Origin of the sequence: Pedobacter sp. Bi126, assembly GCF_918698245.1 — a bacterium.
In the GTDB taxonomy this organism is placed as follows: domain Bacteria; phylum Bacteroidota; class Bacteroidia; order Sphingobacteriales; family Sphingobacteriaceae; genus Pedobacter.
This window is the reverse complement of the sequence record NZ_CAKKMS010000008.1, coordinates 1-57,671: the sequence shown is the minus strand read 5'-3', so window position 1 is coordinate 57,671 and position 57,671 is coordinate 1. Positions and strand designations below refer to the sequence as shown.

The 57,671-nt window shown below is 37.8% G+C and carries 50 protein-coding genes (1 of these 50 running past the window's edge); 27 read left to right on the top strand and 23 right to left on the bottom strand.

The window, feature by feature from the left end:
* The 4 genes from murC to LQ201_RS23000 form a co-directional block, all read left to right on the top strand.
* Positions 1-174: the final stretch of a UDP-N-acetylmuramate--L-alanine ligase gene (gene murC / locus LQ201_RS23015; RefSeq protein WP_230146030.1), read on the top strand. Its footprint begins 1,179 nt before the window's first position; 174 of the gene's 1,353 nt are visible here — the last part of the coding sequence; its start codon lies beyond the left edge, outside the window; the stop codon is at positions 172-174.
* Between the two features lie 81 nt (positions 175-255).
* Positions 256-579 carry a helix-turn-helix domain-containing protein gene (locus tag LQ201_RS23010; RefSeq protein WP_230146029.1) on the top strand — a complete coding sequence of 108 codons (324 nt, stop codon included), beginning with the start codon at positions 256-258 and terminating at the stop codon, positions 577-579.
* A gap of 119 nt (positions 580-698) precedes the next feature.
* The gene (locus tag LQ201_RS23005; protein WP_230146028.1) at positions 699-1,178 is read left to right on the top strand and encodes an Lrp/AsnC family transcriptional regulator; all 480 of its coding nucleotides are present in this window, start codon (positions 699-701) and stop codon (positions 1,176-1,178) included.
* Positions 1,179-1,182: 4 nt separating this feature from the next.
* Positions 1,183-2,115: an EamA family transporter gene (locus LQ201_RS23000; RefSeq protein ID WP_230146027.1), complete on the top strand. Its 933-nt coding sequence runs from the start codon at positions 1,183-1,185 to the stop codon at positions 2,113-2,115.
* 118 nt (positions 2,116-2,233) lie between these two features.
* Here the strand turns inward: LQ201_RS23000 and LQ201_RS22995 are convergent, their stop codons facing one another.
* The 5 genes from LQ201_RS22995 to LQ201_RS22975 all read right to left on the bottom strand — a co-directional run bounded on the left by LQ201_RS22995 (position 2,234) and on the right by LQ201_RS22975 (position 8,306).
* Entirely contained in the window at positions 2,234-3,352 is a 1,119-nt protein-coding gene (locus LQ201_RS22995) for a GNAT family N-acetyltransferase (RefSeq protein ID WP_230146026.1), read from the bottom strand.
* 73 nt (positions 3,353-3,425) lie between these two features.
* On the bottom strand, positions 3,426-3,617 hold the full coding sequence (locus LQ201_RS22990) for a hypothetical protein (RefSeq protein ID WP_230146025.1): 192 nt from the start codon (positions 3,615-3,617) through the stop codon (positions 3,426-3,428).
* A gap of 87 nt (positions 3,618-3,704) precedes the next feature.
* Positions 3,705-4,271 carry an SMC-Scp complex subunit ScpB gene (scpB, locus tag LQ201_RS22985; RefSeq protein WP_230146024.1) on the bottom strand — a complete coding sequence of 189 codons (567 nt, stop codon included), beginning with the start codon at positions 4,269-4,271 and terminating at the stop codon, positions 3,705-3,707.
* 251 nt (positions 4,272-4,522) lie between these two features.
* Positions 4,523-7,531, bottom strand: a complete 3,009-nt coding sequence (locus LQ201_RS22980) for a two-component regulator propeller domain-containing protein (RefSeq protein ID WP_230146023.1) — start codon at positions 7,529-7,531, stop codon at positions 4,523-4,525.
* Positions 7,521-8,306 carry a LytTR family DNA-binding domain-containing protein gene (locus tag LQ201_RS22975; protein WP_230146022.1) on the bottom strand — a complete coding sequence of 262 codons (786 nt, stop codon included), beginning with the start codon at positions 8,304-8,306 and terminating at the stop codon, positions 7,521-7,523. Before LQ201_RS22975 ends, LQ201_RS22980 begins: the two co-directional genes overlap by 11 nt.
* A gap of 124 nt (positions 8,307-8,430) precedes the next feature.
* Here LQ201_RS22975 and LQ201_RS22970 point away from each other — a divergent pair, with 124 nt between their 5' ends.
* Positions 8,431-9,156 carry a ferritin-like domain-containing protein gene (locus tag LQ201_RS22970; RefSeq protein WP_230146021.1) on the top strand — a complete coding sequence of 242 codons (726 nt, stop codon included), beginning with the start codon at positions 8,431-8,433 and terminating at the stop codon, positions 9,154-9,156.
* A 19-nt stretch (positions 9,157-9,175) separates the two neighbouring features.
* Positions 9,176-10,069, top strand: a complete 894-nt coding sequence (locus tag LQ201_RS22965; RefSeq protein WP_230146020.1) for a ferritin-like domain-containing protein — start codon at positions 9,176-9,178, stop codon at positions 10,067-10,069.
* Between the two features lie 323 nt (positions 10,070-10,392).
* Here LQ201_RS22965 and LQ201_RS22960 read toward each other — a convergent pair whose 3' ends face one another.
* Positions 10,393-11,517 (bottom strand): CofH family radical SAM protein, encoded by a 1,125-nt coding sequence (locus LQ201_RS22960; RefSeq protein WP_116251886.1) that lies wholly within the window; start codon positions 11,515-11,517, stop codon positions 10,393-10,395.
* Between the two features lie 245 nt (positions 11,518-11,762).
* Here LQ201_RS22960 and LQ201_RS22955 point away from each other — a divergent pair, with 245 nt between their 5' ends.
* Both LQ201_RS22955 and LQ201_RS22950 read left to right on the top strand, forming a co-directional pair.
* Positions 11,763-13,007, top strand: a complete 1,245-nt coding sequence (locus LQ201_RS22955; protein WP_230146019.1) for a pitrilysin family protein — start codon at positions 11,763-11,765, stop codon at positions 13,005-13,007.
* Positions 13,000-14,271, top strand: a complete 1,272-nt coding sequence (locus LQ201_RS22950) for a pitrilysin family protein (protein ID WP_230146018.1) — start codon at positions 13,000-13,002, stop codon at positions 14,269-14,271. Before LQ201_RS22955 ends, LQ201_RS22950 begins: the two co-directional genes overlap by 8 nt.
* Before the next feature lie 155 nt (positions 14,272-14,426).
* Here LQ201_RS22950 and LQ201_RS22945 read toward each other — a convergent pair whose 3' ends face one another.
* Together LQ201_RS22945 and LQ201_RS22940 are read right to left on the bottom strand one after the other, a co-directional pair.
* Complete coding sequence (locus LQ201_RS22945) at positions 14,427-14,708, bottom strand: pyrimidine/purine nucleoside phosphorylase (RefSeq protein WP_230146017.1); 282 nt, start codon at positions 14,706-14,708, stop codon at positions 14,427-14,429.
* A gap of 34 nt (positions 14,709-14,742) precedes the next feature.
* Positions 14,743-15,750: a sterol desaturase family protein gene (locus LQ201_RS22940; protein WP_230146016.1), complete on the bottom strand. Its 1,008-nt coding sequence runs from the start codon at positions 15,748-15,750 to the stop codon at positions 14,743-14,745.
* 230 nt (positions 15,751-15,980) lie between these two features.
* Here LQ201_RS22940 and guaB point away from each other — a divergent pair, with 230 nt between their 5' ends.
* The 5 genes from guaB to LQ201_RS22915 all read left to right on the top strand — a co-directional run bounded on the left by guaB (position 15,981) and on the right by LQ201_RS22915 (position 22,886).
* Positions 15,981-17,450, top strand: a complete 1,470-nt coding sequence (guaB, locus tag LQ201_RS22935; RefSeq protein ID WP_230146015.1) for an IMP dehydrogenase — start codon at positions 15,981-15,983, stop codon at positions 17,448-17,450.
* Between the two features lie 357 nt (positions 17,451-17,807).
* Complete coding sequence (locus tag LQ201_RS22930) at positions 17,808-20,387, top strand: TonB-dependent receptor (RefSeq protein ID WP_230146014.1); 2,580 nt, start codon at positions 17,808-17,810, stop codon at positions 20,385-20,387.
* A 668-nt stretch (positions 20,388-21,055) separates the two neighbouring features.
* Positions 21,056-21,649: a TIGR00730 family Rossman fold protein gene (locus tag LQ201_RS22925; protein WP_230146013.1), complete on the top strand. Its 594-nt coding sequence runs from the start codon at positions 21,056-21,058 to the stop codon at positions 21,647-21,649.
* 175 nt (positions 21,650-21,824) lie between these two features.
* Positions 21,825-22,286 (top strand): MaoC family dehydratase, encoded by a 462-nt coding sequence (locus LQ201_RS22920; RefSeq protein ID WP_029275744.1) that lies wholly within the window; start codon positions 21,825-21,827, stop codon positions 22,284-22,286.
* A gap of 123 nt (positions 22,287-22,409) precedes the next feature.
* On the top strand, positions 22,410-22,886 hold the full coding sequence (locus tag LQ201_RS22915; RefSeq protein WP_230146012.1) for a hypothetical protein: 477 nt from the start codon (positions 22,410-22,412) through the stop codon (positions 22,884-22,886).
* Here the strand turns inward: LQ201_RS22915 and LQ201_RS22910 are convergent.
* Both LQ201_RS22910 and LQ201_RS22905 read right to left on the bottom strand, forming a co-directional pair.
* Positions 22,883-23,344, bottom strand: coding sequence for an iron chaperone (locus tag LQ201_RS22910; RefSeq protein ID WP_230146011.1), 462 nt, complete (start codon positions 23,342-23,344; stop codon positions 22,883-22,885). The genes LQ201_RS22915 and LQ201_RS22910 overlap by 4 nt on opposite strands.
* Position 23,345: 1 nt before the next feature.
* Positions 23,346-23,789 carry a DUF2721 domain-containing protein gene (locus tag LQ201_RS22905; protein ID WP_230146010.1) on the bottom strand — a complete coding sequence of 148 codons (444 nt, stop codon included), beginning with the start codon at positions 23,787-23,789 and terminating at the stop codon, positions 23,346-23,348.
* A gap of 407 nt (positions 23,790-24,196) precedes the next feature.
* Between LQ201_RS22905 and LQ201_RS22900 the strand changes: the two genes are divergently transcribed.
* The 6 genes from LQ201_RS22900 (at position 24,197) to LQ201_RS22875 (ending at position 32,642) form a co-directional block, all read left to right on the top strand.
* Positions 24,197-25,825, top strand: a complete 1,629-nt coding sequence (locus LQ201_RS22900) for an acyl-CoA carboxylase subunit beta (protein ID WP_230146009.1) — start codon at positions 24,197-24,199, stop codon at positions 25,823-25,825.
* A 233-nt stretch (positions 25,826-26,058) separates the two neighbouring features.
* Positions 26,059-27,222, top strand: a complete 1,164-nt coding sequence (locus LQ201_RS22895) for a dipeptidase (protein WP_230146008.1) — start codon at positions 26,059-26,061, stop codon at positions 27,220-27,222.
* A gap of 290 nt (positions 27,223-27,512) precedes the next feature.
* Positions 27,513-28,469 carry a thioredoxin-disulfide reductase gene (trxB, locus tag LQ201_RS22890; protein ID WP_113951968.1) on the top strand — a complete coding sequence of 319 codons (957 nt, stop codon included), beginning with the start codon at positions 27,513-27,515 and terminating at the stop codon, positions 28,467-28,469.
* 685 nt (positions 28,470-29,154) lie between these two features.
* Positions 29,155-31,065, top strand: coding sequence for a beta-N-acetylhexosaminidase (locus LQ201_RS22885; RefSeq protein ID WP_230146007.1), 1,911 nt, complete (start codon positions 29,155-29,157; stop codon positions 31,063-31,065).
* A 59-nt stretch (positions 31,066-31,124) separates the two neighbouring features.
* Positions 31,125-31,721, top strand: a complete 597-nt coding sequence (locus LQ201_RS22880) for a hypothetical protein (RefSeq protein ID WP_230146006.1) — start codon at positions 31,125-31,127, stop codon at positions 31,719-31,721.
* A gap of 549 nt (positions 31,722-32,270) precedes the next feature.
* Positions 32,271-32,642: a diacylglycerol kinase family protein gene (locus LQ201_RS22875; RefSeq protein WP_230146005.1), complete on the top strand. Its 372-nt coding sequence runs from the start codon at positions 32,271-32,273 to the stop codon at positions 32,640-32,642.
* On the opposite strand, the gene LQ201_RS22870 is transcribed toward LQ201_RS22875, so the two are convergent.
* The 3 genes from LQ201_RS22870 to LQ201_RS22860 all read right to left on the bottom strand — a co-directional run bounded on the left by LQ201_RS22870 (position 32,631) and on the right by LQ201_RS22860 (position 34,400).
* Positions 32,631-33,197, bottom strand: a complete 567-nt coding sequence (locus LQ201_RS22870) for a DUF922 domain-containing protein (protein WP_230146004.1) — start codon at positions 33,195-33,197, stop codon at positions 32,631-32,633. The two genes, LQ201_RS22875 and LQ201_RS22870, sit on opposite strands and share 12 nt — an antisense overlap.
* Positions 33,198-33,316: 119 nt before the next feature.
* Entirely contained in the window at positions 33,317-33,916 is a 600-nt protein-coding gene (locus LQ201_RS22865) for a hypothetical protein (protein WP_230146003.1), read from the bottom strand.
* Positions 33,903-34,400, bottom strand: coding sequence for an RNA polymerase sigma factor (locus LQ201_RS22860; RefSeq protein WP_029275756.1), 498 nt, complete (start codon positions 34,398-34,400; stop codon positions 33,903-33,905). The genes LQ201_RS22865 and LQ201_RS22860 overlap by 14 nt, the downstream gene beginning before the upstream one ends.
* Before the next feature lie 304 nt (positions 34,401-34,704).
* Here LQ201_RS22860 and LQ201_RS22855 point away from each other — a divergent pair, with 304 nt between their 5' ends.
* The 4 genes from LQ201_RS22855 to LQ201_RS22840 all read left to right on the top strand — a co-directional run bounded on the left by LQ201_RS22855 (position 34,705) and on the right by LQ201_RS22840 (position 38,777).
* Positions 34,705-36,081 carry a dicarboxylate/amino acid:cation symporter gene (locus LQ201_RS22855; protein WP_230146002.1) on the top strand — a complete coding sequence of 459 codons (1,377 nt, stop codon included), beginning with the start codon at positions 34,705-34,707 and terminating at the stop codon, positions 36,079-36,081.
* 129 nt (positions 36,082-36,210) lie between these two features.
* Positions 36,211-36,711, top strand: coding sequence for a hypothetical protein (locus tag LQ201_RS22850; RefSeq protein WP_230146001.1), 501 nt, complete (start codon positions 36,211-36,213; stop codon positions 36,709-36,711).
* Between the two features lie 201 nt (positions 36,712-36,912).
* A complete protein-coding gene (locus LQ201_RS22845; RefSeq protein WP_108201046.1) occupies positions 36,913-37,275 on the top strand; it encodes a BlaI/MecI/CopY family transcriptional regulator in 363 nt (120 codons plus the stop codon).
* A gap of 5 nt (positions 37,276-37,280) precedes the next feature.
* The gene (locus LQ201_RS22840) at positions 37,281-38,777 is read left to right on the top strand and encodes a M56 family metallopeptidase (RefSeq protein ID WP_230146000.1); all 1,497 of its coding nucleotides are present in this window, start codon (positions 37,281-37,283) and stop codon (positions 38,775-38,777) included.
* A gap of 205 nt (positions 38,778-38,982) precedes the next feature.
* Here LQ201_RS22840 and LQ201_RS22835 read toward each other — a convergent pair whose 3' ends face one another.
* On the bottom strand, positions 38,983-41,643 hold the full coding sequence (locus LQ201_RS22835; RefSeq protein WP_230145999.1) for a TonB-dependent receptor: 2,661 nt from the start codon (positions 41,641-41,643) through the stop codon (positions 38,983-38,985).
* Entirely contained in the window at positions 41,640-42,596 is a 957-nt protein-coding gene (locus LQ201_RS22830; protein ID WP_230145998.1) for a GLPGLI family protein, read from the bottom strand. Before LQ201_RS22830 ends, LQ201_RS22835 begins: the two co-directional genes overlap by 4 nt.
* Before the next feature lie 1,482 nt (positions 42,597-44,078).
* Between LQ201_RS22830 and rplU the strand changes: the two genes are divergently transcribed.
* The 3 genes from rplU (at position 44,079) to LQ201_RS22815 (ending at position 46,193) form a co-directional block, all read left to right on the top strand.
* Entirely contained in the window at positions 44,079-44,390 is a 312-nt protein-coding gene (gene rplU, locus LQ201_RS22825; RefSeq protein WP_025146774.1) for a 50S ribosomal protein L21, read from the top strand.
* Positions 44,391-44,442: 52 nt separating this feature from the next.
* A complete protein-coding gene (gene rpmA / locus LQ201_RS22820; RefSeq protein WP_230145997.1) occupies positions 44,443-44,871 on the top strand; it encodes a 50S ribosomal protein L27 in 429 nt (142 codons plus the stop codon).
* Positions 44,872-45,350: 479 nt separating this feature from the next.
* Complete coding sequence (locus tag LQ201_RS22815; RefSeq protein WP_230145996.1) at positions 45,351-46,193, top strand: hypothetical protein; 843 nt, start codon at positions 45,351-45,353, stop codon at positions 46,191-46,193.
* A gap of 107 nt (positions 46,194-46,300) precedes the next feature.
* Here LQ201_RS22815 and LQ201_RS22810 read toward each other — a convergent pair whose 3' ends face one another.
* The 6 genes from LQ201_RS22810 to LQ201_RS22785 all read right to left on the bottom strand — a co-directional run bounded on the left by LQ201_RS22810 (position 46,301) and on the right by LQ201_RS22785 (position 53,475).
* Entirely contained in the window at positions 46,301-47,275 is a 975-nt protein-coding gene (locus LQ201_RS22810) for a polyprenyl synthetase family protein (protein ID WP_230145995.1), read from the bottom strand.
* A gap of 45 nt (positions 47,276-47,320) precedes the next feature.
* On the bottom strand, positions 47,321-49,453 hold the full coding sequence (gene rnr / locus LQ201_RS22805) for a ribonuclease R (protein WP_230145994.1): 2,133 nt from the start codon (positions 49,451-49,453) through the stop codon (positions 47,321-47,323).
* Between the two features lie 291 nt (positions 49,454-49,744).
* The gene (locus LQ201_RS22800; protein WP_230145993.1) at positions 49,745-50,785 is read right to left on the bottom strand and encodes an exo-alpha-sialidase; all 1,041 of its coding nucleotides are present in this window, start codon (positions 50,783-50,785) and stop codon (positions 49,745-49,747) included.
* Positions 50,786-50,791: 6 nt separating this feature from the next.
* A complete protein-coding gene (locus tag LQ201_RS22795; protein WP_230145992.1) occupies positions 50,792-52,498 on the bottom strand; it encodes an ABC transporter ATP-binding protein in 1,707 nt (568 codons plus the stop codon).
* Entirely contained in the window at positions 52,498-52,761 is a 264-nt protein-coding gene (locus LQ201_RS22790; protein WP_230145991.1) for a hypothetical protein, read from the bottom strand. Before LQ201_RS22790 ends, LQ201_RS22795 begins: the two co-directional genes overlap by 1 nt.
* Positions 52,762-53,475 (bottom strand): 3'-5' exonuclease, encoded by a 714-nt coding sequence (locus LQ201_RS22785; protein WP_230145990.1) that lies wholly within the window; start codon positions 53,473-53,475, stop codon positions 52,762-52,764.
* Positions 53,476-53,572: 97 nt separating this feature from the next.
* Here LQ201_RS22785 and LQ201_RS22780 point away from each other — a divergent pair, with 97 nt between their 5' ends.
* Positions 53,573-54,070, top strand: a complete 498-nt coding sequence (locus LQ201_RS22780; RefSeq protein ID WP_230145989.1) for a DUF1579 domain-containing protein — start codon at positions 53,573-53,575, stop codon at positions 54,068-54,070.
* Positions 54,071-54,122: 52 nt separating this feature from the next.
* Here LQ201_RS22780 and LQ201_RS22775 read toward each other — a convergent pair whose 3' ends face one another.
* A complete protein-coding gene (locus tag LQ201_RS22775; protein WP_230145988.1) occupies positions 54,123-55,019 on the bottom strand; it encodes a DUF72 domain-containing protein in 897 nt (298 codons plus the stop codon).
* A gap of 935 nt (positions 55,020-55,954) precedes the next feature.
* On the bottom strand, positions 55,955-57,343 hold the full coding sequence (locus LQ201_RS22770; protein ID WP_029277861.1) for an arginine decarboxylase: 1,389 nt from the start codon (positions 57,341-57,343) through the stop codon (positions 55,955-55,957).
* Positions 57,344-57,671 lie beyond the last annotated feature (328 nt).

The window sequence follows — 57,671 nt, the reverse complement described above, 5'->3', positions numbered from 1 at the left end:
GATGATGTTCAGCAGGCCTTTGCTAATCCAAAACTGAAGTTTTTTAATGATGCAACTAAGTTAAAAGCTTATTTATTGAGCTTGAATTATAAAAACACTAATCTACTCATGATGAGTTCTGGCAATTACGCAGGTTTCGATCTGCCTGAGTTGGCAGCTTCTTTAAAGAGATAGATATTAGACGTGAGATATTAGATATGAGACGGATTCAGATTCTCTATCTCACGTCTAATATCTCAAATCTAAAAAAAAAGTATGAAAAGCATCGGAGATAACATTAAGCAAAGTAGGTTGGCCTTAGGTCTAAGTCAGGCGGATGCTGCTAAAAAACTTAATATTTCTACTCCTGCCTTTTGTAAAATAGAGACAGGCCAAACCGATCTCAATATTTCCCGTTTACTCCAGATTTCCAGAACATTTAAGGTTCCGGTAATGCAGTTGATATCTGGCCAATCTGTAATATCAGATTCATCAGAAGAAGAACTTCTTGCACTTAAAAAAGAACTGATCGAAAAGGAAGAAGAAATTAATAAGCTCCGTAAAAAGGTTATCGATCTGTATGATAAGCTCGGGATATAAAAATCGGTTTATCTGTTCTTTTACTGACTAATTATCATTATAAAACAATAAATAAGAATAAAATTCATTTTTAATTAAATTATTATGAATTTTATTCTAAATATTTATATTTATATAGAATGGTAATCGAAAGCAATTTTAGTTTAGATCATATCGATCTGGCTATACTCAGACTTATGCAGGATAACGCGCGGATCTCGAATGTAGATTTAGCAAAGGCATTGGATCTGGTTCCTTCAGCTGTGTTGGAACGGGTAAAGAAGTTGGAAAAAAAAAATGTAATTACCCAATATAATGCCCGGATAAACCCTGTGGCACTCGATTTAAAATTACTCGCCTTTATTTCAATGAAATCATCTCAAAGTTTGGGCTGTAGTGATACCGCAAACGAACTGGCAAAAATACCTGATGTACAAGAAGTACACGTTATTGCAGGAGATGATTGCTTTCTGATTAAGGTGAGGACAGCAGATTCGGCCTCATTAATGGCTTTACTGCGGGATGAATTTAGTAAGATTCCGAATATTTTATCGGTTAAAACCACGATTGTACTGGAGACCGTAAAAGAGCATCAAAAATTAGTAATTCCTGAAAAATAAGCATATGGCAAATTTAAACAAAACAGCATCGCCGGTAATGGTTTATCTGGCTTTTGCTATCGTATATATTGTTTGGGGTTCTACCTATTTTTTTATTCAAAAGGCCTTGGCGGGTTTTCCACCTTTTATTTTAGGTGCATTCCGTTTTTCTATTGCGGGAGTGCTGATGTTGACTTGGTGCAAGATTAACGGAGAAGATATTTTTAACCTAAAAACCATCAAAATTGCTACTGTAAGCGGGATTTTAATGTTGGGTTTGGGTAACGGAATCGTAATTTGGGTAGAGCAGTTTATTCCGAGCGGTTTAGTAGCCATTATGGTCGCTTCGGCAGCAATATGGTTCGTGATTCTGGATAAATCGCATTGGAAAGAAAACCTTAGTAATAAATATATTATATCGGGTTTGGTAATCGGCTTTTTGGGCGTAGTGCTCTTATTCGGCGATCAGATTGTACAGGCGCTTGATAAACCTCAAAGCAACTTGCAGATTATAGGTATGGTATTACTTGTTTTTGGACCAATAGCCTGGGCTGGAGGATCGCTTTATTCGAAATATCATCCCACTACCGGTAGTTCGGTTTCTGTTAATACAGGCTGGCAGATGTTGATGGCCAGCTTGGCTTTTTTACCCGGAGGGTTTTTCAAATCTGAGTTTAAATTACTCGATTGGGGTAACATACCGCTTGATGCCTGGTTATCTATCGTTTACCTTATTCTATTTGGTTCAATTGCCGCATTTAGCGCTTATGTGTGGTTGTTAAAGGTGCGCCCGGCTACGCAAGTGAGCACCTATGCTTATGTAAACCCGGTAGTGGCTGTTTTACTGAGTTTAACTTTTACCAACGAAGTGATAGGCCTTACTCAGATTATTGGTTTGGTGATTATTTTAGGTAGTGTGCTTTTGATTAATCTGCCGAAATATAAAAGTGCAGGCTAAGTTTTCGGCAAATCGTCATTGCGAGGAGGAACGACGAAGCAATCTTTCAATTAGATAAATACTATCGAATTAAGATTGCTTCGTCGGCTGAAAAAGCCTTCTCGCAATGACGATTAATTTAAAATATCTTACGCATAGTAAGGTGTTTTTTACCAAAGGTAGCACCCGTGGCTTTATGGATAGCAATCATCTGTTCGTTAAAATCACCTACCCAACTCAATTCAAGCTCTTTGTACTGATTTTTAGGAAGTACGTATTCGCCTAAACGGATAAAAAGTACCGATTCCAGGCCATGTTTTTGAAACTTGGGTTTGGTACCCATTACAATTGCCCTCATACGGGTAACGCCCACCCAGCGGCGGTAAGCAAACTTTAATTTTTCAATTAAACCAAGTTTTCCATCAAAGCCTTTAATCATCTGGTTTGCATCTGGAATCAATACTACAAAAGAGGCTGGTTCGCCATTAAAGTAGGCAAACTGGATCAAATGTTCATCCATGATGGGTTCCATACTTTTAAAGCTTTCCTCGAGCGTTTCTTTTTTAATAGGCACAAAGTTTTCGAAATCCTGCCAGCCATCATTGTAGATTTCCATTAAATCATTAATGTATTTGCTCGAATTGGCCTTGCTGAAATATTCGAAAGTATAACCCGGTTTATTTCTTACCCAGTTGGCAATTTTTGTAAAACGTTCCGGGAAGGGGATAGTTAGGTTAATATGGTTGGTTAATTGTTCATATTCGGTAACAAAGCCATATTTCTCGAAAAATTTCTGATAGTATGGAAAGTTATAGTTCATGCCGAAAGAAGGAGGGGTAAAACCCTCAACCAACAGGCCCCAGAAGCTATCGTTTTCACCAAAATTAATCGGGCCGTCCATGGCTTTCATTCCATTTTCGGCTAACCAGGTTTTTGCTGTGTCGAATAAAAGAAAGGCCGCTTTTTCATCATCAATACATTCAAAAAATCCCATACCACCGGTTGGCTGGTCGTAGTGGTAAGCTTTTTTCTCATTAATAAAAGCAGCTATACGGCCAATCAGTTTTCCTGCATCATCTTTTAAAACCCAGCGTGTACATTTTCCATGTGCAAAAAAGGTATTTTTCTCTGGGTTAAAAACATTCTCAACCTCACTATCCAACGGACAGATCCAGTTTTTGTCGTTTTTATATAGGATTTTGGGTGTGTTTAGAAAGTCTTTTTTTAGTGATGAATTGCTTACTGGTATAACTTGCATGGGCAGATTTTAAAATTAAAAAGCATCCTACCAAGCGGGCGGATGCTTTTTCAAATATATGTTATTTTAAATATTAATAGTCGTCGTCGTCATCGTCGAAATTATCGAAGTTGTCAAGATCATCTAATGGCAGATCAAAATCATCATCGTCGTCATCTTGAGGCTTCTTTTTCGTTGTTTGAATATCGTCATCTTCAAGATCATCATCTTCGTCTACCTGTTTCTTGGCAGTCGGCTTAGTTGGGAGTTTCTTTGGCGCTTTCATAACACAAAAATAAAAATTGCTTTTATAGTTTAAAAATACAAAAAAACTTTTTTTAATAACAATCTGGAAGCAAAGAAATTAATTTATTTATTCCACATTTTCTCCAACGGTATTTTCCTCTTTTACGATGTCTTTTAATTGAGGAAGCTGGTTTAAGTTATTTAAACCAAAATAATCCATAAATAATGTGCTTGTACTGTATAGGATAGGCCTGCCTGGCGTTTCTGCTTTTCCGTCGATACTGATCAGCTCTTTTTCCAGCAGGCGTTGTACTGAATAATCTGAATTTACACCCCTGATCTGTTCGATTTCCAATTTGGTTATTGGTTGGCGGTAGGCAATAATGGCAAGTGTTTCCATCGCGGCCTGACTTAATTTTTTCTTCGAGCGGTGTAACTGAAGTTGATTGACCGTTTCATGGTAATCTTTTTTGGTGAGAAACTGGTAACCATTGTTTAAGAATACCAATTCAATGGCAAAATCATTATGGCCATATTTTTCCTTAATCTGCTCTATGCTTTCGAATACCTGTGTTTCGGTAAATTCTTCGTTAAAAACGGCATTTAGGGCAAGTATAATTTCTTGTGTACCTATGCTTTGGCTGGAAGAAAATACGAGGGCTTCGATGTGCCTGGTGATGTTGTGATTGGGCATATACAAAAATAGAATTTTTGGGCATAAAAAAAGCGGTCTCGCTTTTAAAAACAAGACCGCTTTCAACACACAAATGAAACCTGAATTAAGATATAGTTTTAGGTTAGGTTATTAAATATCTATATCAATTCTATAAGAACGTCTTTGATAAACACTATCGTTTATTTCTAACACAAGTTTAAGGCTAAAGCGGGTTCGATCAAGATTCTATTTAGTGAGTGGTATTAATAATTGAGTAAACGGTAAATTTTCTATTTTAACGGTATAGAAATCGATACTGTTGTACCATTTGTGGTATTCTGTCTAACGTTTAAGTGTATAGGTTTTGCTCCAATCTGACCTAAAAGGTGCAATCTTTCTTTGGTTAACTGCATTCCTTTACTAATGTGTGTTTCCTTTTTATCCTTTAAAGAGTTGTCAATTCCGATCCCATCATCAATAATTTCGATGTTAAGATAGAATTCATCTTTCAGTTTAATGTTGATCAGGATTTCGCCACCTGTTTCTTTTGGCATAATGCCATGCCATATTGCATTTTCTACATAAGGCTGTAACAACATAGATGGGATAAAGGTTTCTTCTTTATCAATTTCTTCATCAATATTAAAAATGTATTTTAATTTATCGCCAAAACGGTTCTTCTCTAATTTCAAATAAAGATTCAAGTATTCCAGCTCTTCCTCTAAAGAGATATAACTTTTGGTACAGATCTCCAGGTTCTTTCTGATCAATCTGGCAAAGCCCGTTAAAACCTTATTTGCTGAAGCCGTATTTTGCGTATTGATATAATGCTGGATCGAATTCATCACGTTGAAAACAAAATGTGGATTCATCATCGCCTGTAAGGCTTGTTGCTCGAGCATCAGCACTTTGTTTTTTAACAACAATTGCTCTTGCTCTTTATCTTTTTGCTTACGGGTAATGTAAACAGCCACTTTATAAAAAATATAGGCTACGAGCAGTATCAAAATAGATAAGAACCATAAGCTTTGCCAAAAATGCTTTTTAATGGTAAAAGCGATTTTTGCCGGTTCACCCCAATTACCATTTTGGCTTTTGGCACTCACCTCAAATATGTAATCACCTGCTTGTAGTGAAGAAAAATCTAACCGCCTTGTGCGGGTTTCTACCCAAGCTGAATTCTCATTTAAACGGTAACGATAAGTGATATCACTCGTGGTAAAATCGACTGCACTAAAGGTAAATAGAATGGTATTGTTACCTGTTTCGAAAGTAAAATTACCTTGATCAACCGGCAAACGCTCATTGTCCTTAATAATAGAAGTAACGTAAACCTTAGGAAGATTCTTAACTCTGTTTTTATTGTTGTACTTAAATAGGATCAGGCCTTTGTTTGTTGCAAAATAGGCCGTGCTATCATCAATAAACAAGCTGTTGATGTCATCACTCAAAAGATCCTTACCATAGTCAAAATTGGTCACGGTGAATTGATTGGGATAATCGGCTATTTTGTTTACACCTTTGTTTGTTAATACCCATATTTCGTTGTTTTTTACAAATATTTTGGTGCAGATATTATTGGTTAGGCCATCTTTTTGGGTAATCTGTCGGGTAATCTGCCTATTCTTATAGAAAATTAAACCGTAACCATCTGTTGCCAAAATCAAAGTGCCGTCTGCAAGCTGCTGAATATCGTTTATCCTTTTGGTAAGCAGGGGATGATTTTCGTAATGTTTAATTAATTTACCTTTCGAAAATTGAGACAGCCCATTAATATTCGAAAACCACAAATTCCCTTCGCGGTCGTAAAAAACGTGATAAGATCTGTCTTTAAAAAAATCTTCTTTTTCGCGGTACTTTGCGGCATTAAACTCAAATTTGTTTCTTCTATCCGATAAAAAAACAACACCCGATGAAAGGGCCAGCGCCAAGTGGTCGTTATTCTTGCCAATGCTAAAATGTTTGATTACAAACATGGAATTGTTCGATTCCTTTAAATAACTTACTTCATTCCTGCTGTTATAGATATTTTTGAAAACACCCATTCCATAATCGGATGCAAAATATATCGATTGATCTTTTGGGTCGAAAGTAACCTGTTTAATTGTTTTGTATTTCTTGAAATCGTCTAAACCAATTTCATCAACCTGGTAATTGTTGATGGTTAATACGTCGATTACAGCATCATCGGTACCCAGCCAGAGGCGGTTTTTTCCATCTTTGGTAATGCTTTTAATTACGTTGCTACTCAGGCCCGATTCGGCATCAATGATGGATAAACGGTTATTTGCATTAGGAAGCATATAAATACCCTGATTGGTGGCAAACCACATGTTTTGGTTACTGTCTTTAATGACTTGATTAACCGGTATATCCTGTAGATACTGGACTGTTTTTCCGCTTTTATCTAAAGCAAAGGCACCATTGGCATTCGATAGCCAAACTTCTTTACTGGCAATGTCGTAGTAAAAGTAACCCGACATGTTCTTGATCAGATTCTGAGGAATAGATATGAGATCGTTGATGCTTCCATGTCTATATTGTTTTAAGCCGCCAGCATCTAGGTAAAATAAAGATCTGTGCGTAGAATTAACAGCAGTCATGTAGGAGACGGGCTGCACTTTCGAACTGACCATGGAAAAAGTTTTCCCATTAAATTTCTGTACACTTAAATCGCTATAGGCAAATATGTTACCTTGCTCATCTTCGTGTATAAAGGCATTGATAAATTGATCATTTGGATTAGGCGAAATGTACTTTTTGATCGTTTTTCCATCCCAGCAAACAATGAGGTTGGCATTGGTTCCGAGCCAAATCCGCCCCAGTTTATCTACTAAAAAGGAAACAATTACCGTATTAAAGTTTAGCTTTTTAAGCAGTTCGTCATTATCCTGGTTGTAAAACTTTCCCTCCTTTAAGTAGCTGAGCTGACCATTTAAGGCAAAAAACCACAGCCTACCCTCTTTATCCTCTTTCATCTGGAGGATCTGGGTATCGGGAAGTCCGTCTTCGATCGTAAAATTCTGAAAATTTGTACCATCAAAACGGCTCAATCCATTATCCGTTGCAATCCAGATAAAGCCTTTTTTATCCTGTAAAATGTAATAACAGTTGTTGCTGGCCAGCCCATTTTTAGTATTATAATGGGGAAGGTAAGTGGTTTGAGCAAGCAGGGTTTTTGGAGCGCTAAATAATATAATAAGCCCGAATAAAAAAGCAATAAAAGAGCGGCTGAAGCTTAACTTCAGGATTGCTTTTTCAGCAAATAAAAACACTTTTTTGCCTAGTTTAATGATCACTGTTCGCCTTTGTAAATAATTTTATTTTTTCAAAAAAATCGCTTGCTCTTCTTCGCGAAATATTAATACTTTCTCCATTTTTTAAGAAAACCTGAAGTCCGTTTTTAGAATTATACTCTTTTAAATGGTTAAGATTGATAATGCTCGACTTATGGATCCGTACAAATTGGTCGCCCGGTAAAAGCTCCTCAAATTCTCGTAAAACTTTCGAGACCGTTATTTTATCATGGTTATTTAAGTGTACAATAGAGTAATTGCTATCGGCTTCGATATAAATGATATCATCTATATCAATCATTTTAAAACCTTGGCCATAGGGAAGGGTAAGCTTCCTGATTTCGGATCTTGAGCTTAAACTGGAAGCCAGATTATTGATTCTTTCATCGTTCTCATTCTGACCTTTAAAGCGCTTAATGTGCTGAAAAACCTTATCTACAGCTATTTTAAGCTCATCGATATCAATTGGCTTTAATAAATAATCGAGTGCGTTAGCCTTAATTGCTTTTAGCGCATATTGATCATAAGCGGTAGTAAATATAACTGCTGCATTATGTTTTTGAGCCTCAGGAATTAATTCGAAACCATTCCCTCCGGGCATTGCTATATCCAGAAAGATTAAATCAATAGGATGGTGTGCCAGAATATCTTTCGCCTCCACTACAGATCTTGCAATACCGGTAATTTCTACCTGTGGACAGTTCTGTTGCAGTAAAAAAAACAATGATGACCGGGCAAACTCCTCATCATCAACAATAATGGCTTTTAATGTTGTCATAACTATAGGTTGGTGAATGTATTAAAATGCGCTTATAAAAAAAAATGCAAATCAAAAAAACCAGTGTTCTGATTGTCACGTATGTATCATCAAACGAATTCAAAACCACTAAACATAGATTACTATGAAACACAATGAACTAGAAACAAAAAATGAACTTCAGGAAAAAAGTTTATTTGACAAAACTGTAGGAAGAAGATCTTTTCTTCAGTATGCAGGTGCAGGTGCTGCTGGCATCGCCTTGGTTGCAGCCGGTTGTAAAAAAGATCGTGGTTACGACAATCCTACTATGGGAGGCGCGACCTTAGATTTTAAAGATGACTTCGGTGTATTAAATTATGCATATGCTTTAGAGCAATTAGAAGCTGCATTTTACATAAAAGTTGCTTCAGCTCCTCCTGCAAGTTTCACAGCTGCCCAAAAAGCATATTTCCAGGATATCCAGTTCCATGAGATTGCACACAGGGAATTTTTTAAAGCTGCTTTAAGTACAGCTGCAATTGGAAGTTTGGAGGTAGATTTTTCATCAATTGATTTTACCAGTTCTGCCAGTGTTTTAGGTGCAGCAATGGCTTTTGAAGATTTAGGCGTAGCAGCATACAATGGTGCCGGACCAAGAATTAAAAATGGTACTTATTTATTGTTGGCAGGTAAGATTGTTTCGGTTGAGGCTCGTCACGCAGCTTATGTTCGCGATTTAATCTCAAACGGGTCGTTTGCTGATCTTAATAGCCTTGCTCCATTGGGTGCCAATAACGCAGCTGGTTTAGATGCAGCTTTAACACCAGATAAGGTCTTAGCCATTGCTGGAAAGTATATTAAAACCAAAATTAATGTTATCAATCTTTAATTTTTAAAATCAGAAAATCATGAATATCGTAAATATATTAGAAGAAATTGAAAAAGTTGACGGTGAAATCTATGAGAGATTAAATCCAAGAAGAGCCGCAATGAAAAGCTTTTTCAACATGGGGAAAAAAATCTCTTTGGCTGCTATGCCACTAGCCCTAGGTTCAATGTTTCAAAAAGCATATGGGCAAACAGCTTTACCTGCTGCGGTTGTTGATGTATTGAACTTTGCATTATCGCTGGAGTATTTGGAATACCATTTTTATAATCACTGTATTGTAGGCAAAACTCCGGGATCGGCAGTAACTGATGTTACTTTTAATTTTCCTAATGCAGCCAGTCAAGCCGCCATTACTACCATTCGTGATCACGAAAAAGCACACGTTGATTTACTGATAGGTGCCTTGGGAAGTTCTGCCCGTGCACCAATTGCCTATGCGGATACCGATTTTAGAGCAGGTGGAACGTTTTCTACTGTATATTCTGATTATGGTACTTTTTTAGCAGTAGCACAGGGTTTCGAAGATACCGGAGTTAGGGCATACAAAGGTCAGGCAGGAAACTTATTGGTAAGTCCGGGCGTGTTGCAAACCGCTTTACAGATCCACTCGGTGGAGGCACGTCATGCTTCACACATCCGTCAAATGCGTACAGCGGCTGGTACAGCAATATATAAGCCCTGGGTTAGTCTTGGTGCTTCAGGTCAGGCAAATGATTCTGGAGTTCCCCAGGTAGATGCAGTATATGCTGGCGAAGATTTAACCGTACAAGCTGGTGCAAATATTGTAGGTTTAGGTGGCAATGCAGGCATAACCAAAGCTGTAGCGGTAGAAAGTTTTGATGAGCCTTTGGATAAAGCCAGCGTAATCACAATTGCTAACTTGTTCTTGAAAGACGGCAAAAAGTTATCATAGCAAAAGTTTTTACATTATTAATTAGGTAATGTTTTGTTTAAGGTAGGGAGGTAGAACTTGGTTTTACTTCCCTTTTTTGATTAGGATTTAATTGGATGTAAGGATTTTAGGATCCAAATTAGTGCGATGTGATTTGGAAAGCAAGGTTCTGTTTTTCAATTAACGTTAGTCCCGCTTTACGCTAAATCTTTTTAACTGCCCTTCGACTACACTCAAGATGACAGCTAAAAAGTATATCGCTGCAATCGGGTTTACTTACCCAAATAATACGGAATAAACTTAAACATTCATTAAATTCTATCACGCACTAATTCAATCACTAATTAGTAAGTAATCACCTGTTCTTCCAAATGCTCAGGTAAATCCCTATAGTTATATTTCTGTCCGCGTAACTGAGGTTCGAAACCTGCAGCTTTAATAGATTGCTGAATACCATTCGCAGTGAAACGGTGTGGTGCACCAGCAGCCGATACCACATTTTCTTCGATCATAATCGATCCAAAATCATTTGCACCTGCATGTAAGCAAAGCTGTGCGGTTGCTTTACCAACGGTTAACCAACTGGCCTGAATGTTTTTAATATTAGGCAGCATAATGCGGCTCAGGGCAATCATGCGGATATATTCATCAGCTGTTACATTGTTGCTGATGCCGCGGAGTCTTTTTAATAAAGTTCCGTCATCCTGGAAAGGCCATGGAATAAAAGCCAGGAATCCGTTTGCATCGGCAGGCTTTTCGCTCTGTACCTGACGGATCCATACCAAATGCTCAAAACGCTCTTCGATGGTTTCTACGTGACCAAACATCATTGTTGCTGATGTGGTAATATCTAATTGATGGCATGCACGCATTACATCAAGCCATTCCTGTCCACCGCATTTTCCTTTTGAAATTAAACGCCTTACGCGGTCATTTAAAATTTCTGCACCTGCACCAGGAAGCGAATCCATTCCTGCTTCTTTTAATGCTTTTAATACTTCAGTATGCGTCATTCCTTCCAGCTTTGCAACGTGTGCAATTTCCGGCGGGCCCAAAGCATGTAATTTTAAATCTGGATATAATTCTTTTAGTTTTTTGAAAAGATCGGCATAAAAGGCTAAACCTAAATCCGGGTGATGACCGCCCTGTAATAATAACTGATCTCCACCTAAACGGAAAGTTTCTTCAATTTTTACCTTATAAGTTTCGATATCAGTAATATAACTTTCATCATGACCAGGCCTGCGGAAAAAATTACAGAATTTACAGTTGGCAATACAAACGTTGGTCGTATTTACATTACGGTCGATCTGCCAGGTTACTTTGCCACTGGGTACCTGAATTTTCCTTAATTCATTCGCTACAAACATCAATGATGCCGTATCGGCATGATGGTATAAATGTACCCCTTCTTCAAGGCTTAAAAAATCGAAATGTAATGCCCGTTGCAGTAAATCGGCTGTATTCATACTACAAAGATAAGCAAAAGGGAGGGAAGGTTCAGTGGCTAAGGTTTAAGGTTTGTCAAAAAAAAATGCGGTAAGCGTTAGGCGATTGGCGAATAGCGAGAAATTGCCATCATCTATTTCCGTCTTACATCATGGAACATTCATTTCTATCTTAAATTGTCCCTCATTTGCCATTTTACATTCTCCATCATTTTCCATCTTCCAATTTCCCTTAAAACAATATCTTTACGGTTCTAAAAATTAATATGGTAGATTTTAATCGTTTTACACTTGCCAATGGTTTAAAAGTTTTGGTGCATGAAGATGCGACAACGCCAATGGCAGTTTTAAATATTTTATATGATGTTGGCGCCCGTGACGAGGATCCTGAAAAAACCGGTTTTGCGCATTTATTTGAGCATTTAATGTTCGGCGGATCGGTAAATATTCCGAATTATGATGAGCCTTTGCAGCGTGTAGGTGGTGAGAATAACGCTTTTACGAGCAATGATATTACCAATTACTACATCACGCTGCCTGCAGAAAACATAGAAACGGCATTTTGGTTGGAAAGCGACCGTATGCTGAGCCTGGCTTTTTCTGAAAAGAGTTTAGATACGCAAAGAAATGTGGTGAGTGAGGAGTTTAAGCAACGTTATCTTAATCAGCCATATGGCGATGTTTGGTTAAAGTTGCGTCCGCTGGCTTATAAAAAGCATTCTTACCGCTGGGCAACTATCGGAAAAGAGCTTTCGCATATCGAAAACGCCACGATGGAAGATGTGAAGGCGTTTTTCAAAAAACACTATACACCACAAAATGCAATTTTGGTTGTGGGTGGAAATGTGAAAACCGAAGATGTAAAAAAACTGGCTGAAAAATGGTTCGAACCGATCCCTGCGGGAGAGAAGTATAACCGTGATTTAGTTCAGGAAGAACCGCAAACAGAAGCAAGACAAGAAACAGTGAAGGCAAATGTGCCTTTAAATGCGATTTATATGGCTTTTAAAATGCCAGGGCGCTTAAATCAGGATTATTATGCCTTTGATTTATTATCTGATATTTTATCACGTGGGCAGTCTTCGCGCTTGTACAATAGTTTGTTGAAAGAGCAGAAACTTTTTAGCGATATCAATGCTTACATTTCGAGCAGTTTAGATCCGGGTTTGTTTATAGTTGAAGGTAAACTGGTAGGAGGAGTAACAACCGAAACTGCAGAAAAAGCAATCTGGGCAGAACTGGATAAATTAAAAGCCGAACTGGTTTCTGATGCTGAATTAACAAAAGTAAAGAACAAAGTAGAATCGGTACTTGTTTTTTCTGAAATGAGTTTATTGGATAAAGCGATGAACCTGGCTTATTATGAGCTTTTAGGTGATGCCGCTTTATTAAACCAGGAAACTGAAGAATTTTTAAAGGTTAAAGCAGAAGATATAAAACGGATCTCCAACGAAACTTTCCAACCAAATTCATCATCAACTTTATATTATTTAACTGAAGAAAATGCTTAACAGACAACAGGCGCCTGATTTTAAGCAGGTATCGACAATAAATTTTATCCACCCAGAAAAGAAAGTATTGGATAACGGTGTGCCCGTTTTTACAATCTATTCCGGAGAACAGGATCTGGTACGTATCGAATTTATTTTCGAAAACGTAAACTGGAAGTTTGAAAAACCGTTACAGGCCATTGCGGTAAGCGCATTGATCAATAATGGAACAAATAAATTATCGGCGAAAGAAATAGCCGAACAAATTGATTTTTATGGTGCATTTTTTCAGACAGAATATGTTCAGGATCAATCTTCGGTTACACTATACACTTTAAATAAACATTTACGCTCGGTACTGCCGATTGTGAAGGATGTTTTATCAGAAAGCCAGTTTCCACAGCATGAACTTGACATTTACATTCAAAACCAAAAGCAAAAGCTACAGGTAAACCTGAAGAAAAACGATGTTCTTTCGAGAAAAGAATTTGCACATGCTTTATTTGGTGATACAGCTTATGGGGTAAACATACAAGCAGGGCATTACGATGCATTGAAGCGCGAAGATCTGGTTGATTACTTTAAGGCCGCATATGCACCAAATAATTGTACCATTATTGTTTCAGGTAAGTTTGACGATGTTAGCTTTAACCTGCTGAACGATACTTTTGGACAAGGTTGGGAAAAAAGTAATGCGGTAAAGAACAGTTTCAATTTCACGACAACAGAAAAGCAGTTTGTTTATACGGAAAAACCAGAAGCTTTACAGTCTGCGATAAGAATTGGTCAGTTGGCCATTAACCGTAAACATGAAGATTTTTCTGGTCTTCAGATTTTAAATACTGTTTTAGGTGGATACTTTGGCTCGCGTTTAATGAATAACATCCGTGAAGATAAAGGTTACACTTACGGTATTGGTTCTGGGATTTCTTCGCTACAACAGGCCGGTTATCTTTTTATTGCTACTGAAGTTGGCGCCGATGTTTGTTCGGCTGCATTAACTGAGATTTACAAAGAAATAGAGCTATTGAAAAATGAACTGGTAGGAGAAGAAGAGCTGGATCTTGTTCGGAACTACATGCTGGGTTCGATGTTGGGCAGTTTAGAAAATGTATTCTCACACGCCGATAAATTCAAGAACATTTATTTCGCAGGGTTGGATTACGATTACTATACCAAATATATAGAGAAGGTTAAAACCATTACTGCCGAAGAATTACTTGCCTTGGCGAATAAATACCTAACAACCGATCATTTTACCGAGGTGGTGATAGGGAAGAAATAGTTATAAATATCCCCGCTATTCGTCATCTCGACTGGAGCGTAGCGAAATGGAGAGATCTATCCAGATAGATTTTGCTTCGCAGAGCCTTCGGGTTCTCGGCTTCGTTACACTCCGCTCGAAATGACGACTTTTTCGGTTTGTTATTCTTTTATTAACTACCTGTACTGGCAAAGATAGGTCGTTTGAACGCTGGCTTTTACTTTAAAAGAGGAGTTTGCAGGTACTTCAAAATTACTACCAGCTTTAATACGCTGCCAATCTGTAGTATCTGGTAAAAGCGCTGTTAGTTCACCCTCTATAACATGCATAATTTCTTTCTGAGCTGTTCCAAAAGTATATTCTCCCGGGTTTATAACGCCGACAGTCGATTTTCCTTCAGCGGTTTCATAGCCTAACGATTTAACGTTGCCATCAAAATATTGGTTTTCAGTAATCATATGCTAATTTATAAAGAATTTCCGTTAACTCATCTTATGAGTTGAGCATTTCAGTTTTGTAGTTTTTCAAATATTCCGATCTCACTATTTTAGCCGTTTTATGGTCTTTAGTATGGCTCCATCCCGGTGGCATAAAGATATATAGAAACTTATTTTTAATGCCAGGTGCACGCCAAACATCTTTGGCCAAGAGAACAATTTCGCCGAAATAAGCATCTAAAAAGCTGTTTTTTTTCATTTCCCGGGTAATACCATATTCAATTTTTATTGTTTTGTCTTCTTCCTGATAGGTTTTAAAGACATGATCCCAGATGGGTAGCAGGTTGCAGAAATTGGTATCCATATACAAGGCATTCTTGGCATGGTGTACACGATGATGAGAAGGCGTAAGGATGATTTTATTTAAAAATCCAAAACGGCCATCTTTAGAAATGTTTTCTCCAATGTGGATAAAAGATCCCCAAAAACCGTCGATGAACATGATTAAAAAAAGCAGGGCAGGGCTTACACCCAAAAGGATGCACGTTGTAGTTCTAATCAGGTCTGCATAAGGTGCTTCAAGAAAAAAATGTGCAAAATTTACCGATAAATTCATGGTTTCGGGTGCGTGATGGGTGGAGTGCAAACACCAGAAAAGCCTTACTTTATGTGCTAAAAAATGATAAATAAAATGGCCGAATTCCCAGATCACATACCCGTATATCAGCCAGTACCAGGTAATCTCTGTTTTAAAAATGGCGTATTTGCCAAATAAACCGATACAGATAGATACCATGCCGATAGAAATAATGCGGCCAATAAAAGAATTAATCACCAGTGAAAAGAAAGAAATCCGGTAATCAACCACTTTAAAACGGCGGTAAAATGCCATCCTGATGATTTCAAAAACCAATAAAAAGGGAATCAAAGGCCCCATAAGCGCACTAATGCCATTCCAGCTCATAAACTGGCTATAGTCATTGGTTTGCAGTAGTTTTAGCAGTGCTGGTAAGCCGAAAAATCCTACAAGCCATTCCTTTACGCCTTCAAGAAAATCTATCATCTTATTATATTTGGTTTGTTGAAATTATATAAAACTAAAATTTTATTCTAATAATTTCGCTAAATAGCTAGGTCATTGTTACCAAATACTTATTAAAGCTTAGTTTTTGTTGTGTGATGATTGCGATTGTCAGACAAGCTCAATATTTAAGCATTTTTATTATTATACTTTTATATTCCCTCAATTTTCGTATCTTTGCCTGGCAAATAATAAATCCTAATTTATTTGCTATGCAACTCGATTCCACAAAGTTTATTGCCACAGGTTTAACGTATGACGACGTACTTCTAGTACCTGCATATTCCGAAATTCTGCCCCGTGAAGTAAATACATCCACTTTTTTAACAAAAAAAATTAAACTTAATGTTCCATTGATTTCTGCAGCGATGGATACTGTAACAGAAGCCGAACTAGCCATTGCCATTGCGCAAAATGGTGGTATTGGTATGTTACATAAAAACATGACCATAGAAAGACAAGCCGAAGAAGTACGTAAGGTTAAACGTTCTGAAAGCGGTATGATCCAGGATCCGGTTACCTTATTGGAAACAGCTGTTGTAGCCGATGCTTTCAAGATTATGAAAGAGCATAAAATTGGTGGTATTCCTGTTGTAAGCAGCGACAATAAATTGGTGGGTATTATTACAAATAGGGATTTACGTTTCCAAAAGGATATGAAAAGACCAATTTCTGAGGTAATGACTAAAGAAAATTTAATCACTGCACCAGAAGGTACTACTTTGGTTCAGGCAGAGGAAATTCTTCAGAACCATAAAATCGAGAAACTTCCTGTGGTGAGCAAAGACGGTTACTTAAGCGGTTTAATTACTTTTAAAGATATTTCGAAGGTTAAAAATTATCCTGCTGCCTGTAAAGATGAACGCGGTCGTTTACGTGTAGGTGCTGCGGTTGGTGTAACAGCTGATACTATTCAACGTGTTGATGCCTTGGTTCATGCCGGTGTTGACGTAATTACCATTGATACTGCTCATGGCCATTCTAAAGGAGTAGTTGATAAATTAAAAGAAGTTAAAGCTAAATATCCTGATTTACAGGTTATCGTTGGAAATATTGCTACCGGTGCTGCTGCTAAATTCTTAGCCGATGCTGGTGCCGATGCTGTTAAGGTTGGTATTGGTCCTGGTTCTATCTGTACAACAAGAATTATTGCCGGTGTTGGTGTTCCTCAATTATATGCGGTTTACGAATGTGCCAAAGCTTTAAAAGGCACAGGTGTTCCTGTTATTGCCGATGGTGGTATTAAACACACAGGTGATATTGCCAAAGCAATTGCTTCTGGAGCAAGCACCGTAATGGCAGGTTCGTTATTTGCAGGAGTTGAAGAATCACCAGGCGAAACCATTATCTACGAAGGACGTAAATTTAAATCTTACCGTGGAATGGGCTCAATTGAAGCAATGGAGCAGGGGTCTAAAGACCGTTATTTCCAGGATGTAGAAGATGATATTAAAAAGTTAGTTCCAGAAGGTATTGTAGGCCGTGTGCCATTTAAAGGTACCCTAGCAGAAGTAATGTATCAGTACATTGGTGGTTTACGTGCAAGTATGGGCTATTGCGGTGCAGCAAATATAGAGGCATTACAAGAAGCACAATTTGTGCAGATTACTGCGGCAGGTATGCGCGAAAGCCATCCACACGATATTACGATTACTAAAGAAGCACCAAATTATACCAGATAAGGTATAATCCTTTCGAATAATCGTCATTGCGAGGAACGAAGCAATCTCATTAGCAATATTTTTATAATTCAGCGGGGCATCGTTTACGATAGCCCCGTTTTGTTTTTAGACCTTATAGGTTTTTAAAACCTATGAGGTCTGGAGAATTGATAATAAAGATAAAAATCACAAAATAAAATTTGGCAGCTAAAATTTTTTAATATATTTGTCGACTAAATCTATAGGATTTATATAATAATTATGAAAACAAATCAAAAAACACGCTCGTATTGTTGTTGTAGCCATTCTAAAACAGTAATCGCATACTTTCGAACGAGTCATTAATCAACAACATTTAAACAAACTATATAACTAATCATGAACAAAAGTTTACTTATCCTCTTTTCATTTTTACTTTCGGCAAGTTTTGCCTTTGCCCAAAGCCCAGTAACCGGCGTAATTAAAACAACAAATGGCAGTACAATACCACATGCTACTGTAAAGGTAAGAGGAACAAACCAAGCCGTAGTGGCAGATGATAATGGTGTTTTCAGCATAAATGTAAAACAAGAGACTCCATTTTACCTTCAAGTGAGCTCAGTTGGCTATAAACCACAGGATTTTCAGATTTTAAAACTTCAGGAAACGCCAATAGAATTGGTTCTGGTAGAAAATGCATTATTAGATGAGATCGTTGTAACGTCGAGAAGACGTTCGGAGGTTTTACAGGACGTGCCTATTCCAATTACTGTAATCGGTGGCCAGGCAGCAGAAAATGCAGGTGCTTTTAATGTTAACCGTTTAAAAGAGTTAGTGCCATCTGTACAATTATATGCTTCGAATGCAAGAAATACAACACTTAATATTAGAGGTCTGGGTTCAACATTCGGTTTAACTAACGATGGTATCGACCCAGGTGTAGGTTTTTACGTAGATGGTGTTTATCATGCTCGTCCGGCTGCTACCTCAACCGATTTCCTGGATATCGAACAAATAGAAGTAATCCGTGGTCCTCAAGGTACGTTATTTGGAAAAAATACTACCGCAGGTGCATTTAACATCACCACTACAAAACCAACCCAAACACCAAGTGCCAAAGTAGAACTAAGCGTTGGAAACTATAACTTTATCCAGGCAAAAACGTCAGTTTCGGGCGGGGTAGCAAAAAATCTTGCTGCTAAAATATCAATCTCCGGTACCCAACGAGATGGTACAATATGGAATACCAGAGAAGAACGTAAATATAGCGGACAAAATAACCTTGGTTTTAAAGGCCAGTTGTATTTTACTCCTTCAGATAGGCTACAGATATTATTGAGTAGCGATGTAAGTGTTCAGCACCCTGCGGGTTACCCATTGGTAATTGCTGGTGTTGCGCAGACAGAAAGAAGCGCTTACCGTCAGTATGCCAAAATTGTTTCAGATTTAGGCTACCAGCAACCTAAAATTGATCCTTTTTCCAGAGAAATAAACACCAATACTCCATGGAGACATAATCAATCAATCGGTGGTATATCCTTAAATGTGGATTATAAGATTGGTGGCGGAACATTAACTTCTACCACTGCATGGAGATTCTGGAACTGGGATCCCACAAACGACAGGGATTTCTCTGAACTGTCTGCATTAACAAAATCTCAAGGCAACTCCCATCATGATCAATATTCACAGGAAATTAGATATGCTGGTAATATCACTGATAAATTAAGTGGTGTAATTGGGGTGTTTGCCCTTGCTCAGAACTTAAAAGGTTTGGCTCAAACAGAAGAAGTAGGTAAAGATCAATGGAGATTTGTGCAAACCAGCAATACGGGTAATCAGGCATTATATTCAACCCCTGGTTTATTAGATGGCTTTGGAATCAAAACCAATTCGACCATCAAATCGTTAAGTGCAGCTATTTTTGCTCAGGTAGACTGGGAATTTTTAGCGCACTTTCACGTATTACCTGGTTTAAGATACACCTACGATAAAAAAGATGTGGATTACGACAGGGTAACTTATGGCGGATTGCAGACTACAGATGCCACTTTACTTGCACTAAAAGCCGCTGTGTATAGTAATCAGCAGTTTACTACCAAAGTAGATAACAATAACCTATCGGGTAACTTAACGGTTTCATACCGCCCTAACACAAAGTTAAACGTTTATGGAACTTTCTCTACTGCTTATAAACCTGTTGGTGTTAACGTAGGTGGCTTGCCAACTACTTCAACCGGACAAGCAGACTTGTCGCTTGCTGTTGTAAAGCCAGAATATGTTCAACATTACGAATTAGGTTTAAAAACAAAACCGGTTAAAGGTGCCATATTGAATGTTACCGCTTTTAATACCGACATTAAAGATTACCAAACCAATGTACAATCTCCACAGCTGGGGGTAAATAGGGGGTATCTTGCTAATGCAGAAAAAGTTAAAGTAAAAGGTTTAGAAATTGATGGAACTTATCAATTGGAAAGATTCTTAACTTTAAATGCTGCGGTAGCTTACCTTGATGGTAAATATGTGAAATTCACCAATGCGCCACTTCCTTTAGAAGAAACCGGCCATACCGAATTGGTAAACGGTGTGGCTACCCAAGTGGCATTTAAAGATGCTTCGGGAGGCAGATTGCCGGGTATTTCTAAATGGAATATCTCTGGAGGTTCTGAATTTAGTACCCCAGGTAATTTAGCAACCAGGGCTGGTAGATATTTTATCGCCGGCGATGCGAGTTACCGTTCAGAATATTCGTCAAACCCAACACCATCAAGCATTTTAAATGTTAAAGGTTATGCTTTATTTAATGCAAGGTTAGGATTTAAATCGGATAAGTTCTCTTTGTTTGTATGGAGCCGAAATATCGCAAACAAAAACTATTATGAACAATTGCAGGCTGCAGCTGGTAACTCAGGCTTATACGCAGGCGTACTGGGCGATCCAAGAACTTATGGTGCTACAATCCGTTATGCTTTCTAATCTCTAAATTAATCTTTTCTCTCTTATATTTGGTTAAAAGGAGTGGTGTAATGCCACTCCTTTTTTTAGTAAGAGGCTTTATTATAAATATAGAATTGTCATCCTGAGGGTTAATTTATTATATAAAAATCAATATGAATGACGCATATCCTTTTTTGCCCAACTGCTCATTCTTGCCTCGGCTCACCGCCGCCGAATGGCTCTTTCTTTTTGGCATCAAAAAAGAAACAAAAAATGCCGGCTGAAAATTTATTCATTCGTATTATAGTTTTCAGCTGCATTCATGAGGGCTTCGCCGTTTTCTTTTGAAGCTAGTAGGTTGGCTAGGTCAGTACAGCCCGAAAAATTTGTTAGGCCGTATTTAAGTAAAACGGGGATGGGGTGGTATGGCCTAGCTGGACGGAAATGTATATAGTTGCAAATGTCTTATTAGTAAGCAATTGCAAATAACGTCAATGGTAGCCTGTCGAAGGACCTGTTAAATTTCCCGAAAAGCGTTTCGACAAGCTCTCCGTAGGAGTCCTTTGGACAACGTAACAAGTTCCAATGGAAATCATCACTTAAGATACAGCACTTGTTAACGAAACAACTAAAACTGTAACAGCTTTGTGCAGAATTAAAATTTACAGAAAGCCGATAAAGTCTTAACTTCGGTAAATTTTAACTAAATGAATAAGCTTAAATCAGTTTGTGTGTATTGTGGCTCAAACTTTAATGGCGATGTAGCGCTGCGTAACGCAATAAGGCAATTGGCAGAAACACTTGTAAAACAGCAGATCAGATTGGTTTACGGTGGCGGAAGTGTAGGCGTGATGGGTGTATTAGCCAATGATGTACTTGAGTTAGGTGGTTTAGTTACAGGTGTAATCCCACAGTTTTTAATGGATAAAGAAGTTGGTCATAAAGGGATAACCGAAATGATCGTAACCGAAAATATGCACCAAAGAAAACAGAGAATGGCCGACTTAAGTGATGGTTTTGTTATTTTGCCCGGTGGTTTCGGCACCCTTGAAGAGTTTTTTGAAGTGTTAACCTGGTTGCAGCTCTGCCTGCACACAAAACCAATCGGCGTATTAAATGTAAGTGGTTTTTACGATCCCTTATTTGCCCAAATGGATATGATGGTGCAAAGTAAGTTTTTGAAACCGGCCAATCGCGATTTAGTTTTTAATGAAGCAAATGCCGAAACTTTAATTGATAAAATGGATGATTTTTCTGCCATTCCAGACGAGGTTTGGTTTAGAGAGCGGAACCTGAGTTAATTATAGCAAGATGCTTATGGTTAATAGTCAATAGTTCATAGTTAGGGTGCTTATATCATCAGGCCATTAACCATCTACTATAAGCTATTAACCCAAAAATGCCTCTTAACCAGAATTAAAAAAATAATTATTAATTCGCCGGCCGCATAACGCTTGGCGCTAAAAATATACCGAAATGCAAATCATTACTTCCCACGCAGAATTTGAACAATACCTTGGCAAGGAATTAGGCGTTTCTTCATGGCACACCATTACACAAGAACAGATTAATAAATTTGCCGATGCCACATTAGACCATCAATGGATTCATGTTGATGAAGAAAGAGCCCAAAATGAAGGCCCTTTTAAAGCAACCATAGCGCATGGCTATTTAACGCTTTCCTTAATCCCTTACCTATGGAAAGAAATTGTTGATATCCAAAAATTAAAAATGGAGATCAATTATGGTATCGAAAGTTTAAGGTTTGCGCAGGCAGTTACCGTTAACAGCAAAGTACGGCTAAAAGCAAAACTGGCTTCTATTATTAATCTCCGAGGCGTAACCAAAGTAAATATGGCTATCGAAATGGAAATTGAAGATCAAAAGAAACCTGCCTTTAGTGGTGAGGTTGTTTTCTTGTATCATTTTGTGAATTAATAGCTTACAATGTAGTGCATTGTTTATCTTTAACGTTAAATAAGAAAAAATAAATGCCTCATGATCGTAAACTGGAAATCTTTAAGTTTTGTTTTAATTAGTCTGTTTATCCTATCCTGCCAAATGAATAAAGATCAAAATTTGGCAGCCGATTCGTTTTTGCCGATGCAGATTGGCAATTTATGGTATATGAATGCTCAATCTTATACCGAAATCAAGGATACTGTTCGCATCAATAAAAAGCTTTTTTTCAAGTTTTATTCATTGTTAGGAGGCGATGCAGTGAGTACAGTTTATTTAAGGATCGACGAACAGAATAAATTGATTGAGGGCTATCCCGATAGTCCTTTGAAAACTTATACCAGAGCTGATTTTAATGCAAAAATGGGCGATAAATTTTTTACAACTGGAGAAAAGGATGAAAATGATAACGAAGTCACTGTTATTCAAAAATCGGATACCGAAATGACTTTTTCATTTGATCCGATTTATCATCCAAATTTAAAAGGATACCCATCGCAGGTAAAATACATAAGAGGTAAAGGCTGGGCCGAAAAGTTTAAAAAGCTGAAGATTGATGGGGTAGTTTATCAAAATTAGCCTTTACGTTTATATACTTTTTCATATTGTTCAATCCATTCTGCAGGTGTAACCTTTCTGATAAGCCCGGCAATTAATGCGTATGGAATATCATCAGGCTTTTTAAAACGGACGCAACCTTTACCCATATCCAATTTGTATTTGCTGTGTTTAGGATATTCTGCCTGAAACCATTCCAGTAAATCAGTAAATGCGTATAATCCCAAGTGGTGCATAACAATAAAATTCTTTTGTGAACCAATATTGATAAAAGGTAAAGCCTGTTCTGGTGTACAATGGTAACCTGGAGGATAAAGCCTGAGTGGAATAACATATCCCAGCATACCATACGTAATCTGTTCTTCGAAACCTGCTGGCAGATTCTCTAAAATAGTATCTCTCAATTTCGAAACTGGCGCTTTCCTTTCTTCAGGGAGGCTGTTTAAATAGTCTTCTGGCGTATTAACAGATGGTTGCATATCAATCTTTATCAAATTTCTTTTTAAATCTACTTACAATTGATGGATTATCGAGTTCTTCTAAACTGCTCAGCTCCAGCTCCAGGGCTTTTGTACTGATCTGGATTTCTATTAACGAAATGATTAACGATATCATGAAAAATATCAAACTCAGGGCAAAAAGAATTTCAGCAACGGTATTCCACTCCAAATAAATAAAAAACATACAAAAAAGGCAGCTGGCAAAGCTAAGTACACCAAAAGCCTGCATGTTTTTGATCAATCTTAAGCGGTAACGCAGGTTTTCGATCTGTTTATGCAGCGCTGCATTTTTATCGCCATCCTCATATTTCGATTTCAAACTTCTCACTAAACTTGCCAAAGCCAGGAAACGGTTGGTATAAGCCAGCATAATTAAGCTGATGGCAGGAAACAATAGGGCAGGAATATTGATGGTTAGTTCCATTTTTCGGATTTACCCAAAAATATCATTTTAAACGGATAATTAACCCCAGCGGGAACAGCGTTTTTACACAGAGGTAAACTGAGAAAGTACTTTAGTTGTCACTCAAATTGTAGGTAATCTAATCCTAAATAAAAGCATTCAGATCTCTGTGCCCTCCGTGATTTCTCTTATTTCTCTGTGGTTAAAATGGATAATTAACCACAGCGGGAACAGAGTTTTTACACAGAGGTAAACTGAGAAAATACTTTAGTTATCAATTAAGTTGTAGGTAATTTAATCTTTAAAAAGCATTCAGAACGCTGTGCCCTCAGTGATTTCTCTTGTTTTCTTTGTGGTTAAAAATCGCTTTGTACCAGAAACCGTTTTGGTCAATACTGTTTTTCTAAAATTAAATTTAAATTGCCACCATGAATATCGAATTCAATAAAAATGAGGATGTAAATAAACAGTTGGTATACGAACTGAAAACCAGACTCAAAAAAATATATTTAGGTGGCGGTGAAAAAAATGCGGCCAAACAAAAAGAAAAGGGAAAGCTATTGGCCCGCGAGCGGATTGCCTATTTAATTGATAAAGATACCAGCTTCTTAGAAGTTGGTGCTTTTACGGCTGATGGTATGTATGCCGAGCAAGGTGGCTGTCCTTCCGCAGGAGTGGTGTGCGGTATTGGCTATGTAAGCGGAAGACAATGTATGATTGTGGCCAACGATGCCACAGTAAAAGCAGGTGCCTGGTTTCCCATGACTGCAAAAAAGAACCTCCGTGCTCAGGAAATTGCTATGGAGAACCGCCTACCAGTAATATACCTGGTTGATAGCGCTGGTGTATATCTCCCGATGCAAGATGAGATTTTTCCTGATAAAGAACATTTTGGAAGGATGTTTCGTAACAATGCCATCATGTCGTCGGAAGGAATAGTCCAGATTTCTGCCATCATGGGGGCTTGTGTTGCCGGTGGTGCCTATTTGCCCATTATGAGCGATGAAGCGATGATTGTTGATAAAACAGGATCGGTTTTTTTAGCGGGGTCTTACCTGGTTAAATCGGCCATAGGTGAAGAGGTTGACAATGAAACTTTGGGTGGAGCCACTACTCATTGCGAAATATCAGGTGTTACCGATTATAAACATCCCAATGATCAGGCCTGCTTAGATAGCATCAGGAACATCATGAGTATGTTGGGCGCGCCTCAAAATGCCGGTTTTGATAGGATTAAACCAGCAAAACCAAAAGAAAATGAAGAAGAATTGTATGGTATTTTACCCGAAAACAGAGATAAACCTTATGAAATAATGGATATCATTAACCGTTTGGTTGATGGATCGGAATTTGAAGAGTATAAAAAAGGCTACGGACAAAGCATTGTTTGTGGTTTAGGCCGTATTGATGGCTGGGCAGTAGGTATTGTGGCCAATCAGCGTAAAGTGGTGAAGTCGAAAAAAGGAGAGATGCAGTTTGGCGGTGTAATTTATTCTGATAGCGCCGATAAAGCTACCCGTTTTATTATGAACTGTAACCAGAAGAAAATCCCATTGGTGTTTTTGCAGGATGTTACTGGCTTTATGGTAGGCAGCCGATCAGAACATGGTGGTATTATTAAAGATGGTGCTAAAATGGTTAATGCTGTTGCCAATTCTGTAGTGCCAAAATTTACAATAGTATTGGGTAATTCTTATGGTGCTGGCAACTATGCCATGTGCGGTAAGGCTTACGACCCTAGATTGATTTATGCCTGGCCAACTGCTAAAATTGCGGTAATGGGCGGTTCGCAGGCTGCAAAAACTTTACTTCAGATTCAGGAAGCCTCTTTAAAAGCAAAAGGAGAGGTAATTACGCCAGAAAAAGAGGCAGAGTTGTTAAAAGAAATCACCGACAGATACGATAGCCAAACCACCCCTTATTATGCTGCATCCCGGCTTTGGGTAGATGGTATTATCGACCCGTTAGAAACGAGAAAAGTTATTTCGATGGGAATTGAGGCTGCCAACCAATCGCCGATTACTAAGAAGTTTAATGTAGGTGTGATACAGACTTAGTTATAATGTGCTGTCGGATGTTACCATCTGACAGTTACATTGTATTATTTTTACCACCTGAGGCACCTTAGAGCACCTGAGTTTTGAGCACAAATAACCATCTATAAGGAACTAAGTTTCTAAGGCGGTCAACTCATTCAGAACATATTGTGCCTTTGTTTCTTGGTGGTTAAAAAATAGATGGGACGTTGAATGTCTGTACTTGTAAAAACAATTAATATTATATTTAGTGCATGAAAAATCTTTATCTTTTTCTTGTCGTTATACTGTTGCAGATCAATCTGTTTGCCCAAAATTCGGATAAAATTCATCAAAATGCGATTGTAATCGATACACATGGCGATATTTTGTTCAATCAGATCAAATCGGGCATCGATATCGGGAAACTTCAATCTAAGGGGAATTTCGATTTAGTGAGGGCCAAACAAGGTGGCTTGGATGTTCAGTTTTTTTCTATCTGGTGTGATGAAACGGGTGGATATGCTGTAGCTAATCAGGAAATAGATTCACTTTATAGTTTAATTAAACGATATCCCGATAAAATTAAATTGGTAACAAATGCTAAAGATCTCGAACAAGCGGTTAAACAACAAAAATTGGCTGCGATGATAGGGGTAGAAGGTGGGCATATGATCGAAAACCGTTTAGATTATATCGATAGTTTGGCAAAGCGCGGAATGGCTTACCTTACTTTAACCTGGAACAACAGTACCCCATGGTCGAGTTCGGCCACCGAAGAAACTTCGGGTAAAGTGAAACCCGAATATGCGGGTTTAAGCGATTTTGGAAAACAGGTTGTAAAACGATTGAATCAACTCGGTGCAATGGTCGATTTATCACACGTGGGTGAAAAAACATTTTATGATGCCATTGCTGCATCTGCTAAACCCGTAATTGTTTCCCATAGCTGTGCTTATGCTTTAAATCCGGTTCCGCGAAATTTAAAAGATGATCAGATTAAAGCTGTAGGTAAAAATGGCGGTGTAGTTTGCATTAATTTCTACAGTGGTTTTTTAGATGCTAGCTTCAATACCAAACAAAAAGAATTCTTTGCAAAATATGTTAGCGAGCTTAAAACATTGACTGCTAAATATGGTAGAAGCAATGCCATTGATACGTTGATTTTCAACCATCAGGCTGATGCCGATGCCACACGTCCGCCGATTGCACTTTTGGTTAAACATATTAGTCACGTGGTGAAATTAATTGGCATAGACCATGTAGGATTGGGGGCCGATTTTGATGGTGCCGAATCTTTTCCTTTAGGAATGAACAGTGTAGCAGATTATCCTAAAATTACCGATGAGCTGATTAAAAATGGGTATTCGGAAAACGATATCAAGAAAATTTTGGGAGGCAATGTAGTTCGGTTGATCAGAGAGAATAAAGGAGGATAATTTTTTGTGCTGTCAGATGTTACCGTCTTACTTTAAAGTATTCCTGAATTGGAGCTTGTTGTGCAGTCAGATGTTACCATCTGACTGGTAAAAAATTATCACGCATATATGGAGTCAGTGTCAGATGGAAACATCTGACACCACGAATAGCTTTAAATGCCAAACGCCATGCGCTTTCCACTCGGCTTATGATGTTAATAAGTAAACTATGTTGACAATGTGCACTTGCCAACAAATATTTAAAGCGTTAAATTTGCGCTACGATTAATGAATTTCAAACACACAATATAATGTCACAAGAAAACGAACACGTTCAGTGTTTAATTATAGGTTCAGGTCCTGCAGGTTATACTGCTGCTATTTATGCTGCCAGAGCTGATTTAAAACCAATTATGTATACCGGTATGCAAGCCGGTGGGCAGCTTACGCAAACTACAGATGTAGAAAATTTTCCAGGTTATCCGCAAGGAATTATGGGGCCAGAAATGATGGAGGATTTCCGCAAGCAGGCAGAGCGTTTTGGTACCGATATCCGTTTTGGTTATGTAAGTTCGGTTGATTTTTCTTCAACGCCGCATAAAGTAGTGGTTGATGAAATTAAAACCATTACAGCTGATACCGTAATTATTGCTACAGGCGCTACAGCAAAATGGCTGGGTTTACCAAGTGAGCAACAATACAATGGGTTTGGGGTTTCGGCCTGTGCCGTGTGCGATGGTTTCTTCTTTAAAGGACAAGATGTTGCCATTGTAGGTGCTGGAGATACTGCTGCCGAAGAAGCAACATATTTAGCTAAATTATGTAAAACCGTTCATTTATTGGTTCGTAGAGACGAATTCAGAGCTTCTAAAGCAATGGTGAGCCGAGTATTGGCTACACCGAATATTGTGGTGCATTACAATACCGAAACCCAGGAGATTTTAGGTAACGGTAAAAATGTAACTGCGGTTAAAGTTTTAAATAACAAAACTGGTGTTGAGTCTGATATCGCTGTAGAAGGTTTCTTTGTGGCTATCGGTCATAAGCCAAATACTGATATTTTTAAAGGCCAGTTGGATATGGATGAAACGGGTTATTTAGCTACCAAACCAGGTTCCACTTTAACCAATATCGAAGGTGTTTTTGCCTGTGGCGATGTGCAGGATATGTATTACAGACAGGCGGTAACTGCTGCAGGTTCTGGATGTATGGCCGCGCTCGATGCCGAAAGGTACTTGGCTGCTAAAGAGCATCCTGTAGAAGCGTAAAATATTTTAATATAATTTTAAAAAGAGAAATCAGCAACGGTTTCTCTTTTTTGTTAATGTCGTCATCTCGACTGGAACGTAGTGGAATGGAGAGATCTATCAACGCTGATCTTGTTTCACTAGGCTTACAATTTCTCTTTTTTTGGAAAGCAATTGCAGTGGTTCTTTTATTGTTAGTCCTGCTTTACATTTCAAGTCCGCTCCCGATGAAAAATCGGGATTGCGTGCTTTCCATTACAATCAGGTTTAAATACTTAGGTTTCTGCTAAATTTAAAGTTGAACAGCATGCTGCCTAGAATAATTCTTCTACACTTTGCAACCCCAAATAGTTCAACTGGCTGTGCCATTTAAACCCGATCAAAGCGGGATGCCCCCGATTTTACATCGGGAGCAGAAAGCGGGAGCGGGACTATCATTACCCAAACGCTTCTGCACCTGATTTTCATAAAAGTAGTCGTCATTTCGACTGAAACGCAGTGGAATGGAGAAATCTGTTATGTAGATTTCTCGACTGCGTTGCACTCCGCTCGAAATGACGACCTTTTAATACTTAGATTATCTGCGTTATGCGGTGCAGTCAAACGGTTGATCTAAATTGTAACAAGAATGTGAGATTCGGAATCTGGCCATAATCTCTATCTTGGTTCCAACAATCAAATAAATCTATAAAAACAAAAACACAACATGAACAAAGCATTATCGATTTTTATTGGAGTATTAATCAGCACGAGTGCATTTGCGCAGAGTGATCCTAATCTGGGTATCATACCTGCACCTGTAGCCATTACCAGGGCAAACGGAAATTTCATTTTAGATAAAACCACGGTTTTAGTAAATCAAAGCATCGACGGCGCAAAGATGGCTGATTTATTAAACGCTTTTATCGTTACCAAGGCAGGTTTTGCCTTACGTGAAACTAAAATTACTCAACCTAACCAAAAAGCAATTGTTTTAACATCTGTTGGAGCAGATCAATTGCCAGCCGAAGGTTACACGATTAAAGTTACCCCTAAACAAATTATTTTAACAGGAAAAGGCGCGGGCCTTTTTTATGCGGTTCAATCTGCTATGCAGATGATGCCAGATAAAGTGGCTGATAAAATTACCATCCCTGCAGTTGATATTAACGATTATCCACGTTTTGCCTACCGCGGAACCATGTTGGATGTAAGCCGTCATTTCTTCCCGATCTCTTTTATCAAAAAATACATCGATCAGTTGGCTTATTACAAAATCAATACTTTCCACTGGCATTTAACTGACGATCAGGGCTGGAGACTGGAGATTAAAAAGTATCCTAAACTAATTGAAATCGGTTCTTCACGTAACGGAACGATTATTGGCAATTATCCGGGCAATGGCAATTATCTTACGCCCGTTAAAGGTTATTATACACAAGAAGAAGCCAAAGAAATTGTTAAATATGCAGCTACGAAATACATTACGGTAATTCCGGAAATCGAATTGCCAGGACACGCTTCTGCTGCAATTGCTGCTTATCCTGAATTAAGCTGTTTCCCTGATCGCGATACTTTTATCAGCGATAAAACACCATGGGCGGGTAGCAGAAAAGGTAAACAGGTACAACAAACCTGGGGCGTTTTTGACGATATTTTTGTGCCTTCGCAAAATACCTTTACTTTTCTTGAAAATATTTTAGACGAGGTTATCGCTATTTTCCCTTCTAAATACATTCATATTGGAGGCGATGAAGCGCCTAAAACCTATTGGAAAGAATCTACCTTCTGCCAGAACCTAATGAAAGAGAAAGGTTTGAAAGATGAGCATGAATTACAGAGTTATTTCATCCAAACGATAGAAAAACATGTAAACGGAAAGGGACGCTCGATCATTGGTTGGGATGAGATTTTAGAAGGTGGCTTGGCGCCTAATGCAACCGTAATGAGCTGGAGAGGCGAAGATGGCGGAATTGCAGCTGCACAGCAAAAACACGATGTAATTATGACCCCAGGATCGATGGGTTTATATATCGACCACAAACAATCAAACTCTCCTGACGAGCCGGTAACCATTGGCGGATTTGCCCCTTATCAAAAGATTTATGCTTACGATCCGATTCCGAAAGTGTTAACTGCCGATGAAAGAAAATACATTAAAGGTGTGCAGGCTAATATGTGGACGGAGTATATTAAAACCACAGCAAAAGCAGAAAACCATGCTTTCCCACGTTTATTGGCTTTATCTGAAATTGCATGGTCGCCGGTTGAGCGTAAAGATTTAAAGAATTTTTCTGAACAACGTTTACCAGCTCATTTGGCCCGTTTAGATAAAATGAATGTTAATTTCTGGGTACCTACACCACTTGGTCAGAGCGATAAACCCTTAACAGGCGGAGAATTTACAATTGATTTAAAAGCACCTGTAACCGGAGCTAAAATTTATTATTCGATTGATTTATCCCGTCCATCAGAAAATGCATTCTTGTACACCGCACCAATTAAAATTACAGTACCACAAGGAGAAAAAAGAGTATTAAAAACCATTGTTATTGCACCAAGTGGCAAAAGAAGCGTAGTTGCCGAAACCGTTTTAAATAACGGAGCACCAGAAGTTAAAACAGATGCAAAGAAATAAAATGTTGCTTTAAAAAGCTAAAATACTTAATTTGGGGCAACCAAAACGTCCTAAATAGAATGAAATTACAGAAATATACATTACAGCATCTCTTGTTAATAACAGGGATGCTGTTTTGTTTTGCATGCACAGAAGAAAAACCTAAAGAAATTAAGACAGAAACTGAAAAAGTGCAGAAAAACCCTTTCCGTTTTTATAAAGATATAGAAGTGAGACCCGGATTAAATTTCGAAATTGTAAGCTGGGGAAAAGGGGTTGACTCTATTGGGGGATATCAGATTCTGATGTCTGATTCAGTGCATAATAATTACAGGTCGGCCGCCGTAGATCGTAAAGGTATTGTGATTGATGCCTGGAATATGGATTTAGACAATGACGGAAATCCTGAATTGTATATTCAGCTCTTAAGCAAAAAAACAGTTTCGGATTTAAATGTTTTTGAATACACGCGTGGCGATTTCAATAAAATCAGTTTCCCTTCTTTAAGTACCAGTCAAAAGAAAGGTTATAACGGTAACGATAATTTTTTTATTAAAAATGGAGACCTGTTCCGTTCTTTTCCGGTAAAAGACAGTGCAGATAGTACTAAAACAATTACTCGGACCTATCAATATAAATTAAGTGGAAATGGCTTTTCTACAAGTGAAGTAAAGTAAGGTTTAAGGTAAAAGGCGGAAGGTAGAGGGAAAGGGTGTGGAGCATAAAGCGGCGAGGAGACTGCTTGTTACGGCTTTTTGCAATCGTTGTCATCATGAGGGATAATTTATTGTATAAAAATCAATATGAATGACGCATATCTTTTTTTTGCCCAGAGGCTCATCCTTGCCTCGGCTCGCCGCCGCCGATGGGGCTCTTTCTTTTTGCTGTCAAAAAGAAACAAAAAACACCGGCTGAAAATTTTTCTTTCAAAGCTAGTGGGTAGGCTGGGTCGGTGGAGCCAGAAAAATTTGTTAGGCCGGATTTAAGTAGAACGGGGATACCGTGCTATGGCCTAGCTGGATGGAAATTCGACGGTGGCTAAAATATTGATTAATAGTTGTTTATAGAATAACGTCAATGGTAGCGTAGTCGAAGGATCTTTCCTAGTGCTGAATAAATCGGTTATAGCATGCGCTTTAAGATTGCTTCGTGCTTCGCAATGACGACGACCACACTAATTCATCATCCTGAACTTGTTTCAGGATCTATCACGCAATTTAAAAACAATGAACAACGAAAAATTTTCTATCATCGATCGGATCAGGAGCTTTAAATATGCTTTTAACGGACTAAAACTGTTCTTCGTTAACGATCATAATGGAAGAGTTCATTTGTTTGCAGCAATCGTTGCCATTGGTTTATCCTTTTACCTGAAAATTTCCGGTTCAGAATGGATTGCCATTTTATCTGTTATTTCGGCTGTTTTTGTTGCCGAAATTTTAAATTCTGCTCTCGAAAAACTGGCCGATGTGGTTTCTCCAGAATATCATCCTAAAATTAAAGTGGTAAAAGATTTGGCTGCTGCTGCGGTTTTGGTGGCCGCGTTTTTAGCTTTGGTCGTTGGTGCCATTATTTTTATCCCAAAACTATTTTTGTAATTCGGCCATAGCAGTCCTCGATTCTTCAATCTTATCCTGGATAATGTCATCCCATCGGGCCTGCATTTTATGGTTGCTGCCATGCTCGGTTTCTTCATCATAGTTACGTTGCATGGTGTCGAAATAATTGCTGATCTGATTGGCGAGTTCAGATATTTGAGCTTTATAGTTGCTTACAGCATAGTTCCGGTTTTTTAATACCCTTTCGGCCTCCAATAATAAAACATACTGAATATCGGCGTGGCCTTGTTCGTGGTGTAAAAGACTTGCCCTAATTTCAGGATCTTTAATTTTATCCCACTTAACCCAAGATCTCGTTTTATCAATGCTCACATCATTTTTAAGCTTAATGGCAACGCGATTACGGTAAACAGTGCTGGAGTAACTGTATTTCCATGTCATAGCAGTCAGCGCAAAAAATGGCGAGCGCATATCGGCTTTGCCTTTAAAATGCGTTTCCCAATTCAATTGAATCGGCTCGGAAAAATCTTGTTTAAAAGCAAAAGTACATGGCAGTGCCAGCAAAAATAAAAGGAATATAATATGTCTTTTCACCTGTGTAATTTTAGTTTCAACGCTGGTGAAGCTATCATGACTTAGTTATTCCATTGTTAAATGGTAAATCATGATGGTTTCATGTGTTGGTTTTTACAGTGAAAAAACCGTGCCTAAAATTATTCGGGAGTAGAAATCTGTCCGCTAATGCGCTCAAATTTCTCGATCAATAAAGCTATACGTTCTTTTTCCCTGCTCATCACCGCCTTTCTTAATATCGTTGAACAAAATAACATCCATATCGCTGTTAAGCCAACAGCTAAAACTTTTTGAACAGTGTTGAAGTGCGCAAGAATTTCTACAAAATAAAATATGATGCCCAAGGAAAGTGCAATCATATAAAACCAATATAAGGAGTTGTAGAGTTTATAACGGTTTAATTGATAGGTTTTTAGGTTGTTTAAATATTCGTGCGGGTGAGCGGTGAAATCGGTTTTCGAAATTAGCCTGTAATCGCGGTACAGAATTAAGGTATATACGCCAATGGCAATAATGGTGATGCTGATTCCTACGTGTGTGGTCCACGATTCGAAGTGAAAAAAGATCCACAATGCAGCAATGGCAATAAAGGATGCCAGCATACCCAAAATGTTCAAAGCCGATTTCAGCTTGATGCCATTTACTTCTTTCTTCGCTTGTTGCAGCATTTCATCAGCAGAAACCTTAACTTCTACCTCGTGCTTTTGCCACAACTCCTGTATTTGATCAAACGCTTGCATACTGGCTATATAGTTCTGTTAATTTTTGTTTAATACGGTGAATTTTTACCCTCAAATTGCCTTCGCTTATTCCAGATATGTCGGCAATTTCGTGGTATGGTAATTCATCAAGTACCATTGTAATAATTAAACGGTCATTCTCTTCGAGCTTGGATATACATTTATAAAGTAGGGCAACCTGTTCATTTTTCTCTGAAAATTCCTCTATTTTATTTTCTATAATGTTATCTGTTAATTCGTCTTTCGCCTGTCTTTTTTCTGATCTCAAATAAGTTAAACAAGTATTCACGGCAATTCTATAAATCCACGTAGAAATTAAAGATTTGTTTCTGAACTTATCCAGATTTTGCCAAACCTTTAAAAAAGTTTCCTGTAGAAGATCGTTTGCAGCGTCGGTATCGCCAGTATAACCATAACATAAATGGAATATCTTTTTGGAATTTGAATCGAAGATCTCTTTAAATAACTTGTCTTTTTGTTCCATTTAGGGGTTTATAGTTGCGTTTTAGATGAGGATGTACATTTTTTGTTACACCAGAAATCAAAAATAATATATTTTTTGATGCTATTGACTTAAAAGTTTTTAACTACAGATGCACACAGATAAGCACGGATTTTCGTATCTGTGTGCATCCTTTCTATCTGTGGTTAAATTATTTCTGCTTTGCCGAATGGCTTAACTCAACAACGTTGATATATTTTTTAATGCCAGCTGTTATCAAAATTTGTTACACGCCGTAAATATCGTAGTTTTACCAAATTAAGAGTACCACAAACTTTTTATATTCATGAAAAAAAACAAACTCACGCTTTTCATTTTCTTAGCGCTGATTGCGGGTATTGCATTGGGCTATATTTTAAATGTCAATTCAATCGATGTCTATAACCAGAAAATACTCACTGCCGATGCGAAAGTTAAAAGTATAGAGGTAAGCATTGCCAAAACTACCGATACCACCAGTATTGGCTATACACAACTTAAGGCCGAAAGAAAAGTAAATGCTAAAATCAAAAAAGAAAACGAAGATATCAGGGAGAAAAAATTAGAATATTTTACGTTGTTGAGCGATATCTTTCTTCGCCTGATTAAAATGATTGTTGCGCCATTGGTATTTACAACCTTAGTAGTTGGTGTAGCCAAAGTAGGCGATATTAAGGCCGTAGGTAGAATTGGCGGTAAAACATTGGGCTGGTTTTTGGCCATGTCGTTAATGTCGCTGGTACTGGGTATGATTTTGGTAAACTTATTCGAACCCGGAAGACATATGAAATTATCATTGCCCGATCAATTGGTAAATACCGGGATACAGAAAGCATCGATGAGTGTGAAAGATTTTATCGCGCACGTTTTTCCAAAAAGCATTGCCGAATCGATGTCAACCAACGAAATTTTGCAGATTGTTGTATTCTCTTTATTCTTTGGTGTAGCAACAGCTGCCATTGGTGATTTAGGCCAGATTGTAATTAAAGCATTCGATGCCATTGCGCACGTAATCTTAAAAATGACCGGTTATGTAATGAATTTTGCACCATTGGCCGTTTTTGGAGCAATGACCGCCATTGTGGCCAAACAAGGTTTGAATGTACTTAATACCTATGCCATATTTATAGGCGAATTTTATCTGGGTTTGGCCATACTCTGGGCAGTTTTAATTTTCTTAGGGTTTTTGGTACTGAAGAAGCGTATTTTCCGTTTGGTAAATGATATGAAAGAGCCTGCGCTCTTGGCTTTCAGTACAGCGAGTAGCGAAGCAGCTTATCCAAAAACAATGATGCTTTTAGAGCGTTTTGGCTGTAAAGATAAAATTGTAAGTTTTGTACTGCCATTGGGTTATTCGTTTAATCTGGATGGTTCGATGATGTACATGACCTTTGCTTCCTTATTTATTGCGCAGGCTTATGGCATTCATTTAGGTTTCGAGCAGCAAATTTCGATGCTTTTAATCCTCATGTTAACCAGTAAAGGAATTGCTGGTGTACCAAGGGCATCATTAGTGGTAATTGCTGGTACCATCGCGAGCTTTAATATTCCGGAAGCAGGATTAGCTTTGTTAATTGGTATTGATCCTTTATTGGATATGGGCCGCTCTGCAACTAATGTTGTTGGAAATAGCATCGCAACAGCAGTGGTAAGTAAGTGGGAAGGAGAGCTTAAGGAGGCGTAAGTCTAAAGTCGGCAGTCTTGAGTCCTATTGTCTCATTCAATAATTCATTCATTCAAACATTCAATAACTCAATTATTCAATCAATCTCTCATTCAATAATTAAATATTCATTCAATAATTCAACATCAAGTGTCAAGTAGAGGAAAAAAAATATTCTTAGCCATTACCATTATCGTTCCGATGATCATTTATTGTTACATCTATTATAAACCTATTATACAGAATGCGCCTTTTCGTAAAGATGATTTTGTGTCAATGCAATATAGTTATGGTTTAAAAGATACTTTGGAGAACACATATGATTCAAAGACTGGTGTTTACCACTACGTAAATAATAAAGACTCAGTAGTTACCAAAAAGTTCTTTTTAAAGAGCAATGATGTGTTATACATGCATAGAAAGGCAAACGAAATCGGCCTTTGGAATTTCCCAGATACCATTGGTAAAAAAAGTGATAAATCCAGACTGGTACCGCGTTATGATATCACTTTCAATTATAAAAAGAAGTCAAAACACGTGACCATTTATGGCGACTTTGATGGCAATCCAAAATTACTGGATGCGGCTGTTCAAATGAGAAAAATCATTCAGGAAACGTTATTACAAGCCGAAAAAAGAAGCGGAAAGTAGGTCAGGTTAGTCGGGAGTCCAGAGTCTCAAGTCGATTAAATTAAATTGGCGTTTGAGACAATTAACCGATTAAACCATTGACCAATGCATTAAATGGTCAATAAACCAAAAAAGACTTTAATAAAGCGTTAAATGTTAGCGTTTTGTTAAAGTCTTTTTCCTTTTAGGATGTTTTCGTATATTTACGATATATTCGTAATAATGGAAAAATTAACATTGCAGGAAGAGGAAGCCATGCTGGCTGTTTGGCAGATAGGTAAGGGCTTTATCAAAGATTTTATGGATGTACTTCCCGATCCCAAACCACCGTATACTACATTGGCATCTACCATCAAGAATTTAGAACGCAAGGGATATTTGATGAGCGAACGTTTTGCCAATGCTAACCGCTATAGTGCAAAAGTTAAGGAAGTAGAATATAAAAAGCGCTTTATGAGTGGTTTTGTGAATAATTATTTCCAGAGCTCTTATAAAGAACTGGTTGCTTTTTTTGCAAAGGATAAAAAAATAAGTGCGGAGGAACTTAAAGAGATTATAAATTTAATTGAGAACCCTGAAAAGTAAATGCCATGCCACATTTCTTTATCATTTTATTGAAAATTAATCTGGTGCTGATCTTGTTTTCTGCAACCTATTACCTGGTGTTGCGGAGACTAACATTTTACTCCATCAACAGGATATTTCTGCTGTTTGGAATCGTCTTTTCTTCTGCCTATCCATTTATTAACCTCACCGAGTTTTTCGCCGGCAGGAAAACTGTACCTGCCTTTGTTCCACAATTTAACCAGCATGTAAGTGAATTTGTAAGACAAGATGCCGTTTCGGTATTTTGGCAAGGACTTACGGTGCTTTTTTATACCGGTGTTTTATTGATGGCCTTAAGATTACTAGTGCAGTTTATTTCGCTTTATAGCATGCATAAAAATTCTTCACCCGATCATTTAGATGATTATAAAGTGAGGATTTTAAACGAAGAAGTAAGCCCGTTTAGTTTTTGGCAGACCATTTATATCAATCCGCGTCTGCATAAAAAGCAAGATTTAAACAATATTCTAGAACATGAAAAAGTACATGTAGAAGAATGGCATACTTTAGATATTATTCTGGCCGAAATCTGTGTGGTTTTCTATTGGTTTAATCCAGGGGTTTGGTTGATGAAAAAGGCAGTAAGGGAAAATATTGAGTTTATTACCGACGCAAAGATTTTAAAAAAAGGGATCGATAAAAAAGCTTATCAATATAGCTTGCTAGATGTTGGAACGTTGCAGTCACCGATAGCTATTGTGAATAATTTTAATCTATCCGACCTTAAAAAGCGGATTAAAATGATGAACGCGAAACGTTCATCAAAAGTAAATTTAACCAGGTATTTATTTGTGTTACCGATATTGCTTTGCGTTACCTTAGCGTTTACCATCGATAACAAGGAGGTAAAGAAAAGTTTAGCACCCCTAACCAAAATGGTGGATGATGTTTTGCCCGAAAAGGTTGCTGCGGTAGCTGTACAACCTAAAACAGTTTTAAAAGCTAAATTCAAAAGGAGAATAATCATTGATACGCTGAAAGCACCCGATACCACCACCAAAATGACTTTTATTTTTAAAAGCATTGTAGACGGTGCAGATTCTTCACGAAAATCGATAGAAGAGACTTTAAAAGGTTTAGGTAAGCAAGTGAAGATCATGAGGTTTAAAACGGATGGAACTTTTAAAGGCAAAAATTTTGTACAACATTTTAGCTTTACTGATACCTCAAATGCAGACCATAAAAATATTACTATTAATGTTTTAGCTGACAAAAATGGTGATTTCGAAAATTTACCAATACCAAGGAAAAACGGTGTTGCGATGTTTTATTTTTTAAAATCAACGGACAAAACTTCATCTGCTGAAGACGGAAATCAACGTGTAACAGGCAATGGAACTATAGTTAACGAAACCACAACCTATTTTTTAAATGGCAATAAAATATCAAAAGAGGAGCTTGATAAATTGAATGTAAATAAAATTTCTGATCTCAAAGTTGATAGAAATAACCAGGCAATCCAGATTAGTATGAAGCCATAGTTGATTTCATCTGATTCGTCATTTCGAGCGCAGTTGCTATTGAAAAAAAATCTGCGTTTATCCTCTAAATCTGCAGGAAAACGAATAGCCAATCGTTTTTTTCCCGCAGATCAAAAAGATTTCGCAGATTTAAGTTCGAAGACCTGTTCATCTGATTGTATTCAGAAGGCTTTGTCGTTCCTCCTCGAAATGTCGAATCTATTTATTAAAAATTAAAAGTAGCCTTCAGCATGGCCACCCTTCCTGGTATATAATAAGTTCCGGTGGTGAGTGAATTTGCAGAAAGATAAATTGCATCAAACCTTTTGATATTGGTCAGATTGGTTATGCCAAATTCTAAATCTGTTTTCATTTTTAATAGTTTGTATTTGATGTTCATATCTGCAAAAAGATATTTCAGATTAGGTTGTGTAGATTGATGCGTAAATAAATGCTCTACGGATAAATTTAAATACACATTTCTAACGGTGGCAATGGCCAGGGTAGATTGCTGCCTAAGCTGTTGGAAATTGGTTTTAATTGCATCGGCCACTTTAGCTTTATTATCGGTTACCGAGAAATTTGCAAGGTAGGACCAATTGATAAAATTGGTAAGTTTTGCTTCTATACCTACTTTATAAGAAACCGTTTGAGCGTTAAAGGCAAATAGTTCATTATTCTGCAATTGATCATATTTACTCTGCGAAAAACTTACTCCAGCACTTACCGTACTTCTCAGGTCGAAAAGATATTTACTTGCATTTGCACTGAATGAGAGGGTACGGATGTGGTTGTTTAGCGGCAAAACAATCCTTTGCTGAATGTTGTTGCTCAAACTGTATGAAGAAATGGTGTTCAGTTTAGCATCGCTGTAGTTAGCGGTTAAATTAATAAACAACATTTGCATCGCTTTTCTAAAGTTAAAGCCAGCCCCAACGTTATGGGTTTTCGATTCCGAAATCGGTGCATTGTTTGCGAAAAGTGAGCGGTAATTTTTTAATACTGTACCACGATAAACATCATCAATTCCTCCCAAATCATTTCGGAATGCATAATTTGCCGTTACATAATTCTCAGGACTGGTTTGATATTTAAAATTAAATGAAGGGTTTAGGAATAATTTGTGCAGGCTTTTGTCCAGTTGATTTACCTCATCACTGTACTTGATCTGGTTATAACTGAAAGGTAAACTCAGTCCCGTTTTCAATTTATCGTTTGTAAATTCATAGGTCGCATCTGCATAAAGTTTGGTTTTAAGCCAGTCCAGATCGTTTACCGCATTACCCGAAACCAGTTCTGTTTGCTGGTTATTTTGTGTACGGTAAAGTTCAGTGTTGAGCTGTTGCTGCTGTACACTAAAACCTGCCTTATAGGTTTGTACGAAATTGTTTTTTACAAAAGCAAACGATGCATAATTATTAGTGTACCAGGTTGGTATTTTAATGTACTGGTTTAAGCCGAGGTAACTATTTCCGTTGTTTAAGATATCGGCATTAAGGCCAGGTGTAATGTTTAGCGTTTCAGGCTGTGTTGTGCTGTTTAAATAGGAGTAGAGGTTGATTACATCTTCCGACTTCAATTTTTTTCGGTAATTAAATTCATTAGAAATATCGAGTGTTTCCTGCCGAAGTACCTGATTGGCCGCAACATTATTGATTACAAAGCCAGAAGAAGTTTTATAAGGTGCATAATCCAATACAAAGTTGTTGTTCAGATAGTATTTTTCTGCATTCCCATTTAAGTTGAATTGGGTTCTTAATTTTTGTGGATTGATCGCATTGTTCTGCGATTCTGAATAACTGATGGTTTGGTCCGAAAGGTAAGTTTCCGAAAATTTGCTGTATTGTTGATCGCGCTGATCATATAAGTACGAAAGGTTTGCCCTCAATTGCAGGTCCTGATTAAACTTATATAAGTTGTTTAGATTGATTAGTCCAGCTTTATTAAAAAGATACCTGCTTTGCGGTAAAGAGGGCACACCGGCAGCTCCTGTAGACAGCAATCCACTCGGCTTATCGTTGTCGAGGCGTTTTAAATAATCCGATAAATTATGCGAGGTGAGGTCAATACCCGGATCGTTACCAATGTTATTGCCTTTAATATTGTTGATAAACTTTAGTTTTTTATTGAACAGCATTGCTGTGAGGTTTTCGTCAAAGCGGTCGGGCATTCCGGCACCGACCGTGGCATCGCCCATTACCTTAAGTTTAGCATCGTCTTTAATCACCAGGTTAAGTGCAACATCATCACTCATGTTGTTTTTGCGCATCATTTTAATCGGTTGATCATTCTGGATCACCTGTACCTTATCAACAGCGCTCTGTGGGATGCTTTTAGTGCCAATGTTATACTTGTCGTCCAAAAGATTATCACCATCTACATACAGGTTAGAAATGGCTTTTCCGTTATAGCTGATCTTTCCATTTTCGGCAACTTCGATACCAGGCATTTTTTTAAGTACATCGCCGATACTTCTATCTTGTTTATCGGCAAAATCAGATGGCCTGTAATTTAAGGTATCACCATTTGCCTTTAAAGATGGCCGGTTTTTTACGGTAACTGTTTCTAATGCGGTTTCGCTGTTCTGCAGAACCAGATCATAACTTTTGTTTACATCGGCCACAACCGTGCTCAGTTTTTTATAGCCAATGCTCGATGCTTCTATTTTATAGCCGGAAATCTGATCATTTTTTAAAGCAATACTAAACTCGCCATTGCGGTTGGTTCTGCTAAAATTAATAATATTTCCCTCGGGATCTTTTAAACTGATATTAACAGATTCAATCGCTTTTCCCTTGCTATCCTTAACCATTCCTTTGATCGGTTTTTGTGCCAGCACCGAAAAAGCAGCAAACAGTAGCACCAGCATTATAGCGCATTTTCTCATTTTTTCTCTGGAATTTCGATTGGATTGTTGATCTCGGGTTTGCTTATCGTTGTGCCTCCAGCCGGGCGGGGAGCAGGATTAGCCTTAAAAGAACCTTGCATGCCACTTGCGGCCATTTGGGCCTGCATAAAACCTTGAGGGTCTTTATTTCTGGCTTCTTTAAGTTTATCTAGTTCTTTCCTTGTGGTTTTAATGGCATCTGCAGGTAATTTAATCTCCGATCCAAGGTAAGAGGTACTCACATCTATTCCCACCATTTTTACTACGCCTGTGCCATTGGGCGTTACAATTTTGCCATCCTCACCTGAGTTTGTTTGGTTGGCATCGTCTTTTACGTTTTCAAGGCCAGCGAATGTAAATTTTACTTCTTTTTTCTCATCATAAGCTTCTACAATTAAGCCTGGTAATCCATTTAATTTCCATGGGCCACTTTGAAAAGGTATTTCTGTGGCAAACCAGGCAATCCATTTTCTGCCTTTAAAGGTTGCGGTTGCTTTCTGGCACGGTATCCCTGAAAAACTCATGGTATCTTTTAAAATCTTCCAATCAATTTGTGGAGCAGTTTCTTCAACAAGGTAATTGTTAAATAAGCGCTCTTTGGTAATCATTTTATGTTCATTGGCAAAAAAGAAATAATCTTCCTGTGTTAACGGAGCTTTCATTTCACTTTTCACCTCGATTTTGATATTGGAGTTGCCTGTTTGGTTTTTCATCTGCTCCTGAATCTGCTTCTGGGTATTTAACGCTTGGTTCAGCTTATCGTAACTGGTATAAACAGAAGCATTTTTTCCCGTTACAAGCAACATATTTTCAGTGCGGGGCTTATCCCTTTGGGTAGTATCCGCAATGTGCGTAAGAGTATATCTTACTCTGGCCAGGGCCTTATCAGGGCTTTGGGCTTTAACTGAAAAGCTTAGTACTGTTGCTAAACAGATAATTAAGGTTGGTTTCATGAGATCTGGTTTTAAGTTGTCTATTTAATTTTCGTAAAACAACGAATAATTCGTAGTTGTGAAAATGCTTTAACATTTTTTAACGAAAAGAATTAAGTAGGCGCTTCAGCTGCGGAGATATAGATTAACGGAGAATTATTGCTATTATCTTAAGGTGAAAGAAGAATTTGTCATTCTGAATGTAATGAAGAATCTCTCTGGGCTGAACTAGGTTCTAAGTCTATTAAGTAAAAATTCTTCGCTGCGTTGAAAATGACAGTTGACCCTGACTGGAATACTACTCAGGAAAATATTTGGAAATGAATGGTTATAGATCTATCGGTTGGTGCCTCACCGACCGAAACCCAATAGTATGCCCGCAAGGGTTTAATTACGATTTGGAAATAATCGGCTTGTGGTTCTTGGCAGGCTTCAGTCCTGCTTTACGCTTTACTCCGTTGCACTTCGTGTTCGCTCCAATCAGGTTTAGGAACAAGGGTTTCTTCCCCTTGCAACTCCGAAAATGAAATACTGTTTTGGCCCAATAGCCCAGCTGAAGCGTTACCCCAATGTCATTAAGGTAAGCGCTTTTAACCACGGATGCACACAGATAAACACGGATTTCATATCTGTGTACATCCTTCCTATCTGTGGTTAAATTAATGCTCCAGTATAAGCATTCACAGGAATAGGCTGTAGGGTAGGCTTAATCTAAGGATTATTGAACCAAGATTATATCTATCGGTTGGTGTCTCACCGACCGAAACGCAATAGTATGCCCGCAAGCGTTTAATTATGATTTGGAAATGATCGGTTTGTGGTTATTGGCAGGCTTCAGTCCTGCTTTACGCTTTACTCCGTTGCACTTCGTGTTCGCTCCAATCAGGTTTAGGAACAAGGGTTTGTGCACCCTGCACCCATAAAATGAAATGCAGTCTTAATTAGATCTATCGGTTGGCGTCTCACCGACCGAAACCCAATAGTATGCTCGCAAGCGTTTAATTATGATTTGGAAATGATCGGCTTGTGGTTATTGGCAGGCTTCAGTCCTGCTTTACGCTTTACTCCGTTGCACTTCGTGTTCGCTCCAATCAGGTTTAGGAACAAGGGTTTGTGCACCCTGTACTCATAAAAATGAAATGCAGTCTTAATTTTCTAGCCCTGGTTGAAGCGTTACCCTGCAGCAACGAGGTACGAGGAAGCGAAGCGTATAAGCGTAAAACGGGAAGAAACTTAATATTTTGCACTGACCTTGCGCTCCAATCGTAAGTGTTTGCTTCAATAGAAAGGAAGGCCGGCTTAGCCTAAGAATTATTAAGCCATGATTTTCTAAAAATGCAATTAACATAGTTGTCAAATCGATCTTGAAATCCTTAAATTCTCCGAATCCTGATGCCGTATGATTTTAGTGAAAAATATTTTCGATATGTATTTGTGTGTTAATTGAATTTGTTCTATATTTGCACCTCGTTAAATAAAAATTAAAAAACTAATATTTAAACAATGTACGCAATAGTAAATATAGCAGGGCAGCAATTTAAAGTTGCTAAAGACCAGCACCTTTTTGTACACAGATTACAAGGAGATGAAGGCGCTAGTATTGAATTTGATAATGTATTGTTGGTTGACAACGGTGGTGCAATTACTGTAGGTGCTCCTGCAGTTAAAGGTGCTAAAGTTTCAGCTAAGATCGTATCTCATTTAAAAGGTGATAAAGTAATTATTTTCCACAAAAAACGTAGAAAAGGTTACAAAAAGAAAAATGGTCACCGCCAGTTTTTCACTAAGATTCAGATCTCTGACATCACTCTATAATTAATTGTTAACCCAATAATTCGCTTTTTAGCGAGTTACAAAATATAAAATCATGGCACACAAAAAAGGAGCCGGTAGTTCGAAAAACGGACGTGAATCGCATAGTAAGCGTTTAGGTATTAAAATTTTCGGTGGGCAATTAGCTATCGCTGGAAACATTTTAGTACGTCAACGTGGAACAAAACACCACCCTGATAAAGGTGTTGGTATTGGTAGAGACCACACTTTATTTGCTTTAGTTGATGGTACTGTAATTTTCAGAAAGAAACAAGATAACAAATCTTATGTTTCTATCCTTCCTATCACTGAAGCTGAAATCGAAGCAGCAGTAGCTAAAGCACCAGTTGCTAAAAAAGCGGTTGCGAAAAAAGAAGTTGTAGCTGAAGAGGCTGTTGAAGCAGCACCAGTTGCTAAAAAAGCACCTGCTAAAAAAGCAGCTAAAAAAGACGAAACTACTGAAGAAGCTGCACCTGCAGAATAATTAGTAACAATTTATAAAGGAAAGTCCCGATGCAAATCGGGACTTTTTTGTTTTTATATGGTTCCACTGGTTCATTAGTCATTAGTTCATTGGTCAAATCAGTTAATTGGACGAAGCAATCTTAACGCGATCACTTTATTATAGTTTTTCACCATATAAGGAATGTAAGAACATATGGGGCATTGAGCTCATATGTAACTTATGTGTCTCTTATAGGGTTCAGTTTTTTTGCCGCTATATTATAAAGGCACTAAACTTTGTGTTCTTTGTGACTTGGTGGTTAATCTTTTCTCTCCTGTCATTAATATTGATTTTTTTACAATAAATTACCCTTTAGGGTTATACATTGAGTAGACCGATTAATCGACTCCAAACCCAAAACGCCCTACGCTAAACTCAACCAATTGTTAAAGCCTGTTAAATAACAAAATTTAACAATTCATCGCAATACATTCGTATATCATTATTAATTATTTGCGATGAATTTTAAAATACTCAGCTTATCAGTTTTTTCTATTATGTTAGTCGGCTTTTCGGTTAAAGCACAAGATGTAGAAGAGAATATCCGTATGGTGCAACCATTTAAGGCCGATGGCGTATCGAACGAGTGGAACGAGCCGCTTAACCAATACAATGATGCCACCAAACTGGCCTTTGCGCTGGCCAACGACGACAAAAACCTGTACATTATTATCGAATCGTTAGATCCGCAAACCACTTTTAGTGTACTAAGAGGAGGAATTACATTGAATATCAATACTGAAGGCAAGAAAAAAGATGGTATGAAATTAACTTTTCCTTTAATGGAAAGACCTCCCATGCCGAAAGAAGGAGAGGAGCACCGTGAACATACTCCTTTATCGCCAGATGGGACTACACCAGATCCCGTAATGATGAATAAAAGCATTCGAGTCTCAGGCTTTAAAAATATTGCTGATGGTGAGCTGCCAGCAATAAATCAGGACGGTATTGAAACTGGAATGAGCATTCATCCGAATAGAGATCTTATTTACGAATTAAGCATTCCGTTAGCACAATTACAGGTAGGATTAGACCTTAAAAAGCCATTGGTGTACAATATCAAAATTAATGAGCCGAATAAATCTGGTTTTAAAAGAGAAGCTAGACCTGAAGGTGCAAACGGTAGTAAAGGCAGATCGGGCGGTAGAGGTGGAATGGGAGGCAGGGGTATGGGCGGTGGTGGCCGTGGCGGTATGGGTGGTGGAAGAATGGTCGGAGGAGGTCAACGACCACCAGAAGGCGGAGAATCTGCAGCCAAATCTTCTGATTTCTGGATCAAGTATAAGTTGGTAAAGACCTAAGTAAAATATATGAAGTACGTCATCTCGACTGAAGCGCAGCGAAATGGAGAGATCTTTAGATATAGATTTCTCGGCTTCGTTGCTCTTCGCTCGAAATGACGAATACCTTAATATTCCCTGGCCATTAACTGATCTGTAAGCGTTAAAAGATTCGCTTTGCGCTCATCGCTTACATTAATCTGCGCAAATACAGCTAAAGCTTTGTTGAGGTAATTGTTCATGCTTTCTTTAGCAATATCCTGAATATCCAAAGTATCGTATACCTGGCGCACAGTATCTACTTTTTCCTGCACATTAAATTCTTTATAGCCTGTCCAGGTATCTAATGATGCCCTGGTTTCTCCATCGGCAAGTTCGAAGGCTTTTAATAGCAGAAAGGTCTTTTTATTGGCTATAATATCGCCACCAACCTGTTTTCCGAATTTTTCAGGATCAGCATAAACGTCTAAAATATCATCCTGTAACTGAAAAGCAATGCCGATATTTTCGCCAAACTGATAAATTAAGTCTGCATCTTTTTCTGAAGCACCAGCGATAATGGCTCCAAGTTTTAAAGCACCACCCAAAAGGACTGCCGTTTTTAACCTGATCATGTTGATGTATTCTTCAATACTCACATCATCACGGCCTTCAAATTCCATATCCAATTGCTGACCTTCGCAAACGCCTTGTGCCGTAGCATTAAAGGCATTCAACACCGGACCTAGAAAAGCCGGATTCACCTTCGCAAGGTTTTTATTTGCTTCCACCATCATCACATCACCACTTAAAATGGCAATATTGGTGCTCCATTTTTCGTGTACGGTGGCTTTCCCTCTACGGAGTGGTGCATTGTCCATAATGTCGTCATGAACAAGTGTAAAATTATGAAAGATTTCAATGGCCATAGCGGCGTGAACAGATTCGTTTGCATCTCCACCAAACAACTCTGTCGCCATTAAAACCAATAGTGGTCTTACCCGTTTCCCACCCAGATTAATGATATAAGTAATCGGATCGTAAAGCTGTTTAGGATGATCCGGAAACTTTAAATTTTGTATTGCAGTATCTAAAATTTGTTGTAATTGTTCTGTAGTATGCATTGTAATTATTGCGTAAACACTGTGTTTAAGGCACAATTTTAAATTTTAATCTGGAATTAAGGTGAAATCGATTTGACGTTTAGAAAGATCTACTTTTTTCACCCTGATCATCACTTCATCTCCCAGCTGGTATTTTTTCTTTTTGCGTTGGCCTACAATACAGTAGTTTTTCTCATCAAGCACATAAAAATCGTCTGATATGTCCCTTAAACGGATCATGCCTTCACATTTGTTTTCTTCTATCTCAACATACATACCCCATTCGGTAACACCAGAAATAATGCCTTTATATTCCGTACCGATATTGTTTTCTAAGTATTCGGCCTGTTTGTATTTAATAGAAGCACGTTCAGCATCTGCAGCTCTTTTCTCCATTGCCGAAGAATGTACAGAGGCCACTTCGTAAAATTCCATATCAGCAGATTTACCTCCATCTAAGTAAGTCTGTAAAAGCCTGTGCGCCATTACATCCGGATAACGGCGGATAGGGGAAGTAAAGTGAGTGTAATATTCAAAAGCCAAACCATAATGACTGGTTTTTTTAGTAGAATAAATCGCTTTTGCCATAGATCTGATGGCCAGCGAAGTTAGGATATTCTGTTCTTTCTTGCCTTCTACATCAGCCATTAAATTGTTTAGTGATTTGGCAATTTCTTTATCGGATTTGGTGTTGATTTTATAACCGAAACGTGAAGCAAAGGTTGCGAAAGTATTCAGGGTTTCCATGTTTGGCGAATCGTGCACACGATAAACAAAAGTCAGTTTGTCTTTTCCTTTAGTTTTCTTGGCTATAAACTCGGCAACTTTACGGTTGGCCAAAAGCATGTAATCTTCAATCAGTTTATGCGCATCTTTACGCTCTTTTACATAAACACCAATTGGTTTGCCAGCTTCATCCAGTTTGAATTTAACTTCGGTACTTTCGAAACTGATGGCCCCGTTTTTAAATTTACGGTCGCGAAGGATATAAGCCAACTCATTTAGTTTCAATATTTCTTGTGCATAATCACCTTCTTTATTTTCAATTACTTCCTGCGCTTCCTCGTAACTAAATCTTCTGTCGGAGTGGATTACCGTTCTGCCATACCATTCTGATTGAATATTGGCCTGCTCATCCAGTTCGAAAACAGCCGAAAAACATAATTTATCTTCATGTGGACGTAATGAACATACACCATTACTCAAACGCTCTGGCAGCATCGGGATCACACGATCTACCAAATAAACTGAGGTGGCACGGCTGTAAGCTTCTTTATCGAGATCGGTTCCCTGAATTACATAATGTGAAACATCGGCAATATGAACACCAATTTCGTGGTTTCCGTTAGGCAGCTTTTGATAAGAGATGGCATCATCGAAATCTTTCGCATCTGCCGGATCTATGGTAAAGGTTAATACCTTTCTAAAATCTTTTCTTTTGGCAATTTCTGCTGCAGGAATTTCTTCAGGAATGGCATTGGCTTCGCGTTCTACCTGAGGGGGGAATTCTAAAGGAAAACCATACTGTGCTAAAATAGCATTCATTTCGGTATTGTTCTCGCCTTGGTTACCCAGTACATGTTTAACAATCCCGATTGGATTTTTTGCGCTTTCAGGCCAATCTGATAGGGTTACTAATACACGCTGACCATTTTTGGCTTCGTGGGTATCGGCCAGAGGCACAAAAATATCGTGCATCATTTTTTTATCATCAGCAATTACAAATGCAAAACGATCTGATATCTTGATTACACCTGTAAAATCTGACTTTGCCCTTTTAATGATTTCGACAACTTCACCATCGTTTTTACGACCGCTTTTCTTTGCAAAAACATAAGCCTTTACGGTATCACCATGCAATGCATTTTTAAGTTTCCGCGGAGCTACAAAAACATCTTTCTCAAATTCATCTTCCGGAACAATATAAGCTGAACCATCGGCAGTCATATCAACCGTACCGATAATAAAGTTCTGCAGTTCTTTAAGTTTAAATTTACCTTTTTCTGGTTCTAAGAAAATGCCAGTACTTTTCCCTTCTTTTAAGATCTCAAGAATGGTTTCTCTCGATTCTTGATCGTTCAAATTTAATTTGGCCGAAACCTGCTTGTAATTAAGCAGCTGATTATTGTTTTTTTCAAAAACATCACTAACCAATTGATTCAGAACTAATTTTATATTTGCCGATTTTTTCTTTGCCATATGCTAAACTGAATTTACCGAAGATACAGAAAAGATGCTCAGGATGGAAAATATAGGGGATAATATGTAAAAGGCATGATGATTTTAGTTCATTGGTTCATCGGCCATTGGTTCATCGGTAAAGCAAATCGGCTACTTGCTGGTTTTTAATAGCTCACTGTTGATAGGCCAAGATGGGTTAGCGAAAATTGCTATTGACTATCTACGATTAACCACGAATAAAATAAATAATATTCAAGATTAAACCTTATTTCTAACCCTCATTCCATCTTATGGACTATGGACTATGGACTATGGACTACGGACTAACCTGATCTCCACGTAAGTAATTTTCTTCCGCTCTGCGGTATAGCTCAAGTGGATGTTGCCGTTTCTATCCTGAATAATGGCCGGATAGCTGTATTCGCCTTTGCTATGGCTTTCGAGTGTGTAAATATCCTGCCAGTTTTCACCATCGGTTGATATGGCCAGTTTTAATACTGATCTGCCTTCCCACCAGTTTTTACCTGCTGTTAACGGATTGTAAACCAGTAATTGCCGACCATCTTTCAGGGTTACGGCATCGCTACCAGAATTTGGATTAGGCAATTGGGTAGCCTTAAGTTTTGACCAGGTTTCGCCATTATTTTCCGACCAGCTTTCTACAATCACATTTTGCCTGCTTCTGCATAATAACTGTAACCTGCCGTTTGGATAGGTTAAAATAGATGGTTGGATTACACCAAAAGTATCACAGTTGATATTGATCTTTTTCCAGTTTTTACCTTCCGCATCTGATTTTTCAATGTGGATGGCCCATGTTTTTTCATCTAAACTTTCTGTACTTGAGGGATATAGAATTGTTCCATTTGGTAATTGGATAGGTTTGTTTTTAATTGGCCCTAGAAAATCTTTAGGCAATTTCTGTGCTTTAGACCATGTTTTTCCATTGTTAACAGATGTTTTATATTCTGCCCACCAGGTTCTTGGATTTGGACCAACCTTATAATGTAAAAATAACGTGCCGTTTTTTGTTTTAAAAAGCACAGGATTCCAGCAGGCAAATCTGCTGGTATCGTTTATTATTCCATCTGCAATTTCGATCGGTAAACTCCATTGCGTGCCGGTTTTTATTGATGACCAGATTACTACGTCTTTATTGCCTTCATGTTTACCGCCAAACCAGGCAGCCATTATTTTTCCTTTACCCAAATCAACCAGGGTTGAGGCATGACAGGCCTCGAATGGCGCCTTTTCAAAAATAGTAGTCGACTGAATGATTTCTACTTTTTGTGCATAAATGTTTAAAGAAAGAAAAATCAGTGTAAAAGTAATTGAAAGATTTCTAAGCATTTTTTATTATTGGTGTCCTGGAATGGCCTCGATCAGTTTTTGGGTGTAAGCTGCTTTTGGCGCATAAAATATCTGCTCGGGAAAACCCTCTTCTTCAATTTTTCCTTTATTCATCACTAAGATACGGTCTGAAATATGCTTTACAACCGCCAGATCATGAGAAATGAAAATATAGGTAAGTCCGAATTCGCGTTGGAGATCTTTGATGAGATTTAAAACCTGCGCCTGAACAGAAACATCTAAAGCAGATACCGATTCGTCACAGATGATAAATTTAGGTTGTAAAGCTAAAGCCCTTGCGATCACTACACGCTGCCTTTGTCCGCCACTAAATTCATGCGGATATCGGTTAAAATGTTCTTCTTTTAAACCTACTTTATCAAGCAATTCCAGTACTTTTTGTTTACGCTCGCTATCGTTATGGTATAATTTATGCACTTGCAGTGGTTCTAAAATCGATTGACCGATACTTAATTTCGGATTTAATGAAGCGTAGGGATCCTGAAAAATAATCTGAACATCTTTCCTTAACTTCCGTAAGGCTTTTTTGTCGATGTGTGTAATGTTTTCTCCATTAAAAATGATTTCACCAGAAGTAGGCTGTATCAACCGTAAAATGGTACGGCCAAGAGTGGTTTTACCACAACCCGATTCGCCAACCAGACCTAAGGTTTCACCAGGAAAAACCTCAAAATTCAACTGGTCAACAGCTTTAACATAATCAGTCGTTTTACCGAAAAGACCATTATGGATAGGATACCAGGTACACAGATCTTTAATCTGAAGTAAGGGTTTCTGGGTATAAAGTTCCGCTCTCCGTATGGCTATTTCTGCTGTTGTTAGTTGGTTTGAAGCCTGTAAATGTGCTGAAGCATCATCAATTTTTCCGGTAAGGAAATCGGCCACTACCGGTAATTTTTTTAATTGTAGACTAGGTGAGGGACGACAGGCAAGCAAACCTTTGGTGTACGGATGTTGTGGATTTTCAAAAATAGATTTTGCAGGACCTTGCTCTACAATTTCGCCTTTATACATCACAGCAACTTCATCGGCAATTTCATTTACTACACCTAAATCGTGCGAAATAAAGATCATTGCCATATTCCGTTCCTGTTTCAATTTTAACAGGAGCTGTAGAATTGTTTTCTGAACGGTTACATCTAATGCCGTTGTGGGTTCATCGGCTATTAACAGTTTCGGATCGCAGCTTAAGGCCATGGCAATCATTACCCTTTGCTTTTGCCCCCCTGATATTTGATGTGGGTAACTATCAAATATTTTTTCTGGTCGGGGTAATTGCACTTCATTAAATAACGCAATGGTATGTTTTCTGGCTTCCGCTTTATCTACTTCCCTATGCAACATAATGGCTTCTGCCACTTGGTATCCGCAGGTAAAAACGGGGTTGAGCGAAGTCATTGGTTCCTGAAAAATCATTGAGATCTGGTTTCCCCTGATCTGGCGGATTTCGTTCGAGCTGAGGTTGAGCAGGCTAATGTCTTCAAAATCTATTTCACCGGTAATTTTTGCGGCACGTTCATCATGCAAGCGCATAATGGAGAAAGAGGTAACTGATTTTCCAGAACCAGATTCGCCAACAATACCTAAAACGGTTCCTTTTTTCACATTAAAACTGATCTGTTTTACAGCTTTAAACCAGGTTTTCTCATCTTGGTTATAAAAATCGATATTTAGATTTTCTACGTTTAGCATCAAATTTTTGAAATAATAAGCTCATTTGAACCTGTTTCCAAACTGTCATAATCGCCTAAATGATAGTGACAACCAATTGGGGTTTCATCTTGTGCTAAGGAAAGTAGCTGTTTCGCAAGAGAAATGAGTCCTGCTTTATTAGCATGAATTTGGATTTGATTTTCAATAATATCTGTTTTAAGAATAAACCCATCTACCCAGCTAGATTGCAATCCTACCTCATTGTTATATTTTGGAATTTCCAGTTTTACTTCGACCATCATTTAGGTTACAATTGTAATGTTTTCTGCTGGAATTATATCCATACCTTTAAATTTTAACAGAACCTGGGCGGTAGTAATTACATCTTTCTGGCAATAGGTAACAATTCTATCGAGATTTTTTTCTTCATAATAAACTTGCCTTACCTGCGCACCATTGATATCGTCTTTAGGTGTAGGAATATCTAAGATAGCAGCCAACAGGTTTAAAGAAGTAAAATGTTTGTAATCGCCGAATTTCCAGAGTTCCATCGTGTCAATATGGTTTATTTCCCAGGGTTTTTTGCCCGAAAGCTGCAATTGAGCTGGAATTTCTATGCCATTAACCAATAATCTGCGACAGATATAAGGGAAATCAAACTCTTTTCCATTGTGTGCACAAAACATTAAGGTGGGCATTTGTTTACTCAATAACGCAGAAAATTGTAGCAGCATTTCTTTTTCATCATGGCCAAAAATAGATTTAATGCGTAAAGAGCAGGATTTGCCCTGAACATTAAATATTCCCATGCTAATGCAGATTATCTTGCCAAATTCGGCCATAATACCTGCTTTTTCATAAAATTCTTCAGGACTTTGATCAGAACTTCGCTGATAATGTGTTTTCTGCTCCCAAAGTTCCTGGAAATGCGGGGGGACATCCTGAAAAGATGGATATTGAGGTACAGTTTCGATATCGATAACCATTACCTGATTGAGATCTAACGCCTTTAACATAAATAGATAGTTTTCAGTTAACAATTTACAATTTTCAATTCAAAATCTTCTATGCAAACAATTAAACATTACAACTTAAATTTTATAAGTTTGGATTATGGCGAAAAGTAAATTTGAGCAATCTTTGGAAGATGGTGCTCACCAACAGCTTCAAAGTTTAATAGGTACCTGGAATGGGATAACCAAAACCTGGTTCGAAAAGGATGTGCTTGCAGATGAATCTCCAGCTGAAGCAAAAATTACTTCTATTTTAGGCAACCGTTTTATTTCTCTTGATTACCAGGGAAGTTTAGAAGGAAAAGCTTTTGAAGGCAAAATGATTATCGGTTTTGATATTCCTTACCAAAGATTTACAACAAGTTGGATAGATAGTTTTCACATGGGCACGCAGATTATGCTTTCGAGCGGTGAGGCTACAACAAAAGGTTTTTCTGTTTTTGGCGAATATGGCAATCCGGAATATGGCGAGCAGCTTTGGGGCTGGAGAACAGCGCTTGAAATAATTAACGAAAATGAAATCGTATTAACGGCCTACAATGTTTCGCCGGAAGGGGAAGAAGCTAAAGCTACCGAAACGATTTATAGAAGAAAATAAACTTAGAAGAGTCGTCATTCCCAACTTGATTGGGAATGACGTACCAAAAGAACTAAAATAAGCTAGGCGAAGCCTGATTGGCCATTACCGGGATTTTTAAATCAGTTCCTAGAGCTTTATTCAGCTTTTCTGTAAAATAGGCAGAAAATAACGGAGAGGAAAGTTCTACATTCTGGTGAACAAAGAAATACAAGTTTTGCAAACCCTGTTCTTTCCAGCTTACAATTCTTTCAATCCAATCGTCTAAGCGTTTTTTATCTATGTCATCATCGTTTGCGCCAACAAAACGCACAAAGGCGGTGGGCGAAGTTAAACGCATGTGCAGCATATCTCTTCTGCCTGCAGTATCAACAATGATATTGGCTACACCATTTTCCTGAAATAATTGTGCAAATTCGTTGGCAATGGCCGGATTTGAAAACCATTCTTCATTTCTCACTTCAACACCCAAAGGAATTACTTTTGGGAATTCGCTGATTACAATTTTTAGCCTTTCAAAATCTTTAGGTTTAAAGTTATCGTGCAATTGAAGAAAAGCCATTCCTAATTTATCTTCGAAATTACTGATGGCATCGCAATACTGTTCTACAGGTTCTTTAACGTTGATCAACCTTTTAAAGTGACTGATGGTATTGGTGAGTTTTGGAAAAAACTTAAAATCTGCAGGTGTTTTTTGTGTCCAGGTGATTACCTGTTCACGGCTTGGCATACCATAAAATGTGGCATTAAGCTCAATAGAATTAAATTGAGTAGAATAGTAAGTCAATTCATCCTTAGTCCCTTTTGGATAAAAGCCCTTTAAATCGGCCTTATTCCATTTGGCGCAACCTACGTATGCTTGGAAAGATTGTTTAGGTTTATTTGCTGCTAAAATTGCTGCTGTTTCAGGCGCATCAGCAGGAAGCGTATAATCTATAATGGTTGGGTCGTCTACTTGGCCGAATTTCATGTTGGTCTTTTTTATTTCAAATCAAATATATTGAAATGTCCAGCTAATAATCTGTCTTTTTTAATTTCTTTAAAAGATATAATGTAAAGATAATATGGGAAAGTAGCGTAAGTGATATCAAATAGAGCAATTCGTTAATTAGACTGCTATAGGCAATGATATCTATACTTAATCTGTTTTCAAAGTGTTTTATCAACAGATAACCTATATAATAAAAAAGATTAATAGAAAAAACGTAGGCGAAAAATAGCCAGCTTTTTATAAGCTTACGAAATCTAATTAAGTAAAATAGAGGTAGGATTATATTTAAACAGACAACTATTAATTGTTTTAAATTTGGAACGGAAATTACAGAGTGCCAACCGGGAATAATTGAAGTGAAAAAATCACTTGAATACATTAATACTACGAATGCCAAGCAGGATATTAAGATAATTAGAATGATTTTTATAAATATTTTCATCGACCCAAAATTCCCAAATTATTCGTAGATGTAGTCATCCCTGAGTTGTTTTATCGCTAAGTTAATAAAGAAAATTGTAAAGAATTTATCATATGCTGTCGTCACCCTGATCTGATAGCTATCGGATTTATTTCAGGGCCTATCTTGAATAAATGATGGTTAAATAAATTACCAATCGTAGGATGTAAAATTAGTCTTCAGTTTCAGTTGGATAAAGTTCAAAAATAATAGTGAAAGAAATCTTTAAACTCAATTAAAAGATCTCTCCTCCGAAGGAGTTCCTTTGGAACACTCCGGTCGAGATGACAATGCCTCAAAGCTTGTAGCCACTAATCCAATGTTTTGCTTTCAGCAGGATTCACTTTAGTTTAAACAAAAGAAATAAGTTTTCTCCAATGGTTAAAAACGTAAAAAGCGCCAAGTATAAACCTGGCGCTCTTTGCGAAAAACTTTGTGTTCTTTGCGGTTAAACTTAGTAACCCAGAATCTTCAATACCTGCTTGCTATTTTGTTCTTCTCCAAAAACTTCGAAATTGAAACTTTCATCACGGTTTCTGCGGATCAAAACATGTTTCGGGCTTGGCAATAAACAGTGGTGAATACCACCATAACCGCTCAATACTTCCTGGTAAGCACCAGTATGGAAGAAACCTAAATATTGCACTTTACGCGTTTTCGGCATAAATACACTGTTCATGTGTGCCTCCTGGTTATAATAATCCTGCCCATCGCAGGTAATGCCGCCTAAGTTAACCCGCTCATATTCAGCGTCCCAATTATTAATTGGCAATAAAATGTATTTTTGATTCAATGCCCAAACATCAGGTAAATTGGTAATAAAAGAACCATCCAGCATTAACCAACGCTCACGATCATTCTGTTGTTTACGGCCCAATACTTTATATAAAATACCAGAAGCCTCTGCAACCGTATATTTACCAAATTCGGTAATAATATCTGGTTCCATTACGTCGTGGATGGCGCAGATTTCTTTAATCCTTTTTACAATTTCGTTTACCATGTATTCGTAATCGAAATCGAAAACCAACGAATCTTTAAATGGCATACCACCACCAATATCCAGGGTATCTAAATCAGGATTGATTTTTTTGAATTTACAATACAATGTTACGTATTTCTCTAACTCGTTCCAATAATATGGCGAATCGGTAATACCAGAGTTAATAAAAAAGTGTAATAATTTAACCCTGAAATTAGGGTTGTGAACGATTTTATTGTTGTAAAAATCAATAATGTCTTCCATACGCACCCCTAAACGCGAAGTATAGAACTGCGAATCTGGCTGCTCCTCAGCTGCAATACGGATACCTAAGTTACAAGGTGTATCAATATCAACCTCATCATCAAAAAGATTAAACTCTTCTTTGTTGTCTAAAACAGGGATAATATTGGTATAACCATCATGCAACATATCAATGATATATTGTTTGTACTGGTAGGTTTTAAAGCCGTTGCAGATAATGGTGGTATCTTTCGTTAACACGCCTTTTTTCTCCAGCGCATCAACCATCGGCATATCAAAAGCCGAAGAAGTTTCCAGGTGGATGTTGTTTTTTAAAGCTTCTTCTACAATATGCTTAAAATGCGAGCTTTTTGTACAGTAGCAATATTTGTAATCGCCACGATAATTGTTCTTTAAAATAGCGGTTTGGAAAAGAATCTTTGCCTGCTGGATCTTCTTGCTTACCATTGGTAAGTACGTGAAACGTAGGGGAGTACCGTAAGTTTCGATCATTTCCATCAGGTTTAAATCCTGAAAATATAATTCATCATCTATAACATCGAAACCCTCTTGAGGGAAACCAACACTTAGATCAAGAAATTCTGAGTAACTCTGCATTTACTTTTAAATAATTTTTGCAAAAATGTAATTTTAAATCGAGAATTAAACGGTATTGAAAATATTTTTACTGTAAGGAAACGCTTAGCCTGATTTACTATCTGGTCTTAGCCTCTCGCTAAGACTTTCTGATAAATTGTTTAAAAGACGAAATAAGATTAATGTTTAACTCATAATTTGAAAAGCAAGTTCCTACCGATCAGGTTTAGTTGGCAAGGACGGTACTGCTATTTGGGGATTGATAGCTAATGCATCTGTCAGATGGATTTTCCGTGTGCTCCGAGCCTCCGTGGCAAAAATACAATGGTTCGTGGAGACACGAACCACG

Coding starts and splice junctions, on each gene's coding strand:
- LQ201_RS22930 (WP_230146014.1), top strand. CDS start 17,808: ATGAACAAAAGTTTACTTATCCTCTTTTCATTTTTACTTTCGGCAAGT.
- LQ201_RS23010 (WP_230146029.1), top strand. CDS start 256: ATGAAAAGCATCGGAGATAACATTAAGCAAAGTAGGTTGGCCTTAGGT.
- LQ201_RS22920 (WP_029275744.1), top strand. CDS start 21,825: ATGCAAATCATTACTTCCCACGCAGAATTTGAACAATACCTTGGCAAG.
- LQ201_RS22830 (WP_230145998.1), bottom strand. CDS start 42,596: ATGAAACCAACCTTAATTATCTGTTTAGCAACAGTACTAAGCTTTTCA.
- LQ201_RS22880 (WP_230146006.1), top strand. CDS start 31,125: ATGAAATTACAGAAATATACATTACAGCATCTCTTGTTAATAACAGGG.
- LQ201_RS22970 (WP_230146021.1), top strand. CDS start 8,431: ATGAAACACAATGAACTAGAAACAAAAAATGAACTTCAGGAAAAAAGT.
- LQ201_RS22790 (WP_230145991.1), bottom strand. CDS start 52,761: ATGATGGTCGAAGTAAAACTGGAAATTCCAAAATATAACAATGAGGTA.
- LQ201_RS22905 (WP_230146010.1), bottom strand. CDS start 23,789: ATGGAACTAACCATCAATATTCCTGCCCTATTGTTTCCTGCCATCAGC.
- guaB (WP_230146015.1), top strand. CDS start 15,981: ATGCAACTCGATTCCACAAAGTTTATTGCCACAGGTTTAACGTATGAC.
- LQ201_RS22915 (WP_230146012.1), top strand. CDS start 22,410: ATGAATAAAGATCAAAATTTGGCAGCCGATTCGTTTTTGCCGATGCAG.
- LQ201_RS22950 (WP_230146018.1), top strand. CDS start 13,000: ATGCTTAACAGACAACAGGCGCCTGATTTTAAGCAGGTATCGACAATA.
- LQ201_RS23005 (WP_230146028.1), top strand. CDS start 699: ATGGTAATCGAAAGCAATTTTAGTTTAGATCATATCGATCTGGCTATA.
- LQ201_RS22795 (WP_230145992.1), bottom strand. CDS start 52,498: ATGCTAAACGTAGAAAATCTAAATATCGATTTTTATAACCAAGATGAG.
- LQ201_RS22770 (WP_029277861.1), bottom strand. CDS start 57,343: ATGCAGAGTTACTCAGAATTTCTTGATCTAAGTGTTGGTTTCCCTCAA.
- LQ201_RS22940 (WP_230146016.1), bottom strand. CDS start 15,750: ATGATAGATTTTCTTGAAGGCGTAAAGGAATGGCTTGTAGGATTTTTC.
- LQ201_RS22860 (WP_029275756.1), bottom strand. CDS start 34,400: ATGGAACAAAAAGACAAGTTATTTAAAGAGATCTTCGATTCAAATTCC.
- LQ201_RS22865 (WP_230146003.1), bottom strand. CDS start 33,916: ATGCAAGCGTTTGATCAAATACAGGAGTTGTGGCAAAAGCACGAGGTA.
- LQ201_RS22855 (WP_230146002.1), top strand. CDS start 34,705: ATGAAAAAAAACAAACTCACGCTTTTCATTTTCTTAGCGCTGATTGCG.
- LQ201_RS22875 (WP_230146005.1), top strand. CDS start 32,271: ATGAACAACGAAAAATTTTCTATCATCGATCGGATCAGGAGCTTTAAA.
- rnr (WP_230145994.1), bottom strand. CDS start 49,453: ATGGCAAAGAAAAAATCGGCAAATATAAAATTAGTTCTGAATCAATTG.
- LQ201_RS22800 (WP_230145993.1), bottom strand. CDS start 50,785: ATGCTTAGAAATCTTTCAATTACTTTTACACTGATTTTTCTTTCTTTA.
- LQ201_RS22955 (WP_230146019.1), top strand. CDS start 11,763: ATGGTAGATTTTAATCGTTTTACACTTGCCAATGGTTTAAAAGTTTTG.
- LQ201_RS22960 (WP_116251886.1), bottom strand. CDS start 11,517: ATGAATACAGCCGATTTACTGCAACGGGCATTACATTTCGATTTTTTA.
- LQ201_RS22965 (WP_230146020.1), top strand. CDS start 9,176: ATGAATATCGTAAATATATTAGAAGAAATTGAAAAAGTTGACGGTGAA.
- LQ201_RS22840 (WP_230146000.1), top strand. CDS start 37,281: ATGCCACATTTCTTTATCATTTTATTGAAAATTAATCTGGTGCTGATC.
- LQ201_RS22885 (WP_230146007.1), top strand. CDS start 29,155: ATGAACAAAGCATTATCGATTTTTATTGGAGTATTAATCAGCACGAGT.
- LQ201_RS22845 (WP_108201046.1), top strand. CDS start 36,913: ATGGAAAAATTAACATTGCAGGAAGAGGAAGCCATGCTGGCTGTTTGG.
- LQ201_RS22810 (WP_230145995.1), bottom strand. CDS start 47,275: ATGCATACTACAGAACAATTACAACAAATTTTAGATACTGCAATACAA.
- LQ201_RS22910 (WP_230146011.1), bottom strand. CDS start 23,344: ATGCAACCATCTGTTAATACGCCAGAAGACTATTTAAACAGCCTCCCT.
- LQ201_RS22815 (WP_230145996.1), top strand. CDS start 45,351: ATGAATTTTAAAATACTCAGCTTATCAGTTTTTTCTATTATGTTAGTC.
- LQ201_RS22995 (WP_230146026.1), bottom strand. CDS start 3,352: ATGCAAGTTATACCAGTAAGCAATTCATCACTAAAAAAAGACTTTCTA.
- rplU (WP_025146774.1), top strand. CDS start 44,079: ATGTACGCAATAGTAAATATAGCAGGGCAGCAATTTAAAGTTGCTAAA.
- LQ201_RS22925 (WP_230146013.1), top strand. CDS start 21,056: ATGAATAAGCTTAAATCAGTTTGTGTGTATTGTGGCTCAAACTTTAAT.
- LQ201_RS23000 (WP_230146027.1), top strand. CDS start 1,183: ATGGCAAATTTAAACAAAACAGCATCGCCGGTAATGGTTTATCTGGCT.
- LQ201_RS22975 (WP_230146022.1), bottom strand. CDS start 8,306: ATGACAACATTAAAAGCCATTATTGTTGATGATGAGGAGTTTGCCCGG.
- LQ201_RS22900 (WP_230146009.1), top strand. CDS start 24,197: ATGAATATCGAATTCAATAAAAATGAGGATGTAAATAAACAGTTGGTA.
- LQ201_RS22895 (WP_230146008.1), top strand. CDS start 26,059: ATGAAAAATCTTTATCTTTTTCTTGTCGTTATACTGTTGCAGATCAAT.
- trxB (WP_113951968.1), top strand. CDS start 27,513: ATGTCACAAGAAAACGAACACGTTCAGTGTTTAATTATAGGTTCAGGT.
- rpmA (WP_230145997.1), top strand. CDS start 44,443: ATGGCACACAAAAAAGGAGCCGGTAGTTCGAAAAACGGACGTGAATCG.
- LQ201_RS22780 (WP_230145989.1), top strand. CDS start 53,573: ATGGCGAAAAGTAAATTTGAGCAATCTTTGGAAGATGGTGCTCACCAA.
- LQ201_RS22785 (WP_230145990.1), bottom strand. CDS start 53,475: ATGTTAAAGGCGTTAGATCTCAATCAGGTAATGGTTATCGATATCGAA.
- scpB (WP_230146024.1), bottom strand. CDS start 4,271: ATGCCCAATCACAACATCACCAGGCACATCGAAGCCCTCGTATTTTCT.
- LQ201_RS22945 (WP_230146017.1), bottom strand. CDS start 14,708: ATGATTACTGAAAACCAATATTTTGATGGCAACGTTAAATCGTTAGGC.
- LQ201_RS22835 (WP_230145999.1), bottom strand. CDS start 41,643: ATGAGAAAATGCGCTATAATGCTGGTGCTACTGTTTGCTGCTTTTTCG.
- LQ201_RS22775 (WP_230145988.1), bottom strand. CDS start 55,019: ATGAAATTCGGCCAAGTAGACGACCCAACCATTATAGATTATACGCTT.
- LQ201_RS22990 (WP_230146025.1), bottom strand. CDS start 3,617: ATGAAAGCGCCAAAGAAACTCCCAACTAAGCCGACTGCCAAGAAACAG.